Origin of the sequence: Mycobacterium deserti, from assembly GCF_025345615.1 — a bacterium.
Lineage (GTDB): Bacteria > Actinomycetota > Actinomycetes > Mycobacteriales > Mycobacteriaceae > Mycobacterium > Mycobacterium deserti.
Genome location: NZ_JAODWD010000003.1, coordinates 849758 through 906782 on the forward strand (window position 1 = coordinate 849758; position 57025 = coordinate 906782).

Genomic DNA, 57025 nt, shown 5'->3' on the forward strand with positions numbered 1-57025 from the left:
ATTTGATGGCCCTAGCCATCAACGCGGCCCGTGCGCACGCCACTGTCGGTGAGATCTCCGACGCGCTGGAAAGGGTCTACGGGCGGCACCAGGCCGAGATTCGCACGATCGCGGGCGTCTACCGAGATGAGGTGGGGAAGGTCAGCAACATCTCTACCGCAACAGAACTGGTCGAGAAATTCGCCGAGGCCGACGGCCGCAGGCCACGCATCCTCGTTGCCAAGATGGGGCAGGACGGGCACGACCGCGGTCAGAAGGTGATCGCAACGGCGTTCGCCGACATCGGTTTCGACGTCGACGTGGGCTCGCTGTTCTCCACTCCCGACGAGGTGGCGCGCCAAGCCGCCGACAACGACGTGCACGTGGTCGGGGTGTCCTCGCTGGCGGCAGGTCACCTGACGCTGGTGCCTGCGCTGCGCGACGCGCTGGCCGAGGTCGGCCGGCCTGACATCATGGTGGTCGTGGGTGGGGTGATTCCGCCCGGCGACTTCGACGAGTTGTACGCCGCGGGTGCGACGGCGATCTTCCCGCCCGGGACGGTGATCGCCGACGCCGCGATCGGCCTGCTGCACAAACTGGCCGACCGACTCGGCTACGACCTGGGCGCCACCACCTGACCTGGATGTCGGATCCGATCGCAGGCCTCGCCGCCGCCGTTCGCAACGGCGACCGCGCGGCCCTGCCCAAGGCGATCACCCTCGTTGAGTCGACGCGGGCGGATCATCGTGAGCAGGCCCAGCGACTGTTGCTGGAATTGATGCCGCAAGCGGGCAGCGCGCTCCACGTCGGAATCACCGGTGTGCCCGGCGTCGGCAAGTCCACGACCATCGAGGCCCTCGGCATGTACCTGCTCGAGCAGGGCCACCGCGTTGCGGTCCTCGCCGTCGACCCGTCCTCGACGCGGACCGGCGGGTCGATCATGGGCGACAAGACCAGGATGGCGAAGCTGGCCGTGCACCCCGACGCCTATATCCGCCCGTCGCCCACCTCCGGCACGCTCGGTGGCGTCGCCAAGGCCACCCGCGAGACCATCGTGCTGCTGGAGGCCGCCGGCTTCGATGTGATCCTCGTCGAGACCGTCGGTGTCGGGCAGTCCGAGGTGGCCGTCGCCAACATGGTCGACACGTTCGTGTTCCTCACCCTGGCCCGCACCGGCGATCAGTTGCAGGGCATCAAGAAGGGCGTGCTCGAACTCGCCGACGTCGTCGTGGTGAACAAGGCCGACGGAGAGCACGCCGTCGAGGCGACGTCCGCGGCGCGCGAGCTCGCCGGCGCTATCCGGCTCATCTATCCGCGCGAGACACTCTGGCGCCCACCGGTTCTCACGATGAGCGCGCTGCACGGTACCGGGCTGGCCGAGCTGTGGGAGACGGTGGTCAAGCACAGGCAGGTGCTCACCGACGCCGGGGAGTTCGAGGCGAGGCGACGCACCCAGCAGGTCGATTGGACGTGGTCGATGGTTCGCGACACGGTGCTGGACCGCGTGCTGTCGCATCCGGAGGTGAAGAAGCTCCGCGCGGAGGTCGAGCGCCAGGTGCGCGACGGGGAACTCACCCCGGCACTTGCTGCGGAGCGCATCATCGAAGCCGCTGACGTGCAGTGATCTAACAAATCGGTAACGCCTCGGTTATTTGCCGCGGGTGCAGGTAAATTAAATGCATTGTGACGCGTGTCAACTCCGAGCGCAGTGCAGCGCTCCCACACGGTGTTCAGGGCGCGGCGGATTCAAATTTCGCCTGCACCCTGAACGGTTTCTCGCAGCTTTTCCCTGGCCGCCGTTTCGGCGGCGGCGCGCTGGCGGTGTATCTGCACGGCGAGCCGGTGCTCGACGTCTGGACGGGCTACACGGACCGGCGCGGCACCCAGTACTGGACCGAGAACACCGGAGCCATGGTCTTCTCCGTCACCAAAGGGCTGGCTTCGACGGTCATCCATCGTCTGGCTGACCGTGGCCTGATCGACTACGACACACCGGTGGCCGAGTACTGGCCGGAGTTCGGCGCCAACGGCAAGGCCGCCATCACGGTCCGCGACGTGATGCGGCATCGCGCTGGCCTGTCGCAGCTCGGTGGGGTCAGCAAGGCCGAACTGCTGGACCACGTCGCCATGGAGAAGCGCGTCGCGGCGGCTCCGGTGAACCGGATGCTGTACGGCAAGCCGGCCTACCACGCGCTGACCTACGGCTGGCTGATGTCGGGTCTGGCGCGAGGAGTCACCGGCAAGGGCATGCGCGTGCTGATCCGCGAGGAACTCGCCGAGCCCCTCAACACCGACGGGCTCCACCTGGGCAGACCACCGGTCGAGGCGCCCACCCGTGCCGCGCAGATCCTGGCGCCGCAGGGCACGATTGCCAACCCGATCTTCAACTTCGTCGCTCCCCGCATTGCCGCGCTCACCTACTCGGGCGGCTTCGGGTCGATGTACTTCCCCGGTATGAAGTCCGTTGTGCAGGGCGACACGCCGTTCCTGGATTCCGAGATCCCCGCCGCTAACGGCGTCGCGACCGCCCGTGCGATCGCGAAGATGTACGGCGCGATCGCCAACGGGGGACGGGTTGACGGCACGCAGTTCCTGTCGCAGGAGCGGACCGCACTGCTTACCGGTAAGGCGAGCTACGTGCCCGACCGCAACATCTTCGTGCCGCTGAGCTTCCATCTCGGGTATCACGCGCTGCCGTTCCCGCCGGGTTTCATGCCGGGATTCGGTCACGCCGGGCTCGCGGGCTCGGTCGGCTGGGCGGACCCGGCCTCGGGCATGTCGTTCGCGTTCGTGCACAACCGCCTGTTGACCCCGATGCTGTTGGATCAGGCCGCGTTCGCGGGCCTTGGGGCACTCATCCGCAAGGATGCAGCCCGCGCGCGCAAGCGGGGCTATCAGACCGTCGCGGACCTCGGCGCGTCGTACCAGATGCCGCGCACCGTCGCCGGCTGAACCGCGCCGATCAGTGGTTCGCCCGGCTGAACCACCGGGTCTTGCGCCGCCAAGACTCCGCCGACGTCAAGGCGAACCCGGCGCCGCACATGCAGGCGAAGACCCAGACCCACGCGGTGCTGACGCCGCTCGTCTGAAGCGCAGGGACGAACGCGGTCACCAGGCGGGCGACGCACGCGGCGATTCCCGCGGCCGACGACACCAGGTAGATGTTCGCGATGTTGCGTGACCGCGGGTCCCTACGCAGCACCATCAGGGCGCGGCAACCGTAGCCCAGCAGATAGATGAGGATTCCGCACAGGATCAGCCAGTACGCGTTCAGCCAGGCATCCGTCGGCACCTGGAAGAAGTCGGGCTTGTAGATCTCTGCGCCGTTGCCGAACGAGAAGGCGACCAGCAGCAGCGGGATGCACAGGGTGGCGGGCAGCTCGACGTACTTCTTGAACGACTTCTGCAGCAAATGGTCGTCCTGCAGGCGACCGAGCGCGTTGTAGACCACGGCCGACGCGGCGACGATGTAGCAGTCGTGCCCGATGAAATCCTCGAGATTCCATTTACCGGTGAGTGCGTGCAGCGCGACGCCGAGCGTCTCGGAAGCCCAGGGCGACATCAACACCACGGCTACGCCCTGCAAAGCGATATTGAGAGTGGCGGCGACTTCCCAGCGAGACGACCACGTGACCCGGCGTATCCACAGGCTCCAGGCGATACAGCAAAGCGTGATCGCGATGAGGGTCGCCAGAGCCATTAACGTTGCCTTCGAGCCGCCGTGTACTCAGCAAAGTGTACGGCTTAGAGGGGCGGAGCGTCACTCCGCGGTCGGAGCTCGGACAGCTTCGGCGCGCGGGTGCGCGTCCTCGTCGCGTCGCGCAAAGCGGTCTGCGCGCCGCCCACCGATTCGAGGGCGTCGACGTAGTTCAACACTTCCTGCCGAGTCATCAAGCCGAACCTGATCTGCAAGTCCGGGTAGCTCAGGCCGAACCGGTCGGCCACTCGGCGCAGTTCTTCGGCGTCGGGGTAGTCGATCTCCTTGATACGCCGGTAATACGTGCTGCTCGAGGTCCCCAGTGCGTCGTAGATGTCCTTGGCTTCGACGTCACCGTCGAGTAGGTAGTCAAGCAACGCTTTGAGCTGTCTGCCGTTCTCGTCGGTCCGTGGCACCTACATACCATAAACCACAACTCCCGCTTTTGGGCAGTGGCATCCGCAAACTGGACGAGGTTGCCTTAATTGACACTGACGTCACAGTTTTGGGAGCTATCTCCCATTTATGGGACACCTGAGCTATCGTTGCTCACATGGTTGCCCCTTACCTGGTCTCGCCGGTATCCGAGGTTCTGAACCCGTTCGGCGATTTCGCGACAGCAACGGTCTCCGTGGTCGACTACGCGCTCACGGACGCTGGCCCCTGCGCTGCCACGGCGTGTGTCTCGACGCCGGCAGCCAGCGAGTTGACGGCCGAGCTCGACGGCGCCACGCAGTGGCTGGGCGTCGCTGCCGACGAAATCCTTCTGGCCGCGTTGGCGCGCACCATCGCGCGCACGCTCGGTGACGGGATCGTCCCGGTCGACATCGCAAGTGCGGGTCGCCCGATGCTCGATGCCGTCCCCGTTGCCTGTGCGGTGGCACAGCAGGCCGGCGCCACCGAGGTGCTCGGCAGTGTGCACCGCGTTCTCGCGGTCGCGACCGAACGTGCCGCCCACGGTCCGTCGGAGGTCTACTTCAACTACATCGGCGCGGTGGCCGACGGTCCCGAGCCTGTTCAGGAGACGCCGCCCGCCATGGGTCACGCCTTGGAGGTTCGTGTGTACCGCACCGGCGGACTCATCCATGTCGACTGGTGGTACGACACGAACCGTTTCGAGCGCTACACGATCGAGGAACTTTCCGAGCAGTTCCCGCTGTCGCTCTACGAGATGACGTCGGACGCGTTGCCCCCGGCTTAACTCGTTTGGACGGGCCACTAGAATCGACTGTCAACGGCACCGATCCGGCTATCACCGGGGAGCCTTCGGAAGAACGGCTGGCTGACAGCCAAGTAGAACCGAACGGGTAGGCCCGTCACCGCCTGAGATGAGCGGCGCACGTCGAGGTGCGCAAGCGGGGTGGTACCGCGGCGCTCGCGCACCGGCGCGACGTTCGTCCCCGTGCCGACATGTTGGCTTTCGTCCGGAGCCTCAACTTGGCACAGGAGCCGCGCAGTGACCGCCTACCCCAAACCGACCGCCGGCGCGCCGAACTTCCCGGCGCTGGAAGTCGATGTCCTGTCCTACTGGGAGAGCGACGACACCTTCCGCGCCAGCATCGAGGGCCGCGACGGCGCACCCGAGTACGTGTTCTACGACGGTCCGCCGTTCGCGAACGGCCTGCCGCACTACGGGCACCTGCTCACCGGCTATGTGAAAGACATCGTGCCGCGCTATCGCACCATGCGCGGCTACAAGGTCGAGCGCCGTTTCGGGTGGGACACTCACGGCCTGCCCGCCGAACTCGAGGTTCAGCGGCAACTCGGCATCAGCGACAAGGCCCAGATCGAAGAGATGGGCATCGAGAAGTTCAACGACGCATGCCGCGCCTCGGTGCTTAAGTACTCAGGCGAGTGGCAGGCCTACGTCACCCGCCAGGCACGCTGGGTGGACTTCGAAAACGACTACAAGACACTGGATCTCGGCTACATGGAGTCGGTGATCTGGGCGTTCAAGCAGCTGTGGGACAAGGGCCTGGCCTATGAGGGCAACCGCGTGTTGCCGTATTGCTGGAATGACGAGACGCCGCTGTCCAGCCACGAACTGCGCATGGACGACGACGTGTACCAGAGTCGGCAGGATCCCGCGATCACCGTGGGCTTCCGGGTCCGCGACGGGGCACTCGAAGGCGCCCATCTGCTGATCTGGACGACGACGCCGTGGACGTTGCCATCGAACCAGGCCGTCGCGGTCAACCCAGACGTCACCTACGTCTGCGTCGTCGCCCCTGACGGCAGGCGCTACGTCTTGGCCGAGGCGCGGCTCGGCGCGTATGCGCGTGAACTCGGCGAGGAACCCGAGATCGTCGCCACCTACGCCGGTCGGGACCTGCTCGACACCCGCTACGTTCCGCCGTTTCCGTACTTCATGGACGCGCCCGGTTCGTTTCGAGTGCTGCCCGCGGACTTCGTCAGCACCGAGGACGGCACCGGCATCGTGCACATGTCACCCGCATACGGCGAGGACGACATGGCGACCGCGCAAGCGGCGGGGATCACCGCCGTCACGCCGGTCGACGCGAAGGGGCGGTTCGACTCGACCGTCCCCGACTACGCGGGCCAGCACGTGTTCGACGCCAACCCGCAAATCATCCGTGACCTGAGGAACCAGGATCGCTCGGCGGCGGCCAACGGCGCCGTGCTGCTGCGCCACGAGACCTACGATCACTCCTATCCACACTGCTGGCGGTGCCGCAATCCATTGATCTACCGGGCGGTGTCGTCATGGTTCATCAAGGTGACCGACATCCGCGACCGCATGGTCGAGCTCAACCAGCAGATCACCTGGTATCCCGAACACGTCAAGGACGGCCAGTTCGGTAAGTGGCTGCAGGGGGCGCGGGACTGGTCGATCTCGCGAAACCGCTACTGGGGCACCCCCATTCCGGTATGGATGTCCGACGATCCGGAGTATCCACGCATCGACGTCTACGGCAGCCTCGATGAGTTGGAACGTGACTTCGGCGTACGGCCGACGAATCTGCACCGGCCCTACATCGACGCGCTGACACGGCCGAACCCCGATGATCCCACCGGAAAGTCGACAATGCGGCGCATCGAAGACGTGCTCGACGTGTGGTTCGACTCGGGGTCGATGTCGTATGCGCAGGTGCACTATCCGTTCGAGAACCAGGAGTGGTTCGACTCTCACTTTCCGGGTGACTTCATCGTGGAGTACATCGGCCAGACGCGCGGCTGGTTTTACACCCTGCACGTCCTGGCCACCGCGCTGTTCGACAAGCCGGCGTTCAAAACCTGTGTCGCGCACGGCATCGTGCTGGGCAACGACGGCCAAAAGATGAGCAAGTCGCTGCGGAACTATCCAGACGTCACAGAGGTCTTCGACCGCGATGGCTCCGATGCGATGCGCTGGTTCCTGATGGCCTCGCCGATCCTGCGCGGCGGCAATCTGATCGTCACCGAGCAGGGCATCCGCGAGGGCGTGCGTCAGGTGCTGCTCCCGCTGTGGAACACCTACACGTTCCTGGCGCTCTATGCGCCGAAGAAGGGCACCTGGCGCACCGACTCTGCGCATGTGCTGGACCGCTACATCCTGGCCAAGCTCGCCGAGTTGCGCGACGGGCTCACCGACGCTTTGGACGTCTGTGACATCTACGGCGCCTGCGATCAACTGCGCCAGTTCGCCGAAGCGCTCACGAACTGGTATGTGCGACGGTCGCGCTCGCGATTTTGGGACGAAGACCCCGACGCGATCGACACGCTCCACACCGTTCTCGAGGTGACCGGGCGGCTGGCCGCCCCGCTGCTGCCGCTGATCGCCGAGGTGATCTGGCGAGGCGTCACCGGCGAGCGTTCGGTGCACCTGTCCGAGTGGCCCGCCGCGGACGAGCTGCCGCACGACGCGGAACTCGTCGCGGCGATGGATCAAGTGCGCGAAGTGTGTTCGGCCGCGTCGTCACTGCGTAAGGCAAAGAAGCTGCGGGTCCGGCTGCCGTTGCCGAAACTGACGGTGGCGGTAGAGAATCCGAACCGGCTGCAACCGTTCGTGGATCTGATCGCCGACGAGCTCAACGTCAAGCACGTCGAGCTCACCGACGACATCGCGGCCTACGGCCGCTTCGAGCTGACCGTCAACGCCCGCGTCGCGGGACCGCGGCTCGGCAAAGATGTGCAAGCGGCGATCAAAGCCGTCAAGTCAGGCCAGGCCGTCGCCAACGCCGACGGCACGTTGACTGCGGGGCCTGCGGTGCTGCAGCCGGCGGAGTTCAGCTCGCGGTTGGTGGCGGCCGATCCTGAGTACACCGCTGCGCTGCCCGACGGAGCAGGGCTGGTGGTGCTCGACGGAACGGTTACTGCTGAACTCGAGGCCGAGGGCTGGGCGAAGGACCGTATCCGGGAGCTTCAGGACCTGCGCAAGTCGACCGGACTGGAAGTGTCGGACCGCATTTCGGTGGTGGTGTCGGTGCCCGCGGAACGCGAGGAGTGGGCGCGCACCCATCGTGAGTTGATCGCGCGCGAGATCTTAGCCACCACCTTCGAGTTCGGCGAGCCTCTCGAGCCCGCGGAGATCGGCGACGGGGTGAGGGTCACCATCGCGAAGGTATAAGGTCGCCTCATGAGCGGCCCGGAGTACGTGCTCGGGAGCGACGAGAACGAGATTGCTCGGCTGCAACGGCAAGCGGCGGCGATCGCCGAACCGACCGCGCTCCTGTTGCGACGGGGTGGGGTAGGCCCGGGGATGCGTGTGCTCGACCTGGGAAGCGGGCCGGGCGATGTGTCGTTTCTCGTGGCCGACATCGTTGGTCCGCACGGATCGGTGGTCGGCCTGGAACGCGATCCGGCACAGTTGGCCGTCGCCGAAAGGCGGTTGGCCGAACGCGATTCGCGCAATGTCAGTTTCCGCGGCGGTGATGCGCGGACATTTCAGGACGATCTGCCATTCGAGGCGGTGGTGTGCCGGCTACTCCTGATGCATCTGCCCGATGCGGCGGACGTGGTCGCCCATCACACCCGGCACCTGCGATCCGGTGGAGTGTTCGTCGCCGTCGATTACGACATGAGCGGCGTCAGGGCGGAGCCGCCCGTCGGGCTGCTGGCCGACGTCACCCGCTGGATAGTCGAGGGCTTCCAGTACGCCAAGGCGGACCCGTTCGTCGGGATTCATCTGCCCCTCCTGCTTCGCGATGCCGGATTGACCGACGTCGGTTCGGTTGGGCTGCAACAATACTGGCCATATGACGACCCGGAGGCACCCGAGCTGGTGACGGGTGTCGTGCGATCGCTGGCGCCGGCGATCATCGCGTCGGGTGCGGCCACCGCCGCTGAACTCGACATCGACACCCTCGCAAGCCGAATCGACGCTGCGGTCAGTGCCGCGGGTGCGGTATGGACGGGCCCGACCGTGGTCGGCGGCTGGGGTCGCCGGGGCTGACGCCTGCCGTCAGTAGTTCACGACGTGGTCAGCGCGACCCCTCGGCTACGCGGGCGGCCCGTCCTCCTACGGACACCGTGTCGCCGGGCTGCAGTTGGCGTCCTCGGCGGCGTTCGACATCGCCGTTGACCGTCACCTCGCCCTCGGCGATGACCGCTTTGGCATCCGCTCCGCTGTCGATGAGGCCGGCGAGCTTCAGAAACTGCCCCAAGCGGATCGAACCGTCTCGGATCGGGACGTCACGCGTCGGTTGCGTCATGGTCGCCACGCCGGCGACGTCGCTACGATCCGGGCTACATCGGCCCGTCCGCCGTAGTACGACTGCGCGAGGCCCGTGGCGACCATGAGCACCATCAGCTCGGTGCGCAGCCCCATCAGCCGACGCAGCCGTACGAAGGCGTGAGAACCCGCCGTGCGGGCCTGTTGGTCATGGGCGTCAGGCTAGCGCCCTAGCATCGGCAGGTGTGGACGCTCGGTGGGTCCTGCACCTCGACATGGACGCGTTCTTCGCGTCGGTCGAGCAGCTGACGCGTCCGACGCTGCGCGGACGGCCCGTCCTGGTCGGCGGTCTGGGAGGTCGCGGCGTGGTCGCGGGGGCCAGCTACGAGTCCCGAGTGTTCGGCGCGCGGTCCGCGATGCCGATGCATCAGGCCCGCAGGCTGGTGGGTGCCGCCGCAGTCGTGCTGCCCCCCCGCGGCGTGGTCTACGGTGTCGCGAGTCGGCGCGTGTTCGAGACGGTACGTACGTTCGTGCCTGTGCTGGAGCAACTTTCGTACGACGAGGCGTTCGGCGAACCGGTCGAGCTGGCCGGTGCGTCCGCCGCTGATGTCGCGGCGTTCTGCAGGGCCTTGAAGGCCAAAGTGCTCGAGGAGACGGGACTGATCGCGTCGGTCGGTGCGGGGTCCGGGAAGCAGGTCGCCAAGATCGCCTCCGACCTCGCAAAGCCCGACGGGATCAAGGTCGTGACCCGCGCCGAGGAACGCGAAGTGCTCGATCGGCTACCGGTGCGGCGCCTGTGGGGCATCGGGCCCGTCGCCGAGGAGAAACTGCACCGGCTCGGCATCGAGACCATCGGTGCATTGGCCGCGTTGTCCGACGCCGAAGCCGCCAACATCCTCGGCGGGACCATCGGCCCGGCGCTCCATCGGCTGGCGCAGGGTATCGACGAACGTCCGGTCGCCGAGAACGCCCCGGCCAAACAGATCAGCGCCGAGTCCACCTTCCCCGAGGACCTGACCACCCTGGATCAGCTCCGCGAAGCGTCGGGCCCCATCGGCGAGCACGCGCACAAGCGGTTGCAGAAGGACGGCCGCGGTGCCCGCACGGTCACGGTGAAGCTGAAGAAGTCCGACATGAGCATCCTCACCAGGTCAGCGACGTTGCCGTACGCCACCGACGATGCGGCCACGCTGATCGCCACCGCGCGCCGGCTGCTGCTGGACCCCATGGAGATCGGGCCAATTCGGCTTGTCGGCGTGGGCTTTTCAGGCTTATCCGACGTGCAGCAGGAATCACTGTTCCCGGACCTCGAGCTGACGACCGAGGAGGACACCGTCTCCGACGCCGGGCTGCCCCCGACCGTCACCGACCTGGCGGCCACCCCGCCGGCCTGGCGCGTCGGCGACGACGTGTCGCACACCGAGCACGGACACGGCTGGATCCAGGGCGCGGGCCACGGTGTCATGACGGTTCGCTTCGAAACCCGCGGGACCGGCCCAGGAGTCGCGCGGACGTTTCCCGACGACACTCCCGACGTCAGCCGCGCCAACCCGGTCGACAGCCTCGATTGGCCGGACTACGTCTCCGAGCTGAGCCGTCACCAGAGCTCGGCGGAGGAGTCCGAGACCCGGAGACCGTGATTGGCACAGGTCGTGCAGCGCACGACGGCCTGGGCTTCGACGGCACACGTCGCACCCCAGTTCTCGAGGGGGTAGCCCTTGGGAAGGACGTTGACGTCACGGGTGAACGACGCGGTGTCCGAGTGCCGGTACTCGGTTCCTCTCTATCAGCCCCACTGCGCGACCACGTCGGGGATGGCCGAACCCGCCGCCAACGCGGCCATCAGGAGCACTCTGGCTTGCGGTGGCCGCAGCCTCGGCATGAAGAGCGCCCCAGCATTGGCCATATCGCGCCCCGGCCCGTAACCGGGGCTGACCCGCCCGCCGGGCACCCGCGTCGACACCGCGACCGTCACACCGTGGCGGCAGTGTCGGCGCACGCCCTCGACCACCGCCGGACCCGCATTGCCCGAGCCGAGCGCCTCCAGCACGAGTGCGCGAGCCCCAGCGGCCACGCAGGCGTCCATCGCAATGGCGTCGCTGCCGGGGTACACCGCGATGACGTCCACTCGTGGGGCCGCCGAGGCCGCCGACGCGCCCAGAAACGGACGTCGCTTGCCCAATCGGAGGTCGAACCGCCCGTCGGCCACCCCGCCCACCGCCGCGCCGGTGAAGCCGCGTAGATCCGCTGTGGCGATTTTCTGCAGGCCCAGCGGCTGCCACACCGTATGCGCGAAGCTCACCAGCACACCGAGTTCGCGCGCCTGCGGACTGGCCGCCACGGTCAGCGCATCGCGCAGATTGGTCGGCCCGTCGGCGTCCGGCGCGTCGGCGCTGCGCTGCGCGCCGGTGATGACCACGGGAGCGGCGCCGTTGTAGGTCAGCTCGAGCCAGAGTGCCGTCTCTTCCAGCGTGTCGGTGCCGTGGGTGAGCACCACGCCGTCGGCGTCGGCCGCCGTGATCGCTGCCCGCATGCGGTCCCAGTCGGCCGGTGTGAGCATCGAGCTGTCCATCGACATCACGTCGACGACCTCGGCGTTCAGGCCGGACGTCAGGTCCGCACCAGTGCGCGTGGGCCGCTTCACGCCGTCGGCACCGGTGCTGGTGGCGATCGTGCCGCCGGTGGTGATCACGACAAGCCGCCCCATGGGGGAATTCTCGCTCATCGGAAGCTTTGGGATGATGGGGGAGTGACTGAGCAATCGTCGGGATCGGCGGACCCCGTGACCGAGCCCGAAGCGCCACCACCTGCGGTGAGGCGGCGGTTGCGGCTGCTGCTGAGCGTTGCGGCGGTGGTGCTGGCGCTCGACATCGTCACCAAGGTGCTCGCCGTCCGGTGGCTGACCCCCGGCCAGCCCGTGTCGATCATCGGTGACACCGTCACCTGGACGCTGGTCCGCAATTCCGGTGCTGCCTTCTCGATGGCCACCGGTTACACGTGGGTGCTCACGCTGGTCGCCACCGGTGTGGTGATCGGCATCATCTGGATGGGTAGGCGGCTGGTCAACCCGTGGTGGGCGCTCGGACTCGGAATGATCCTCGGCGGTGCGCTGGGAAACCTGGTGGACCGTTTCTTCCGCTCGCCCGGTCCGCTGCGCGGGCACGTGGTGGACTTTCTGTCCGTCGGTTGGTGGCCGGTGTTCAACGTCGCCGACCCGTCGGTGGTCGGCGGCGCGATTCTGCTTGTGGCGCTGTCGTTGTTCGGATTCGACTTCGACACCCAAGGGCGGCGCAAGCCGGACAAACCCGAGTGACAACTCGCTCGATGCCGGTGCCTGAGGGCCTGGCGGGAATGCGTGTCGACGCCGGGCTGGCGCGCCTGCTCGGGCTGTCCCGAACGGCGGCGGCCGCACTCGCTGAAGACGGCGGGGTCGATCTGGACGGGGCGCGTGCGGGCAAGTCGGACAAGTTGACCGCGGGCGCGTGGTTGGAGGTCCGGCTGCCGGAAGCGCCTGCGCCGGTGGAGAACACGCCCGTCGATATCGAGGGTATGTCGATTCTCTACTCGGACGCCGATATCGTCGCGGTCGACAAACCGCCGGGTGTCGCGGCCCATGCGACGGTCGGCTGGCAGGGACCGACGGTGCTCGGCGGCTTGGCCGCTGCCGGCTTTCGGATCAGCACGTCGGGAATCCATGAACGGCAGGGCATCGTGCACCGGCTCGACGTCGGCACCTCCGGGGTCATGGTGGTCGCGCTCTCCGAACGGGCCTACACGGTGCTTAAGCGCGCGTTCAAACAGCGCACCATCGACAAGCAGTACCACGCTCTGGTGCAGGGTCACCCCGACCCGTCGAGCGGAACCATCGACGCGCCGATCGGGCGCCACCGCGGTAACGACTGGAAGTTCGCGGTGACCGAGCAGGGCAGGCACAGCGTCACCCACTACGACACTCTCGAGGCGCATCAGGCCGCGAGCCTTCTCGACGTCGAGTTGGAAACCGGTCGCACCCATCAGATTCGCGTGCACTTCGCCGCTCTGCATCACCCCTGTTGTGGTGATCTGACCTACGGCGCAGACCCGACGCTGGCCAAAAAGCTCGGCCTGGAACGTCAGTGGCTGCACGCGCGATCGCTGGCGTTCGCGCACCCGGCCGACGGCAGGCGGGTGGAGATCACCAGCCCATATCCCTCCGATCTTCAACACGCCCTTGACGTGTTGCGGCACCAAGACCTGTGAACGACGCGCGCAGGTCCGGGCTGCTGTTCGGCGTCGGCGCGTACGGGATGTGGGGGCTGTTCCCCGCATTCTTCCCGCTGCTGAAACCCGCCAGCGCGCTTGAGATCTTGGCGCACCGCATCGTGTGGTGCTTCCTGCTGATGGTGGTGGTGATCGCCGCCGTGCGACGACTCGGCGATCTGCGCGCGATCACCGGGCGAACGTGGCTGCTGTTGACGTTGGCGTCGGCCCTCATCTCGGTGAACTGGGTCATTTACATCTATGCGGTCAACAACGGCCACGTGGTGGACGCCGCTCTCGGCTACTTCATCAATCCGTTGGTGACGGTCGCCCTGGGGCTGGTGCTGTTTCGCGAGCGCCTCAACGCCGCGCAGTGGGTGGCTCTGGTGATCGCGGTCGGTGCGGTGGTGGTGTTGACCGTGGAAGTCGGGGCCCTGCCGGTGATCGGCCTCGGCCTGGCGTTGTCGTTCGGACTGTACGGCGCGGTCAAGAAGGTGGTGCCCGTCGATCCGCGGGTCAGCGTCGGTGTCGAAGCCGCGATCGCGACTCCGTTGGCGCTCGCGTACCTCGTGGTGCTCCAGGTCGCCGGCGACGCCACGTTCGCCCACCACGGTGGTGGCCACGTCGCGCTGATGGTCCTGTCCGGCGCGTTGACGGCGTTGCCGCTGCTGTGCTTCGCCGCGGCCGCGCAACGGCTGCCGATGGTCACGATGGGCCTGCTGTTCTATCTGACGCCCGCCATGCAGCTGACGTGGGGCGTGGTCGTCGGGCATGAGCCGATGCCCCCGGCACGATGGCTGGGGTTCGGCCTGATCTGGCTGGCGCTGGCGGTCTTCACCGTCGACGCGTTTTTTCGGGGCCGTGTCGATCGAGCCTCGCTCGAATCGTCATACCGGTGAGAAGCGCTCGTGCGATGAGCGTTTGACACCACGTCAGAAAGGGCGCAGAACATGCGGTACTGCTTGTTGATGCACTACCAGGAAGGCTCCGAGGTCGGCCTGACCGAAGAGGACATGGCTCCCGCGATGGAGGCCTTCAAGGCCTACGCCGACGATCTGTCAGCTGCCGGAGTGCTCGTCGACACCGAGGTGCTCGAATCCGTGGTCGCCACCACCACGGTGACCGCCCGCAACGGCGCTCCGGAGGTGCAGGACGGTCCGTTCGCCGACACCAAGGAGAAGCTGGGCGGCATCTTCGTGATCGACGTCGACGACCTCGACGAGGCGTTGAAATGGGCGCACCGGAATCCGGCCAACGGCTGGGGCTCGGTCGAAATACGCCCGGTTGCAACGACATACGCGGTCGACCGCGGATGGTACAAGCCGTAATCGTCCGGCAGCGAGTGGCCGACCTGACTCGCACGTCCTACGGTCGGCTCCTCGCCGTGCTGGCGGCGCCGACACGCGACATCACCGCCGCCGAGGACGCCTTGGCCGACGCGATCGAACGCGCGCTGGCCAGGTGGCCCGACGAGGGGATACCCGCCAATCCCGAGGGCTGGATTCTCACGGTCGCCCGCAACCGGCTGCGTGACCTGTGGAAGTCGTCGGCCCACCGGCTCACCGGCCCACTCGACGAAACCCAGCACGCCCCGGTGGCTTTGGACGACGACACGTCACCCATTCCGGATCGGCGACTGGAGCTCATGTTGGTCTGCGCGCATCCCGCAATCGCCGAGAACGTCCGCACACCGCTGATGCTGCAGACGGTGCTGGGTGTCGAAGCGGCCGCGATCGCCGACGCGTTCATGGTGCAGCGGGCGACCATGGCGCAGCGGCTGGTGCGGGCCAAGAGGCGCATTCGTACTGCCGGGATCCCGTTCGTCCTGCCCGAACGCGCGAACCTCGCGGAGCGCCTGCCCGCTGTGCTGGAAGCCGTTTACGGCGCGTACGCGATCGACTGGCAGGCATCCGAGGCGCCGATCGATTCGCTGTCGGCCGAGGCCATGCACCTGTCGCTCGTGGTGGCCGAACTCCTGCCCGATGAACCGGAGGCCCTCGGCCTCGCCGCGCTGATGTGCCTGTCCGAGTCGCGGCGGCCCGCGAGGCGATCGGCCGACGGAGCGTTCGTCCCACTCGGCGAACAGGACCCCGCACGCTGGGACCGCGCGCTGATCGAACGTGGTGAGACGATGCTGCGCCGCGCACATCAGTTCGGTGCGCCCGGTCGATTCCAGTACGAGGCGGCGATCCAGTCCGCGCATTGTGCAAGAGCGGTGACCGGTCGCGTCGACGGCCACGCCCTGCAGAAATTGCACCGGGCGTTGCTGCGGACGGCGCCGTCGCTGGGTGCGGCGGTCGCCTCGGCCGCGGTCCACGGCGAAGTCGACGGGCCCGAGGCGGGACTACGGGCGCTCGGCGCGATCACCGACCCTGCCGTCGAACGGTTCCAGCCGGCGTGGTCGACGCGCGCGCATCTCCTTGCTGCCGCCGGGCGGACCGAAGAAGCCGTCGCCGCCTACCGGCGGGCCATCGACCTCGCCCCGCACCCGAGTGTCGCCGAGTACCTTTTGCGGCGTATGCGCTCAGCCCATGGTTGACCTCATAGCAGCAATGCCATAGCGTTTGCTCGTGGGGAGCGATTTGCAGCCTGGTCGGGGACGGGGCCGTCCGGTCGGGTCGGATTCGGCTGAGACGCGGGCGACTATCCTGCGCGCGGCACGCGAAGTGATCATCGAACGCGGGTACGAAGCGGCGACCTTCCAGGCAATCGCACAGCGCGCGGGCTTCTCCCGCCCGACGATGCACTACTACTTCAACACCAAAGAGCAGGTTTACGAATGCCTCCTGCAGGAGGCCTACTCAATGGTCTCCGACTGCATCGCGATAGCGCAGCGGGAAAATACCATGCTCAAACAGTTGTCGGCGTTCGTGACTGCCGCTCAGCGGTCGGATCTCAAAGACGGGTCGACCATGAGATTCATCATCACCTCGCGCATGGAACTGCACCGCAACCCCGGCCTTCGCGGCGGCAACACCCCGGCGACAAGGGCGGTCGCGGAGTTCTACGCCTGGATGGTCGACGACGCGATCCGGCGCGGGGAGATCTCCGCCGACATCGAGCGCGACGCAGTGGTCAACATGTTGTTCGCCATGTTCTGGGGGATGGGATTCTTCGCCGGATTCGTGCACGGGCGCGACGATGTGATGGCAGTAGCCAAGCAACTCCACAAGCTTTTCACGCACGGATTGCTGGAGTCGACGCAGTACGACCGTTACCCGCTCGGTGCAGTGGCGGGGGGCGCAAGCGGGCCGGACGGGATGTAGGAAAAGGTCCGATTTCTCCCGGCCCGTCCGACCTCTCCCGCGACGGCGGGCGGACAGGCAAAAGACACGCAGTGCGACACGCCGAGAAGTGTCGGAGCGCGCCCATAGACTGGCCACCCTATGAGCGGTTCGTCTTCGCGGTCCTTCGTGCACCTGCATAACCACACCGAATACTCGATGCTCGACGGCGCCGCGAAGGTCAAGCCGATGCTCGCCGAGGCGCAGCGGCTCGAGATGCCCGCCATCGGCATGACCGACCACGGAAACATGTTCGGCGCCAGCGAGTTCTACAACGCAGCCACCGAGGTCGGCATCAAGCCCATCATCGGTGTCGAGGCCTACATTGCGCCGGCATCGCGGTTCGAGACGAAGCGGATTCTGTGGGGCGATCCGGGGCAGAAGAGCGACGATGTCTCGGGTAGCGGCTCCTACACCCACCTGACCATGGTCGCCGAGAATGCGACCGGGCTGCGCAACCTGTTCAAGCTGTCGTCGCTGGCGTCGTTCGAGGGTCAGCTCGGCAAATGGGCGCGCATGGACGCCGAACTCATCGCCGAGCATGCGGCGGGCATCATCGCCACCACGGGATGTCCGTCGGGTGAGGTGCAGACCCGGCTGCGGCTCGGCCACGAGCGCGAGGCGCTCGAATCGGCGGCCAAATGGCGCGAGATCTTCGGACCGGACAACTTCTTCCTCGAGTTGATGGACCACGGCCTCGACATCGAACGCCGAGTGCGCGAAGGCCTGTTGGAGATCGGGCGAAAGCTCGACATCCCGCCGCTGGCCACGAATGACTGCCACTACGTGACCCGTGAAGCCGCGCACAACCATGAAGCGCTGCTGTGTGTGCAGACCGGCAAGACCCTGTCGGATCCCAACCGGTTCAAGTTCGACGGCGACGGCTACTACCTCAAGTCCGCCGCTGAGATGCGCACCCTGTGGGACGACCAGATACCCGGTGCGTGCGACTCCACGCTGTTGATCGCAGAACGTGTGCAGTCCTATGCCGAGGTCTGGACGCCGAAGGACCGGATGCCGGTCTTCCCGGTGCCCGAGGGACACGATCCGGCGTCGTGGCTGCGGCATGAGGTCGAGGCGGGCCTGCAGCGGCGGTTTCCGGGCACGGCGGTGCCCAGCGAGTACACGGAGCGGGCCGACTACGAAATCAAGGTCATCTGCGACAAGGGCTATCCGTCCTACTTCCTCATCGTCGCCGACCTCATCAACTACGCCCGTTCGGTCGACATCAGAGTGGGTCCCGGGCGCGGTTCGGCGGCGGGCTCCCTGGTGGCCTATGCGCTGGGCATCACGAACATCGATCCCATTCCCTACGGCCTGCTGTTCGAGCGCTTCCTGAATCCCGAACGGATGTCGATGCCCGACATCGACATCGACTTCGACGACCGTCGTCGGGGCGAGATGCTGCGTTATGCGGCCAACAAGTGGGGTCACGACCGCGTCGCACAGGTCATCACCTTCGGCACCATCAAAACCAAGGCCGCATTGAAGGATTCGGCCCGTGTGCATTATGGGCAGCCGGGGTTCGCCATCGCGGACCGGATCACCAAAGCGCTGCCGCCGCCCATCATGGCCAAGGACATTCCGCTGTCGGGCATCACCGATCCGCAGCATGAGCGGTACAAGGAGGCCGCAGAGGTCCGCGGACTGATCGACACCGATCCCGACGTGCGCACCATCTACGAGACGGCACGCGGCCTCGAGGGCCTGGTCCGCAACTCCGGTGTGCACGCCTGCGCGGTGATCATGAGCAGCGAGCCGCTGATCGATGCGATCCCGCTGTGGAAGCGCCCGCAGGACGGCGCCGTCATCACCGGCTGGGACTACCCGTCGTGCGAGGACATCGGCCTGCTGAAGATGGACTTCCTCGGTCTGCGGAACCTGACGATCATCGGCGACGCGATCGAGAACATCAAAGCCAACCGCGGTATCGACCTGGACCTCGATGCGGTGCCGCTCGACGACAAGGCCACCTTCGAGTTGCTCGGTCGCGGCGACACGTTGGGGGTGTTCCAGCTCGACGGCGGACCGATGCGCGACCTGCTGCGCCGCATGCAGCCCACCGGCTTCGAGGACGTCGTCGCCGTCATCGCGCTGTACCGGCCCGGTCCGATGGGCATGAATGCCCACAACGACTACGCCGACCGCAAGAACAACCGCCAGGCCATCAAACCGATTCACCCGGAACTGGCCGAACCTCTCGAGGAGATCCTCGCCGAAACGTACGGCCTGATCGTCTACCAAGAGCAGATCATGCGCATCGCGCAGAAGGTGGCCAGCTACTCGCTGGCACGAGCAGACATTCTGCGAAAGGCGATGGGCAAGAAGAAGCGCGAGGTACTCGACAAGGAGTACGAAGGCTTCTCGGAAGGCATGAAGAACAACGGGTTCTCCGCGGCGGCGATCAAGGCGCTGTGGGACACGGTGCTCCCGTTCGCCGACTACGCGTTCAACAAGTCGCACGCCGCGGGCTACGGCCTGGTGTCGTACTGGACGGCCTACCTCAAAGCCAACTATCCCGCCGAGTACATGGCGGGCCTGCTCACCTCCGTCGGCGACGACAAGGACAAGGCGGCGGTGTACCTCGCCGACTGCCGCAGGCTCGGCATCACGGTGCTGCCGCCCGACGTCAACGAGTCGAGCCTGAACTTCGCCTCGGTCGGCGAGGACATCCGCTACGGCCTGGGTGCGGTGCGCAACGTCGGCGCCAACGTCGTGGCGTCAATGATCAACGCGCGCACCAATAAAGGCAAGTACGTCGACTTCTCGGACTACCTCAACAAGATCGACATCGGCGCCTGCAACAAGAAGGTCACCGAGTCGCTGATCAAAGCGGGCGCGTTCGACTCGCTCGGGCATCCGCGCAAGGGGTTGTTCCTCGTGCACACCGACGCAGTCGACTCGGTGCTGGGCACCAAGAAGGCCGAGGCGATGGGCCAGTTCGACCTGTTCGGCGGCGCCGATACCGCCACCGATGCGGTGTTCACCATCAAGGTGCCCGACGAGGAGTGGGACGACAAGCACAAGCTGGCATTGGAACGCGAGATGCTCGGGCTGTACGTATCGGGGCATCCGCTCAACGGCATCGCGCACCTGTTGTCTGCCCAGGTCGACACCCAGATCCCCGCAATTCTCGACGGCGACGTCCCGAATGACACCCAGGTGCGGGTCGGCGGCATCCTGGCGTCGGTGAACCGGCGAGTCAACAAGAACGGTCTGCCTTGGGCCTCCGCGCAATTGGAGGATCTCACCGGCGGCATCGAGGTGCTGTTCTTTCCGCAGACCTACTCTACCTTCGGCGGCGAGATCGCCGACGACGCCGTCGTGCTGGTCGGGGCGAAGGTGGCTATTCGCGACGACCGGATTTCGTTGATCGCCAATGAGCTTGTGGTGCCGGACTTCTCGAGCGCCCAAGTGAATCGTCCTGTTGCCGTGAGCCTTCCGACGCGGCAGTGCACCGTCGATAAGGTCAGCGCGCTCAAGCAGGTGCTGGCCCGGCACCCGGGCACGTCGCAGGTCCATCTGCGACTGATCAGCGGTGAGCGCATCACCACGCTGGAGTTGGATGCGTCGCTGCGCGTGACGCCGTCCTCGGCGCTGATGGGCGATCTGAAGGAACTGCTGGGCCCCGGCTGTCTGGGCTGATGACGTTCCGCCGACTTCACGAGCAGGGCTGCTTCGTCATACCGAACCCGTGGGACGCGGGAACGGCGGTCGCGTTGGCCGGAATGGGTTTTCGGGCGCTGGCCACCACCAGTGCGGGCGCATGCTTCGCCCGAGGGTTGCCGGACACACCGACGGCGCTCGGCGTTGACGACGTCCTCGACAACATCGCCGAGATCGTGGCGGCGACCGACCTACCGGTCAACGCGGACTTCCAGGCGGGTTACGCCGACGATCTCGACGGGTTGGCGGCCAACATCGCGCGCTGTGTGGATGCCGGCGTCGCGGGCCTGTCGATCGAAGACGCCACCGGCCGCCCGGGCGATCCCTTGTTCCCTGTGTCCGTCGCGGTGGAACGGATTCGCGCGGCCCGCGCGGCCATCGACGGGTCCGGTGCCGACGTGCTGCTGACCGCGCGCGCCGAGTGCTTCCTGTACGGACAACCGGATCCTCTGCGCGAGGCCATCTCTCGGCTGCAGGCGTTCGCCGAGGCAGGCGCCGACGTGTTGTACGCACCAGGCTTGCGGACGCGTGACGACATCGCGACGTTGGTCGATGCGGTCCGGCCGTATCCGGTCAACGTGCTGACGGCATCCGACACCGGATTGCGAGTGGACGACCTCGCCGAACTCGGCGTCCGGCGTGTGAGTCTGGGATCTGCACTGTCGCGGGTGGCATGGGGTGCGTTCCTCGCCGCCTCGCGCGAGGTGGCCGAGCAGGGGTCATTCGCGGGATTGGCCTCCGCGGCACCTTTCGGCGAGCTGAACGGATTGTTCGCGGGCTGACAGTCGCTTCTTATCGGTGCCGCAGTTATGCCGCATGGCTTTACGGCGAACCCGAGCCGGGCGCAGACCCGGCTGCGCCGGCGGCGAAGGTGCAGGCATCGCCGCCCGCACCGTGATCGCCGCGGCGGTGGCTGGCGCGGCGGTGAAGGTGCAGCCGATCAGGCCTAGCCGGCATGGCGGGCACAGCAACTCTTCATCACCGGGTCCGGGGTTCGTAAACCTGACGGCGCACCAAGCTAAAATCGCACGCCAAGCATAGTGTTGTGTGTTTCGAGATCGCCTGCTGGCGAACGAGTTGGGCCGAAACGCCAAAATCTCTACTACCAGGAAACGCTTCGAACCGGTCTGTTTCTTCGCCGCCTTCGCAGATATCCCATCTCTCCCAGCCCTTCAGGACGTCGGAGCCGTCGTCGCCGTAGAGCCGATCTTTGCCCTCTTCGCCCGAGCGATAGTCGTCGCGCCTAATAGCGTGTCGTTGCCCTCGCCGCCGTAGATGTGGCCAGGAGCGCGGCGAACGCGACGGCTGCCGCTGCGATCAGCCGGGTGCGGCGATGAGTGGCGGTCATCAAATGCCTCTCGTTCCCGGCCTGTTCTGGTTGCTGGCGACACCAGCGCCGCTAACAATCCCGCGTCGCGTCATTATGATTACCCCTCCGTGGTCGATGATCTTGATTGTTGACTACGGGTGTGCGCCATGCGCTGGGAAATTCTTAGTAACCACGGCGCCGCCCTGCCCCAGACGTTGCGTCCCCCGCGGACTGTCGCCGACGTAGGCGCGCATGCAGTAGTGAAGTGAAGAGTCTTTGCAGCGAGTCGCTGTCACCACGTACTGCAGCCCTTCCGGGTGGGCCGAAGGTTGGCAGGATCAGCGCCACCAGGACGGTGTCTCGTCTGCATGGACGATTCGGCATGCCCGACGATGGGCTACGTCAAGGTCGTACTGTTCATACCTCCTATGAGGACGCGCCGCCCGGTCCATATGGGCCAAAGAAATGGCATGAAACAGGGTTTCTCGCGCAAGCTTCCCTTTCACGCGCCGCGGTGTCAGACGGAGGTGGAGGTGCCGCGGCCGCGGGCGCGGCCGGAGGCGGAGGGGGAGGCACCGCGCCGGGAGGTGGTAGGGCTGGCGCAGGAGCGGCTGCGCATCCCGTTCCGTCCATGTCAACGCAACCTGGAGGCCCACCTTGAGGCATAGGCGACAGCTCTGCCTGTGCCACGCCAGCTCCCAAACTGGCGAGTCCAAGCCCGCCAGAGATCAACAAACCTGTTGTGCACCCGACGATTCCTCGTCTCATGGTGTGGGTGGTGATCATTTGTTTCCTTTCCTCATACCGATCTCATCGTTTTGTAGGGACACAGGAGTGCAGTGATTGAGCAACAGTTTCGCGAACCTCAGCAAATCGGCTCACCCCTTCTGACGTAACTATCTGTCGGTCGCGACAATCATCAGGCCGGTCCGGCTCCCTGTGCGTCGAACACTGGCGTTCTGAGCCAAATCGCTGCCACCACTTGCTTAATACGTTCTGATGGGGCAACCGGTTGACAGTCATCCCGACGGCTGGGGCGGGCCGAACTGAGTTCCGTTGCAGATTTGACGGCTACCGCTGACTACCCAAGAGCACATCGCGGATCGTTACGGCCCGGCACCAGCACCTCGCAATTCACAGGGGGGTCCCACTCGCCTGCGACTGGGTACCAGTCGCTCTTGACGGAATCTCGAGTGGTCAGTCCCTTGATCGTCATTGGCCGGCCGTCGGGATAGTAACGAGGCACTGTCATGAATTGATGGCAGACTGTCCAGTCCCAGTTCACCTCTGTGAATCCTCCGGGGACTCGCTGGCCCGGACACCACGTGCCGTAGGTGGGTTCCGATCGATACAGGGGTTCTGCTTGGGCGATTCCGGCGCTTAATCCGCACGCGGCAAGAGCCATCCCGCCCGACATCAGTGCCGCCGCTACCGGTCCTGCGATGCGTCGCAACATGTCAAAATCACTCCTCTTTCACCGACCCTGCGCAGGAGAGTAGATGCTGGTTTGGCGAGAGGAACTAGGGTTTAACCCTAGTATTTGTCGTTTGCTACTTGCCGACCTACGACACGCATCCGGGCAGCCGCCTGTTCCGCACGCTGTGCCGCGCGACCGCACCCGTCGCCGAACGCAACAAACCCGCACCCATCTAACTTTTCAGCGTCGCGCGGTCCACGGTTCCTCGTTGCGCTCGCGACGCCGCGCTTCAGCGGCCCGGTCCTTGGTCCAGAAATCCTCGAATCGTTCCCCGGGGTGCACGTTGGGCATCCGGTTCATCAAGCGGCTGAGCCATTGTGGTGGGTGGGCCGGTTCCCACTGCGGCAGAACAGTGCTCAACGCATACAGCGTCTTGAGCACGATGAACAACCCGAACAGCGCGTTGGGCGCACCGGTGATCGCTGCAAGAAACAGTCCGAAGACAATCGTGAGGTGGACGACCACCACACGACCCAGGCCCCGGTACGCCGACTGCTCGACGCGCAAGAATGAATAACTGCGCACGCGGATCAAGTCGACGGCGAGATCGACGATGAGCAATACCAGGACGATGGTGCAGCCGATCGCGACGCTGCGCCAGTTGACCGCGGCGATCGCTCCCTCGCCATTGTGGTTGAGCAGAAAGAGGATCGCCCCCAGAAACACCCCGTGTGCCCCGCAAAAGGCGAGGCTCACGGTCAGGTATCCGCTCAGGAATGACGATGCCTTCGAAGCCTTGTTGTCGGCTGCCTGATAGCGAAAGTGCCCGCGCCGTGGCGTTACTCGCCGGTGAGCGACGATCAGCACGGCGATGCACAGCGTCGCAGCCACGTTCTCGAACCAGTACACCGCCAGCGTCGTACCGGCCGACCAGTGCTCGAGAAACCACCCTGCCGCGGGAACACCGTTGATCCCGAGCAGGGTCAGCAGCCGCGTCACCGGCATATCGTCGCACGGCTTGCCCAAAATGCTGACCGCCCTTGTGAACACGAGCGTGGCGGTGGGGATGGTTTCTGCGTCACGATGGGGGAATGGAATCCCGTCACATCAGCGTATGGATCGAGGCCGCACCAGAGGCCGTCTACGAGTTCGCCGCCGATCCGCAGACCTGGCCGCGGTGGGCCGCCGGACTGGCCGCCGGAGGACTGCGCCAGACCGCGGACGGGTGGGTGGCCGACTCGCCGATGGGCCAGGTGACCGTCGAGTTCTCGCCGCCGAACCAGTTCGGTGTACTGGACCACGTGGTGCGCCTGCCGTCGGGGGAGGCGGTCTACAACCCGTTGCGGGTGGTGCCCGGCGGCGTCGGTGAACCTCGGTGCGAGGTCGTCTTCACCGTGCGCCGACGGCCGGAGATGTCAGATGCGGACTTCGACGCCGACGCGCACGCAGTGGCCGCCGACCTGTCGACGCTGCGCAGGTTGATCGAGAACTAGCGACAGGTGGAACAGTAGGCGCTCAACGCGACCCACGTCAGCGTCCCGATCGCGGCGCCGGCCAGCACCGCCTGCGCCGCCGTCGCGGTCGCCACGCCGACCACCAGCGCCACCACAGCGCCCAGGACCAACGCGATGACCTTGTACGCCGGCCACGGCACCCCCGCGATGCTGACGTCGCACGCCACCCGCGCCGCCGTCGTGCGGAAGTTCCCTGCCGTGGTCATGTAGTCAACGATAGCTCGTAACCGAGGATTCGGGCAACCGAAACACTGTCTGAGGGTAATCTTTTTCACAACGGGTTTAAGCTGGTCACATGCCACTTTCCGGACCGTACGAGCCGAGCCCGTCGGACTGGGTTCGCGAGCACGCCGACAAGATCCTCAAGACCGGCACCACCGACGGCATCGACATGAAGGGCAAACCCCTCATCCTGCTGACGACGATCGGCGCCAAGACCGGCAAAGTCCGCAAAACCCCTTTGATGCGCGTCGAACACGAGGGGCAGTACGCCGTCGTGGCTTCACTCGGCGGTGCCCCCAAAAACCCGGTTTGGTACTACAACGTCAAAGCGCATCCTCGCGTCGAGTTGCAGGACGGTCCCGTGACCAAGGAGTACGAAGCGCGTGAGGTCTTCGACGAAGAGAAGGCCATCTGGTGGGATCGCGCGGTGCAGGCCTGGCCCGACTACGCGGATTATCAGACGAAGACGGACCGCCAGATTCCGGTCTTCGTGCTGACCCCGATTACCTGAAAACCGCAGGTTGGTGGCACCATTGTGCGGTGTCCGCTGAACTGAGTCAGACCCCTCGACGGTCGCCGCTGTCCGCGGCTGACATCGATGAGGCCGCTCAGCGAATTTCCGGCGTGGTGGCGCGCAGCCCGCTGCAGTTCAGTGAACGGCTATCCGAGGCGACCGGCGCGACGGTTTACCTGAAGCGCGAGGACCTCCAGGCCGTGCGGTCCTACAAGCTTCGCGGCGCCCACAACCTGCTCATGCAATTGTCCGCCGACGAGCTGGCGGCCGGTGTCGTGTGCTCCTCGGCCGGTAACCACGCCCAGGGCTTCGCGATGGCGTGCCGATCCATGGGTATCCGCGGACGGGTCTACGTGCCTGCAAAGACCCCGAAGCAGAAGCGCGACCGGATTCGCTATCACGGTCGGGAGTTCATCGAGCTGATCGTCGGAGGCAGGACCTACGACGATGCGGCGGCCGCGGCACTCGCGGACGTCGCGCGTACCGGTGCCACCCTGGTTCCGCCGTATGACGACCTGCGCACGATGGCCGGTCAGGGCACGATCGCCGCCGAGGTCCTCGACCAGCTCGACCGTGAACCGGATCTGGTGATCGTTCCCGTCGGCGGCGGTGGCTGCATCGCGGGCATCACGACTTACCTGGCCGAGCGGACGACCAACACCTCGGTGCTGGGCGTCGAACCGGCGGGCGCGGCGGCCATGATGGCCGCGCTGGCCGCGGGCCAACCGGTGACGTTGAGCGAGGTCGACCAGTTCGTCGACGGTGCCGCGGTGAACCGGGCAGGCGCCCTGCCGTATGCCGCGCTGGCGGCCGCGGGCGACATGGTGTCCATCACCACGGTCGACGAGGGCGCCGTGTGCACTGCGATGCTCGACCTGTACCAGAACGACGGCATCATCGCCGAGCCGGCGGGCGCGTTGTCGGTGGCGGCGCTGATGGAAGCCGGTGTGGCGCCGGGTTCGACTGTGGTTTGCGTGATCTCGGGCGGCAACAACGACGTCTCGCGCTACAACGAGGTGCTCGAGCGGTCGCTGGTGCACCTGGGCCTCAAGCATTACTTCCTGGTCGACTTCCCGCAGGAGCCAGGTGCGCTGCGGCGGTTCCTCGACACCGTGCTCGGCCCCGGCGATGACATCACGTTGTTCGAGTACGTCAAGCGCAACAACCGAGAAACCGGTGAGGCGCTGGTAGGGATCGAGCTGAGCTCGGCGGCGGACCTGGAGGGCCTGCTCGAACGAATGCACGCGTCCGACATTCATGTCGAGGAACTCGAACCCGGCTCACCGGCGTATCGCTACCTGCTCTAGGCGCCATGAACGAGTGTCCGCACTGCGGGGTCGATGACTGCGAGGCCACCTTCCACGAGTGCCTCGTCCGCGACTTCACCGATCCCGGCTTCGGAATCGTGCACCATCTGACCGTCGGTGCTTACATGCTCCAGCACAACGCATACACCGACGAGATGGCTTCTCACATGGCAGATTTCGTGTTGGAGCACCTTGACCGGCCGCCCGGTGAGACCGAGAAACACCGGCTTCGTGCGTGGACCGACGGTGCGCAGCGCGTCACGCGGCGTGGCGTGGCGCCCCCGCTCGCCCTGACTGGCGGTTGGCCGCTGACGATCGCTGACGTCGACGCGCAACACGCCGAGGCTTACTGCACGACGGTGCGTGCCTGGGCTCAGTCGGTGGCGCGGATTATTGCGAACGAGTGACCGTCCAGTCGCGTCGAATTCGCTCCGACGCTTGGCTCACCCCAGGACAGCACGACCTCGCCGGTTACCGGCACCTCGACCGATTCGGGGCCGAGGTTGCATGCGACGGCGAACACGCCGCGACGCATGACGATCCACTGCTGCGGCTCGTCGTAGTCGACCTGCAGGTGTTCCAGCCAGGGATCGGCCAGATCGGCCTCGTTGTGCCGCAACGCGATCAGTTCGCGGTAGATGTGGCGTAGCCGGCCGTGGTCGCCGTCGTCGACCTCGTCCCAGTTCAGCTTCGACCGTTCGAAGGTCGCCGGATCCTGCGGGTCGGGGATTTCGTCGGCGTCCCACCCGTGTTCGGCGAACTCACGCTTTCGACCCTCCGCCGTAGCCCTTGCCAGCTCGGGTTCGGGGTGGCTGCTGAAGAACTGGAACGGCGACGACGACGCCCATTCCTCACCCATGAATAGCATGGCGGTATAGGGCGAGCCGAGAGCGAGGGCGGCTTTGACAGCGAGCTGGCCCGACGTCAGGTTCTGCGATGGACGGTCACCGATCGCCCGGTTTCCCACCTGGTCGTGGGTCAGGGTGTAGGCAAGGAGCCGGGTCGCCGGAATGGTGGAGGTGTCCAGCGGCCTGCCGTGGCGACGATGGCGGAACGACGAGTACGTTCCTGCGTGGAAGTAACCGTTCTTCAGCGTGCTCGCCAGGGACTCCAGCGAGCCGAAGTCGCCGTAGTACCCCTGCCGCTCGCCGGACACCGCCGCGTGGATCGCGTGGTGGATGTCGTCGTCCCACTGCGCCGTCATCCCGAGCCCGCCTCGATCACGGGGCGTGATCAGCCGCGGGTCGTTGAGGTCGCTCTCGGCGACCAACGACAGCGGCCTTCCCAATTCTCGGGCCAGCGAATCGGTTTCGGCGGACAACTCCTCGAGAATGTGGATGGCTGTCGTATCGACCAAGGCGTGCACCGCGTCGAGCCGAAGGCCGTCGGCGTGGAAGTCGCGCATCCAGCGCAGGGCACAGTCGATGATGTAGCGACGGACCTCGTCGGCGTCGGCGTCGGCGATGTTGATCGACTCGCCCCACGGGTTGCTGCCCGTCGACAGATACGGCCCGTACTTCGGCAGGTAATTGCCCGACGGACCGAGGTGGTTGAACACCGCGTCGATCAGCACCCCGAGTCCGCGACTGTGGCAGGCGTCGACGAACCGGACCAACGCGTCAGGGCCGCCGTACGGTTCGTGTACCGCGTACCACAGCACGCCGTCGTAGCCCCAGCCGTGCGTCCCTCCGAACGCGTTGACCGGCATGAGCTCGACGAGGTCTACGCCGAGATCGACCAGATAGTCCAGCTTTTCGATCGCTGAGTCGAGAGTGCCGTCCGGCGTGAACGTCCCGATGTGCAGCTCGTAGATCACCCCACCCTCGATGGATCGGCCCGCCCATCCGGCGTCGGACCACACGTCCGGATCGGGTCGCCACAGCTGCGAACGTTCGTGCACACCGTCGGGCTGACGCGCAGAGCGCGGGTCGGGCAGGACCTTGGGGTCATCGTCGAGCACGAACCCGTACCGCGCGTCGGGCCGCGCGTCCACCTCGGCGCGCCACCAGTCGTCATCGCTGCGCACCATGTCGTGCAGCGTGCCTTCGACATCAAGCCGCACGCGTTCCGGACGCGGCGCCCAAACGCTGAATTCAGCCATCGGTGCGCTCCAGCAGCGCGACGGGAAGGTCGGCGAACAACTCGACGGCCATGACCTCGCCGCGCAGCTGCTTGCCGCTGACACGGTCGGTCCATACACCGGGGGGCAGCGGCAACGCGGTATCACCCCAGCCGGTCTCGCTGAGCAGCACGGTGTGCCTGCTGACCGCGGTCAGCACGTCACTGCCACGCAGGAAGGCCACCGCGTGCTCGGCGGCGGGGCCGGTCGCCAGCACCGGCGTGTAGCCGCCTCCGGTGAAACTCTCAGGCCGGTCGCGCCGCAGCTGCAGTGCCGCGGATACGACCCGCATCTTGGGGTGCCGCAACGACTTCAATGCTTCGCGCCTGGCGGCATAGTCCACGGGCCGCCGGTTGTCGGGATCGACGAGGCTGTCCTCCCACATTTCCGTGCCCTGGTACACGTCCGGTATTCCGGGCGCCGTCAGTGCGATCAGCTTCTGGCCCAGCGCATCGCTGCGGGCGTGCAGGTCCAGCCTGGCGACCAGCGACGTCATCTCGGCAGCCACGGGTCCGTCGAGGACGGTGTCGAGCCACGCGTGCACGGCCGACTCGAACTCGTCATCCGGATCGTTCCACGTCGTGCGGACCGCGGCTTCTCTGATGGCCTTCTCGGTGTAGGCGTGCAGCCGTTCCCGCAACTCGGCGGTGATCTCGCCGTCAACCGGCCACACGCCGAACATGTTCTGCCACAGGAAAAGTCCGGTGCCGGAATCCGGAGGCGGTGCGGCCAGCGCCCATTTGCCGACCAGCTCGGCCCACAGAGACGGCACCTGCGACAGCACCCCGATCCGCGCGCGGACATCCTCGCCGCGCTTGGTGTCGTGGGTGGACAATGTGACCATCGCATGCGGCCACATCTCGGCGCGGACCGCAGCGCGCTGGTGGAACTCTGCGACGCTGACACCGAAATGCTGTGGCTCACCGCCTACTTCGTTGAGGGAGACGAGCCGCGCGTCGCGGTAGAAGAGGCAGTCCTCCATGGATTTCGCCGTCGCGGCGCCGCACAGCTGTTGCAGACGAACCGCGGTTTCGGTGCTCACGGCCAATGCCGTGGCGATGATCGCCAGCGGGTTGGCCAACTCCGGCCGCTCGGCTCCAGCTTCGGCCAGCGCCATGGGCAGCACCGCCGACAGTGACGGGTAGTCGGACCGGTAGACCTCGACATGGCTGATCAGTGTGGCGAGAGCCTCTGGTAGCTCCGGATGATCGGCGCCGGTGGCGGCCGTGATCGTCCGGTGCAGGCGGCCCAGCTCGCTGCGCAGCGTTTCGGTGACGGCCTCGGCCTTCAGTAGGCGCGCCAGGTCGGGCATCGCCCGATACGATGCCCCGGTCGAGCCGAACAGGTTGGTCAGAGGTCCCTCGCCCGCGGGATCGACGAAGACGCCGCCGATTTCGCGCAGCGCGTCGTATCCGGTGGTGCCCGCGACCGGCAGCGTCGGATCCAGCGGTTCGCCGACGGCGAGGATCTTCTCGATCACGATCCAGGCCTGTGGACCGACGAGTTCGCGTAGCCACCGTAGGTACCCGGCGGGATCGGACAATCCGTCCGGATGGTCGATGCGCAGACCGTCGACGAGTCCCTCCGTGAACCACCGCTTCACCTCGGCATGGGTGGCGTCGAACACCGCGCGGTCCTCTTGGCGCAGTCCCGCTAGCGAGGTGATCGAGAAGAAGCGCCGATAGCCACAGATCCCGTTGCGCCAACCGATGGGCCGGTAATGGGTCTGGTCCTCGGGATAGTTCGGGGGAGCGTCATCCCCGTCGTCGCCCAGGACAGGCAACACGACCCGGCCGTCGGGGTCGAGATCCCAGTCGATGTCGAAATAGGTTGCGTAGGGCGAGGTCCGGCCGTTCTGCAGAACGTCCCACCACCACGGGTTCTGCTTCGGATCGTCGACACCGACGTGGTTGGGCACGATGTCGACGACCAGTCCCATGCCCCTGGCCTTCGCCGCCGCGGCCAGGCTCGCGAGTCCCTCGGGTCCGCCAAGTGCGGCCGAAACCGAGGTGGGGTCGGTGACGTCGTAGCCGTGCGTCGAGCCCTCGGCGGCCGTCAGGATCGGTGACAGGTAGAGGTGCGAAACACCAAGAGTGTCAAGGTAATCAACGAGATCTTCGGCATCGGCCAGGGTGAAGTTGTCACCGCGCATCTGCAGCCGGTACGTCGACAGCACTGGAGAAGACATGCGCTACGCGGTCTTACGCAGAACGAGCAACGACCGCGCCTGCAGCGATATCTTCTCGCCGGCCTGGACCACGAGATCGGTGGCGCCGGTGGGATCTGCGGTGTTCAACGCCGCGGTCCACTGCTTGGCATAGCCGCCCATCGGAGCGACGAAGTCCTGCACCTGGTCATAGGCGTTGAAGCACAGCAAAAAGGAGTCGTCGACCACGCGTTCGCCTCGTTCATTGGGTGCGGAGATGGCCTCGCCGTTGAGGAATACCGCGACGCACTTGCCAAGGCCGGTACCCCAATCCTCGAGCGTCATCTCCTGGCCCGCGGGCGTCAGCCAGGCGATGTCGCGGACCTGGTCGCCGGTGCGGATCGGCTTGCCCTCGAAGAACCGTCGCCTGCGAAAGACCGGATGATCCGTGCGCAGTTGCACGGCCTTGCGGGTGAATTCCAAGAGGTCGGCGTTCTTCTCGCACAACGACCAGTCCATCCAGGAGATCTCGGAGTCCTGACAGTAGACGTTGTTGTTCCCCCGCTGCGTGCGCCCGATCTCGTCGCCGTGCGAGATCATCGGCGTGCCCTGGGACACCATCAGAGTGCCCATGATGTTGCGCATCTGCTTACCGCGCAGCGCGAGAATGTCGGGATCGTCGGTGGGGCCTTCGACTCCACAGTTCCACGACCTGTTGTGGCTCTCGCCGTCGCGGTTCTCCTCACCGTTGGCTTCGTTGTGCTTCTCGTTGTAGGAGACCAGATCCGCGAGCGGGAAGCCGTCGTGGCAGGTGACGAAGTTGATGCTCGCGCTGGGCCGGCGACCGGTGGCCTCGTAGAGGTCCGAGGAACCGGTCAGCCGGGAGGCGAATTCGCCGAGGGTTGCGGGCTCGCCCCGCCAGTAATCACGCACAGTGTCGCGATACTTCCCGTTCCATTCGGTCCACAAACCTGGAAAGTTGCCGACCTGATAGCCGCCTTCGCCGATGTCCCACGGCTCGGCGATCAGCTTGACCTGACTGACGACGGGGTCCTGCTGCACCAGATCGAAGAACGCACTCAATCGGTCGACGTCGTAGAACTCACGGGCCAGCGTGGCCGCCAGGTCGAACCGGAACCCGTCGACGTGCATCTCCAGGACCCAGTACCGCAGCGAGTCCATGATCAGCTGGAGCGTGTGGGGGTGACGTGCGTTGAGGCTGTTCCCGGTCCCGGTGAAATCCTTGTAGAACCGCAGATCGCCGTCGAGTAGCCGGTAGTACGCCGCGTTGTCGATTCCGCGGAAGTTCAGGGTCGGACCGAGATGGTTGCCTTCGGCGGTGTGGTTGTAGACCACGTCGAGGATGACCTCGATTTCCGCCTCGTGGAACGACCGCACCATGGTCTTGAACTCCGCGACCGCGCCGCCCGCATGCTTGTTCGCCGCATATTGATAGTGCGGTGCGAAGAAGCCGAACGTGTTGTAGCCCCAGTAATTTGTCAGGCCGAGGTCGACGAGCCGGTGGTCATGCAGAAACTGGTGCACCGGCATGAGTTCGATCGCCGTCACGTTCAGCGACTTGAGGTGGTCGATGATCGCGGGGTGACCGAGCCCGGCATAGGTGCCGCGCAGTTCCGCGGGGATGCCCGGGTGGGTCTGCGTCATGCCCTTGACGTGCGCCTCGTAGATGACGGTCTCGTGGTACGGCGTGCGCGGCGCGCGGTCGGACGCCCATTGGAAAAACGGGTTGATCACGACGCTGGTCATGGTGTGGCCCAGCGAGTCGACGCGTGGCGGAGTGCCTCCGGACGCTGGGTCGTCGGCGGCCAGGTCGTAGGAGAACAGCGCCTGGCTGAAGTCGAACTCGCCGTGGAAGGACTTTCCGTACGGGTCGAGCAGCAGCTTGCTCGGATCGCAGCGATGCCCGGCCGCCGGATCCCACGGCCCGTGGACCCGGTAGCCGTAACGTTGGCCGGGTGTGACACCAGGCAGGTAGGAGTGCCAGACGTAGCCGTCGACCTCGTCGAGGTTGACGCGCTCCTCGCGGCCGTCCTTACCGATCAGGCACAGCTCCACCCGCTCGGCGGCCTCAGAGAACAGCGAGAAGTTGGTACCCACGCCGTCATAAGTCGCGCCAAGGGGATAGCTCGTTCCCGGCCAAACGGTGCGTACCGAGGCCGGCTCTGCCGACGACATCAGTCAACCCACCAGCCGGTGGCGGCGCCAATCTGGCGCCCGAGTTCTTCGGTCATCGTGCGCATGTAGGTCTTCGAGATGTGGTGGGCGTCGTGGTACAGGAGGACATTTCCCTCGACCGCTCGACAGATGTCCTTGCGGCACACCGCATCGCTCATATCGAGCGGCTTGAGCATCGGGAACTGTGTGACGAAGTCCAATGTTGGATTGCGAGCCGACAGTACGTCGGAACGCCTGACCCCGCAGGAGATCGCGTCGCCGCCGTCGGCCAGGCAGTCAGCGGCGAAGAAGGGTTTGCCACTGCGTGCCAGCCAGGGTGTGTCACGCATCGCCAGGATCGGAATGCCGTTGTCGGACAACGTCTGCCAGATGCCGAGGTAGGAGCCGGGCATCACATCGCCCGGCTTGATGTTCCACGGTCGCGTCGCGGTGGTGAACAGGAAATCCGGGCGGTCGGCGATGATCTTGGCCATCACCCGCTGGTTCCACTCATGACACTTGGGGTACGGGCGGTTGTCGCCCATCACCAGGGGCACTTGCTCGGTGGTCAGCGGGCAGCCCATCTTGAGGTAGGTGACGACCTTGAAACTGTGCATCCGGCCGAGCAGATCCAATGCGGTGATCCAATGCTCGGCGTGCGAGCCGCCGGCCAGTGCAATGGTGCGGGTCGCGGCCTTGTCGCCGTATGTGCAGTTGATGACGCCCACGTTGTCGAAGTCGCTGATGCAGCCGTCTTCGGTGGTCTGCGGAATATCGTTCTGTGCTTCGAGCACCGTCGGGCGCATAGGCAGTTTCGGCACCTTGGCCTGGTCGAGAATCGCATGGGCGCCCGGATAGCCGGTCATCGAAAGACCCGGCAGCTCTTTGCCTGTCGAACGTTCCACGGCGACGTGCTCACGCCAGGTGAACGATGTCGCGGTCAACGCCACTCCGAGCAGCGCGACCACCGAGCCGAGCACCACCGTCGACCTGCCCAGCCGCGTGCGCAGTGGAACGGCGGACTTCGTCGCGGTCGACGACCGGTACCGAAGCGGGTTCTCGATGAGCTTCGTGGTCAGCCACGCCAGCACGCCGGACAGCATCAGCACGCAGACGCCTTCGACGAAATTCGCATGGGCGTGTCCGCTGTAGGACAGCCAGAAGATCAGCAGCGGCCAGTGCCACAGATAAAGCGAATACGCCATGGCGCCCAGTGACACGAACGGCGCCGTCGCCAGCAGACGGTTCGGCGCGGGAATCCGCCCGTCGCAGTGCGGGTCGGCCACCCGGTTGGCGGCCGAGAGAATGAACAGGACTGTCGCGCCGACAGGAACCAGGGCCCACGGACCGGGGAACTCCTTGACACCGTCGATCAGGGCGCCGCAGGCCAAAATCGCGGCCAGTGAGATCACCGCGGCCGTGGTGCGCAGCCACATCGGCCAACGAACATAGGGCACCAGAGCGCCGACCAGCGCGCCCAGCAACAGTTCCCACGCCCGCGCAAAGCTGTTGTAGTACGCAGTGGCCTGGTCGGCGTTGTGCGCGACGACCGCGTAGACGAACGATGCGATGGTCAGCGCGCTGAGCAGAACCACGAACGCGACGCGCATGTGCTTCTTGAACACTCGGCGAAACAGCAAGGCGGACAGGAATATCAGAGCCAGAAACGCGATATAGAACTGCCCCTGCACCGACATCGACCAGATGTGCTGAAGCGGGCTGACCGCTTCACCGGCCCGCAGATAGTCCGACGCGGTGTTGGCCAGTTCCCAGTTCTGGAAGTAGCCGAGGCTGGCCAGGCTCTGGTCGGCGAACGCCTCCCAGCGGGTCTCCGGCTGGACGAGGATGGTCAGCACTGCCGACGCCGCGAGCACCACGACCAGCACAGGCAGAAGCCTGCGCACCAAGCGGGTGACCTCGGGAACAGGCCACAGGGAGGCGCCCGGCGTCATCGCCGTGCGCAGCAGGCGGCCGCCGAAGAAGAAGCCCGAAAGGGCGAGGAACACGTCGACACCGCCGGAGACCCGACCGAACCAGACGTGGAACACCGCGACCAGAGCAATCGCGATCCCGCGCAGACCGTCGAGATCGTGCCGATAGAACGCGGACGCACGCGCACCCTCTTTGGCCGACGGAGCGCGCGATGTGATGCCCGGCTTCGTGACGGGTGCCGGCCGGGCAGGGGCGAGGGTCATCATGGTCGACGGATAATCTACCGAAGGTGCCTGGTTTGACGCCCGCCGAGATCAGCGCGATCGATGCCGCGCACGTCTGGCACCCCTACAGCACGATCGGGGCGGAAGCGATTCCTCCGCTCGTCGCGGTGGGCGCGCGGGGCGCGCGGCTGACGCTCCACCACGAGGGTCACGACATCGAGGTCCTCGACGCGATGGCGTCGTGGTGGACGGCCATCCACGGGCACGGCCATCCGGTCCTGGACGCCGCGATCACCGGCCAGCTCGCCACGATGAACCACGTCATGTTCGGCGGGTTGACGCACGAACCCGCCACGCGGCTGGCTCAGCTGCTGGTGCAGCTCACTCCCGATGGGCTCGACACCGTGTTCTTCAGCGACTCGGGCTCGGTGTCGATCGAGGTCGCGACGAAGATGGCGCTGCAGTACTGGCGCAGCCTCGGCCGGGGGCGCAAGCACCGGCTGATGACCTGGCGCGGCGGCTACCACGGCGACACGTTCACGCCGATGAGCGTGTGCGACCCCGACGGCGGCATGCACGGGCTGTGGCAAGACGTGCTGGCCCAGCAGATATTCGCCCCGCAGGTCCCCGTGGACTACGACCGGACCTACAGCGAGGCGTTCGAAGCGCAACTGGCCGAGCACGCCGACGAACTCGCCGCGGTGATCGTCGAACCGGTGGTGCAGGGCGCGGGTGGAATGCGTTTCCACGATCCGCGCTACCTCACCGATCTGCGTGACATCTGCACCCGGCACGGCGTGCTGCTGATCTTCGACGAGATCGCCACGGGATTCGGCCGCACCGGCGAACTGTTCGCCGCCGACCACGCCGGCGTCCGCCCCGACATCATGTGCGTCGGCAAGGCTCTGACCGGCGGCTACATCACTCTGGCCGCAACGCTGTGCACGAGCGAGATCGCCCACACGATCAGCACACGTGAGCCCGGCGCCCTGATGCACGGCCCGACATTCATGGCCAACGCGCTGGCGTGCGCGGTGGGGGTCGCCGCGGTCGAACTGCTGATCGGCGCGGACTGGCGTGCGACGGTGCGCGGTATCGAGTCCGGACTGCGGGCGGGCCTCGCGCCTGCCGCTGCGCTGACCGGGGTCGCAGACGTCCGGGTTCTCGGCGCCATCGGGGTCCTCGAGATGGACCGGCCGGTTGACCTTCGGGTGGCCACCCCGGTGGCGCTGGAACACGGCGTGTGGCTGCGACCCTTCCGAAACCTCGTCTACGTGATGCCGCCGTACATCTGCACACCGGACGAGATCGGCCGGATCACCTCGGCGATGGTCGCGGTGGCGCGTGCATTAACCTGAACGGTGTTCAATTGTCGGCTCGGCCGCTAGGGAGGCACCGGTGACGCGCGCAGGTCTGTCGCCGCTGGCGTGGCTCGCAGAGGTCGAGCAGCAGCGGCGGGCCGCCGGACTGCGCCGGTCGCTGCGAGCGCGGCCCCCGGTCGGCGCCGAACTCGACCTCGCATCCAACGACTACCTCGGCCTGTCTACGCATCCGAAGGTGATCGACGGTGGTGTCGAGGCGTTGCGCACCTGGGGCGCAGGCTCGACCGGATCGCGCCTGGTGACCGGCAACACCGAACTGCACGAGGGTTTCGAGCGGGCGTTGGCCGACTTCGTCGGCGCCGAGTCGGCGCTGGTGTTCTCCTCGGGCTACACCGCGAATCTGGGCGCGGTGGTCTCGTTGTCGGGCGCTGGGTCCCTGCTCGTGTCGGACGCGCTGACGCACGCCTCCCTGGTCGACGCCTGCCGGTTGTCGCGGGCCCGCGTGGTGGTGACGCCGCACCGCGACATCGCCGCGGTCGACGCGGCGCTGGCGGCCCGCGACGAGGACCGCGCCATCGTGGTGACCGATTCGGTGTTCTCGGCTGACGGCGTGCTGGCGCCGCTGCGCGACCTGCACGAGGTGTGCCGGAGCCACGGCGCGCTGTTGATCGTCGACGAGGCGCACGGTCTCGGCGTCCGGGGACGCGGCGGACGCGGACTGCTGCACGAGGTGGGCCTTGCGGGGGCCTCCGACGTCGTGATGACCACGACGCTGTCCAAAGCGTTGGGCAGCCAGGGCGGCGTGGTGCTCGGCTCGGCTGCGGTGCGCGATCACCTCATCGACTCCGCGCGGCCGTTCATCTTCGATACCGGTCTAGCTCCTGCCGCCGTCGGCGCGGCGTGGGCGGCGCTGGACGTGCTGATCGCCGAGCCGTGGCGCGCGCAGTCGGTGCTGCGCCACGCCGGAGCGCTGGCCTCGATGTGCGGGGTGGCCGAGCGGCCCGACTCGGCGGTGGTGTCGGTGATCCTGGGTGAGCCGGAGGTGGCGCTGGCCGCCGCCGTGGCCTGTCTGGAGCGGGGCCTGCGGGTCGGCTGCTTCCGGCCGCCGACGGTCCCCGCCGGGACGTCTCGGCTGCGGTTGACGGCCAGGGCATCGCTGACCGACGACGAACTGCGCCTGGCTGAGGAAGTGTTCGCGGACGTGTTGTCGGCAGGCGCGTGACCGTCCTCGTCGTCACAGGAACCGACACCGGCGTCGGAAAGACGGTGGCCACCGCCGCGTTGGCCTGTCATGCGCGGCTGGCGGGCATCGACGTCGCGGCGTGCAAACCGGTGCAAACGGGCAGCCCCCGGGATGACGACCTCGCCGACATCGGCCGGTTGTCGAAGGTGACCGGTCTTCACGGCGGTTGGCGCTACCCCGAGCCGTTGGCACCGGTGGCCGCCGCCCACCGCGCGGGCATGGCCTTGCCGTCGCGCGCTGAGCTGGTGGCATCGGTGCGGGCGGCGGAGGCGGCGCTCACGCTCGTCGAGGGGGCCGGTGGCCTTCTGGTCGAGCTCGGCGCCGACGGGTCGACGCTGCGCGACGTCGCGGCCGAGCTGGGCGCGAGCGTGCTCGTCGTTGTCGCCCCTGGTCTTGGCACGCTGAATCACACCGCACTAACGTTGGAAGCGCTTGCCTCGCAGAATATTCCGTGCGCCGGTTTGGTGATCGGCGCATGGCCGAGCGCGCCAGGACCGGCCGAGGAGGGCAACCGCGAGACGCTGGGGAGACTGGCTCCGCTGCGTGCGGTCCTGCCATGGGGCGCAGGCGCGTTCACCCCGGCCGAGTTCGAGTCGATGAGCGCGTCAGCGTTCGATCCGAAGTGGGTCAAGGGCCTGGTCTAGGGATGGTGCACAGCATCGAGCTGCTCTTCGACCCGCACATCGAGGCGGCCGTGCGCCAGAGTTGGGACGACCTCACCGAAGCCGGGATCCGGAGCAAGGCCGCGCACACCTCGCCGAGTAACCGTCCGCACGTGACGCTGATCGTGGCCGAGGAAATGGACGACGCAGTCAACGTGGCGCTGCGACCGGTGTTGAAGCGGCTTCCCCTTGTCTGCACGGTCGGGGCCCCGATGCTCTTCGGCGGACGCGCCTTCATCCTGGTGCGGCTGCTCGTGCCCTCGGCCGACCTCATGGCGCTGCACGCCGACGTCCACGAATCGTGCCTGCCGCATATGCCGAAAGGGACTCTGCCGCACGCGAATCCGGGTCAGTGGACGCCTCATGTGACGTTGGCGCGACGCGTCTCGCCCGACCAGTTGCCAACCGCTCTCACCGTGAAGTCGGTGGCGCGTGACATCCAAGGCAGCGCAGTCGGGCTGCGGCACTGGGACGGAGACGCGAAGATCGAATATCCGATCAGCTGATCGTCGCGGCCACGCTTTTCGGCACGCACATCCGCCACGCGTCCATGATGAACTCGCGAAGTTCGTCCAACTCGATGGCGTCAAGCCGCACCACGACCCAGTTGTATCGCATCTCGGATTGCCGCGGCAGCATGAACTTCTCCGGCTCGGCGGCCACCAGCGCGGCGCGTTCCTCCTTCGGGAAGGCGAAGCCCATCACGGTCTCGTCGCGTGAGAACGCGAGGTAGACGAGCCGTCCCGCCCGAAACCTGATCTCGTCGCGGACAACGGCCTCGTAGGACCGGGGCAACGACAGGGCGATGGGCCGCACGTCGTCGACGGTGATCACGGCGGCGACGTTACGCCCGAGGTCCGACAGTGAACGCTGCCAAATGTGGCCGTCTAGTCGAACTCCCTCTGCAGAACGCGGATCTTGGCGCGGATGCCGTCGACGAGCAGCCCCAGCCCGAATGCGAACCTCGCCGAGGGGTCGTCGGCGAGCACCGACTGCGCTTCGGGCAGTTGGGCGCCTGCAGCGTCCCATTGCAGACGCGACTGCTCGTCTGCGGTGAATCCGAGCACGTAGTAGAGGACGGTGCGTGCCGCCAGCTCAGCGTGTGCGGCGTCCACTCCCGCTTCGGCGGCCGCATTGGTCAGCCGGGCCAGGATCTGTGTCATGGCCTGCGACTGCCCTGCCGCGAAGCTCGCCGATACCAGCTCCGCGCCGTCGGTGTGCGACAGCAGAGCGTCGCGCAGCTGCACACAGATGCCACCGATGCGCTCGCGCCAGTCGCCTGCGACGTCGCCGGCAGATATCAGGATGCGGTCGGCGACGGCGCCCAGCAGCTGTTGCTTGTTGGCGAAGTGCCAGTACAGCGCGCCGGGGGAGACGGCCAGCTCGCGGGCCAGCCGGCGCATGGTCAGGTCGGCCATGCCGTAGGTGTCCAACAGTGCCGTCGCCGCGTCGACGACGTCGCGTTTGTGGAGCTGCACGCCCGTACCCTAACCTGAACACCGTTCAAGTGTCGGCCCGGCCGACGTGTTCAGTACGTGAGGAGTAACGGGTGAGCGACATTCTGGCGGTGGCACGCGAGCAGGTGCTCGAGCGCGGCGAGGGTCTGAAGCAGGACCAGACGCTGCAGGTGCTGCAGCTGCCGGACGACCGCCTCGACGACCTCCTCGAACTGGCGCACGAGGTGCGCATGAAGTGGTGCGGCCCGGATGTCGAGGTCGAGGGCATCATCAGCCTGAAGACCGGCGGCTGCCCGGAGGATTGCCATTTCTGTTCTCAGTCAGGGCTTTTCGCATCTCCCGTGCGCAGCGCGTGGCTGGACGTCCCGAGCCTGGTCGAAGCCGCCAAGCAGACCGCGAAGACCGGCGCAACGGAGTTCTGCATCGTCGCCGCCGTCCGCGGACCCGACGAGCGGCTGCTCGCCCAGGTGGCCGCGGGCATCGAGGCGATCCGCAATGAGGTGGACATCCAGATCGCCTGCTCGCTGGGCATGCTGACCGCCGAGCAGGTCGACCAGCTCTCGGCGATGGGCGTGCACCGCTACAACCACAACCTCGAGACCGCGCGATCGTTCTTCACCAACGTCGTCACCACACACTCCTGGGAGGAGCGCTGGGACACCTTGCAGATGGTCCGCGAGGCCGGCATGGAGGTGTGCTGCGGCGGCATCCTCGGCATGGGGGAGACGCTCGAGCAGCGTGCCGAATTCGCGGCGAACCTCGCCGAACTCGACCCGCATGAAGTGCCGCTGAACTTCCTCAACCCCCGCCCGGGGACCCCATTCGGTGACCTCGAGGTGCTGCCCGCCGCGGAGGCGCTCAAGGCTGTCGCCGCGTTCCGGTTGGCGCTGCCGCGGACGATGCTGCGGTTCGCGGGCGGTCGCGAGATCACCCTCGGCGACCTGGGCGCCAAGAAGGGCATCCTCGGTGGCATCAATGCGGTGATCGTCGGCAACTACCTGACCACGCTGGGCCGGCCGGCCGAGACGGATCTGGAACTGCTCGACGAGCTGCAGATGCCCATCAAGGCCCTCAACGCCAGCCTGTAGAACCGTAGGTATGGCGTTCAACGTCTACACCGGAGAGCCCGACGGCACCGCGATGCCAACGGCGGCGCGGCTGGGACTGGAGCCGCCGCGGTTCTGCGGTGACTGCGGCCGCCGGATGATCGTGCAGGTGCGCCCCGACGGCTGGTCGGCCAAGTGCTCGCGCCACGGTGTCACGGACTCGAAGGATCTTGAGAAGCGATGAATGACATTGTCGCGCCGCGGGTTTCACGTCGTCGCGCCGCGCTCGTCGTGGCAGCTGGACTGGCGAGTGCCGGCGTGCTGGTCGGGGCGCTGTGGGCGTGGGTTGCTCCGCCGGCGCACGGCGTGGTCGCGTTGACCGAGAGCGGCGACCGCATCCGCGCGTACCTTGGCAACGACGCCGACCACCTCTTCGTCGCGGCGTTCATGGTCGTGGGCATGACATGCGTGCTGGCTGTGGTCGGTGCGGTGCTGGTGTGGCAGTGGCGCGCGCATCGCGGGCCCGTGCTGGTAACTGCCCTGACCATCGGAGCCGCGGCCGCCGCGGGCGCGGCGGCGGGTGTGGGCGCGTTGATCGCGCACTGGCGTTACGGGTCGATCGACGTCGCCGCGGCCCCGGTGTCGCCCGAGCACCGCGTGCATTACGTGGTCGAGGCGCCGCCGGTCTTCTTCGGGCACTCGCCGCTTCTGATCGCGATGACGTTCCTGTTTCCCGCGGCGACCGCCGCACTGGTCTACACCCTGATCGCGGTGTCGACCGCCCGCGACGACCTCGGGGCGTGGCCGCCACAGGAGCCGCCGGTGCCCGCCCCGCCGGTGCAGGCCTCACCGGCAGTGCCCGGCCTTCCTCACGCCGATGCGGCGGGCTGAAACAGCTCGATCGGGTTTCCGTCGGGGTCCTCGACCTGTATCTGCTTGCCTCCGGGACCCACCTCGAGCGTGTTGCGGAACATCGCCCCGCGCTCCTGCAGCGTGGCGATTCGCAGCTCCAGGTCAGACACTTCGAGCACGAGGCGGTTCGAGCCACCTGGGACCTGCGCCCGGCCGTCGGGCAGCGGGCGTGAACCCGAGCTGCCGGGTCCGCTGAGCAACAGTCTCAGTGGGTCGTTGGCGACGATTGCGACGGGCCCCCGCTGCTGCACCAGACGAAAGCCCAGCAGGTCGGTATAGAACGTGACGGCCCGGTCGACGTCTGTGACCTGATACCGGACGGTCCCCGCCCGGAAATCACGACTGTCCGAGCGTCCTGACGGCTGACTCATCCAACGAGCGTGCGCCACCACGGGGCGGCTGTATTGAAGAAATTTGACCTATTCGGTGACCGCGACGTGGTCGTCCTTCGTCGCGAGAGCGCGGCGAAGGACATGCTCGACGGGCGTCAGCCCCGACAAGGTCCGAAACTCCCGGATCATGTGGGATTGATCGGAGTAGCCCGACGCGACGGCGAGTTCGGCCCATGCAGGAACGTTGCCGGACTCGATGCGGGACAGGGCGCGCCGGAACCTGCGGATTCGCGAGAACACCTTCGGCGTCGTTCCCACGGTTGCGGTGAAGACGTCGATGAGCTGGCGATGGCAGAGGTCGGAGCGGGTCACCACATCGCGGATCGGGGGAGGCGAATCGTCTACCGACAGCGCGCGCACGGCGTCGACCACGGTGGCGCGCAGCTCATGGGCGGAGCGAAGCCGCGATACCAGTGCCGATTGCATGAGCGCAAGGCGTTCCTCGGCCGTGTCCGCTTCGCAGACCTGCGACCGCAACGTCTGTGCCCGTCTGCCCCACACGTGCTCGAGATCGACGTGTGAGTCCGCCAGTTCACTGAGCGCCATGGGCAGGAACGCCTGCGCGCCGCCGGGTTTGAAGTGAACGCCGAGCATGGTGGTGTGCGCGCTCGGGTCGATGTCGAACGGGCGGGTGTACGGGCCGCAGATCACCGCACCCGAGAACCGCCTGTCCTGTCCCGGTCGCCCGCTGTCACTGATTTTTATCTCGTCGTCACGCAGATTGATGACGAGTTCTGCCGCGCCACCGGGCAGTACGCGTTCCCTGGAGTGGGTCGGCCCTTCGTCCATGCACCAGACGAACTCCACCGCGTCGCGCAGCGGCGGTGACGGTCGGTGGCGCCGGTAGCGCATGCCGCTCACAGCGGTGTGCGCTCGACCTTTCGTCCGGTGACCACCTTCGCCGCGATCTTCACCAGGCGTGCCATGCCGACGTAGGTCATCGGGTTCAGCAGTGTGGGCCAGGTGGTGCGCACCAGATGCTCGTCGAGCGGCCTGCCCTCGAACCGGTCCCTGAGCCAGCGCAACGCCATCGGTGAGGACATCGGATGCAGCAGCATGTGCTCGCTGAACCTGTCGCGGTGGTACGTCACCGAGGCGCCGCCGGACCGGTAGACCTCGCTCAACTCGTCGATGTCGTCCACCGAGACGATCCGATCGTGTACCGCCTGCACGATCAGCAACGGAGGCGTCGGGACGGTCGTGCCGAGCTTGATGCTGTCGAAGACGTGCTGCACCTCGGGAGTTTGCAGGATCTGCTCGAGAGGGGCGTCGATCATCTTGCCCATGTCCATGCCGATCAACCGCAGGACGGCGTGCGCGGTGGTCATCTTCTGCACACGCAGCAGCATCGCCTTGCCGGTGTCGGTGGCGTGTTCCTGGATGACGCGGTCCAGGTCGGGGTAGACGTGCGACAACGCGGCCACCACCATCGCGGGCAGCCCGGAGTAGAAGCTGCCGTTGAGGCGACGGAATGCGTGGCCCAGGTCGGCGACCGGCGAACCCAGCACTGCGCCGACGACGTTGAGGTCCGGCGCGTAGTCGGCGTGCACCTCCGCGGCCCATGCGCTGGCGAGGCCACCGCCCGAGTAGCCCCAGAGTCCGACGGGCGCGTCGGGCGACAGGTTGAGCCGCTGGTACGTCAGCGCCGCGCGGACACCGTCGAGGATGTGATAGCCGGGTTCATAGGGGGCGCCCCAGGTGCCGTCGGGACCCTCGTGGTCGGGCACCGAGACCGCCCAGCCTTCGGCCAGCGCCGCGGCGACGAGCAGGAACTCCAGCTGGGCGAGGGCACCGATCGCCTTGGCGCCCCGGCGCAGCGCGTACGAAGGAAAACAGCGCCCGGCGACCGCGTCGATGGCGCACTGGTAGGACACGATCGGGGTGGGCCGGTCCGGGGAGCGTTCGGCGGGCGCGACGACGGTGGTCACCGTGGTGTGCGGGCGTCCGTGCATGTCCGTGGTCCGGTACAGCAGCTGGGTGGCCGTGAGCTTCTGCGGAACGAGGCCGACGAATGCCAGCTCGACGTCGCGGCTACGGAGCACCGTTCCAGGCTCGGCGTGTTGAAAACCCGCAGGTGGGACGTAGAAAGGGTCATCGGCGGGCAGTCGTGGGCGGTTACCCCGCCGCAGTTCCTCGTGCGGTGCGCATCCGATCCACTCGGCACCAGATGCGGGAGCCACGCTGCCCATGTCCATCCGGCCATTGTCGCTTAAGAGAGCGTTAAGATTCCAGTCGACTCACCCGGGCGGGCGCAATGCGGCGAATTCGTCGGTCACCCGGTAGCGGGATTCGATGAACTTGTAGAGCGCGGCGGGCCGGCCGCCGGTGCGGCCCGAACGGGCGGTGGTGCCCGTGCGCACGATGACATTGCGGCGCTCGAGTACGCGCTGCAGATTGGTCGCGTCCACCTGGTAGCCCAGTGCGGCGCTATAGATGTCGCGCAGCGTCGATAATGCGAATTCGGTTGGCGCCAAGGCGAACCCGATATTCGTGTACGACATCTTGGCGACAAGACGGGTGCGGGCGTGCTCGACCATGGTGCCATGGTCGAACGCCATCGGGGGCAGCTCGCTGACTGGGTGCCAGCGGGTGTCCGGCGGCAGTTCCGGGGTCGCGGGGGAGGGCACCAGACCGAGGAACGTCGAGGCGATGGTCCGCACCGCGGGCACTCGCAGCGGATCGGAGAACACGGCCAACTGCTCGAGGTGCGCGACTTCACGCAGGTCGACCTTCTCGGCGAGTTGGCGGCGCACCGAGCTGGTCAGGTCCTCGTCCGCGCCGAGCTGACCGCCCGGCAGCGACCACCGGTCGCGCTGCGGATCGCGGGCTCGTTGCCATAACAGCACGTGAAGTGCGGGTTTACGGGAGTCGACACCGCGCACCTGGAACACGGCCGCCAGCACTTCGTGCGCGGTGTTAGTATGAGGCATGTTTTCGATTGTAAGTCGAAAACCCCGACGGGACGAAGGAGTCGGCCATGACGGTTCTTGACCGTATGCCTGCGGACGACTTGAGCAGCCGGATCATCGATGGTCCGGGCGGCTACAGCGGTGTCGACGGCGACCAGGAATGGGCCGCCGAGATACGCCGGCTGGCAGACCTGCGTGGCGCGACGCTGCTGGCGCACAACTACCAGCTGCCTGCGATCCAGGACGTCGCCGACCACGTCGGTGACTCGCTGGCGCTGTCGCGGCTCGCCGCCGAGGCGTCCGAGGACACGATCGTGTTCTGCGGGGTGCACTTCATGGCCGAGACCGCGAAGATCCTGTCGCCGGACAAGACGGTGCTCATCCCGGACCAGCGGGCCGGGTGCTCGCTCGCCGACTCGATCACCGCCGACGAGCTTCGCGCCTGGAAGGCCGAGCATCCTGGAGCGGTCGTCGTCTCCTATGTCAACACCACCGCCGCGGTGAAGGCCGAGACCGACATCTGCTGCACATCGTCGAACGCGGTCGAGGTGGTCGCCTCGATCCCGGCCGACCGCGAGGTGTTGTTCTGCCCCGACCAGTTCCTCGGCGCGCACGTCCGGCGCGTCACCGGGCGCACGAATCTGCACGTGTGGGCTGGCGAGTGCCACGTCCACGCCGGCATCAACGGCGAAGAGCTGGCCGACCAGGCGCGCGCACATCCGGACGCCGAGCTGTACGTGCACCCCGAATGCGGTTGCGCCACTTCTGCGTTGTACCTCGCCGGCGAGGGTGCGTTCCCGGCGGACCGGGTAAAGATCCTGTCCACCGGCGGCATGCTGGATGAGGCCCGCGACACCCGGGCGCGTCAGGTGCTGGTCGCCACCGAGGTCGGCATGTTGCACCAGTTGCGTCGTGCTGCACCGGAAGTCGACTTCCGCGCTGTCAACGACCGCGCTTCGTGCCGGTACATGAAGATGATCACCCCCGCCGCCCTGCTGCGCTGCCTGGTGGAGGGCAAGGACGAGGTCGACGTCGACCCCGATACCGCCCGATTGGCGCGTGCCAGCGTGCAGCGGATGATCGAGATCGGCCAGCCCGGCGGCGGCGAATGACGCGCGCGGCCTGCGGCGGGGCCGGCTTCTGGCAGCAACGGGCCGACGTCGTGGTCATCGGCACCGGCGTTGCCGGACTGGTCGCCGCACTGGCGGCGCACCGGCGCGGGCGGAAAGTGGTGGTGCTGAGCAAAGCCGGTGAGACGGCTACGTTCTACGCCCAGGGCGGCATCGCGGTGGTTTTACCGGACGCCCTATGCGAAGACGGAGACTCGGTGGAGGCACATGTGGCCGACACCCTCGCCGCGGGTGCCGGGTTGTGCGACGAGGAGGCCGTGCGCTCGATCGTGGCCGACGGCTACCGCGCCGTCGCCGAACTGGTCGACGACGGTGCGCGCTTCGACGAATCCGGCCCTGGCCGTTGGTCGTTGACCCGCGAGGGCGGACACTCGCGGCGGCGCATCATCCATGCAGGCGGCGATGCCACCGGAGCCGAGGTGCAGCGAGCGCTCGACCACGCGGCGGCCCGGCTGGACATCCGGCGCAACCATGTCGCCCTGGAGTTGTTGCATGACGGCGGCGCCGTCACCGGTGTGCTGGTGCTCAACGACGACGGTGTGGGGATCGTGCACGCGCCGTCGGTGATCCTGGCCACCGGTGGACTCGGCCACCTCTACGCCGCGACGACCAATCCCGAAGGATCGACGGGTGACGGTGTTGCGCTGGCGATGTGGGCCGGCGTGCCGATCGTCGACCTCGAATTCATCCAGTTCCACCCGACCATGCTCTACGACGGGCCGGGTGGTGGGCGGCGACCGCTCATCACCGAAGCCGTCCGAGGCGAGGGAGCGATCCTCGTCGATTCTCGGGGCATGTCGGTGACCGAAGGGGTGCACCCGATGGGCGACCTGGCGCCGCGCGACGTGGTTGCCGCGGCGATCGACGCCAGAATGGCGGCGACCGGCGATCCCTGCGTGTATCTGGACGCCCGGGGTATCGCCGGCTTCGCACAGCGCTTTCCGACCGTCACCGCGGCATGCCTGGCCGCGGGCGTCGACCCGTCGCGCCAGCCCATCCCGGTGCTGCCGGGCGCGCACTACAGCTGCGGGGGAGTACTGACCGACGTGCACGGGCGCACACCGCTCGCTGGCCTGTTCGCGGCAGGAGAGGTGGCGCGCACGGGTATGCACGGCGCGAATCGGCTTGCCTCCAACAGCCTGCTGGAAGGTCTGGTCGTCGGTAGCCGGGCCGGAAAAGCCGCCGCCGCACACGCTTTCGGCGCCGATCCGGTGACCGCCCGACCGTCCGAGGCTGCGGTGCGCCGTGCGCTTCCGCGTCCGCAGTTGCAGCTCGCGATGTCGCGTGATGCGTCGGTCGTTCGCGACGGCGGCGGGCTGAGGCGACTGCACACCGAACTCGACGCCGCCACGCCGCGCAGGTTGACCTCGCGCGCAGATTTCGAAGACGCGGCGCTGACGGCCGCGGCGGGCGCTGTCGCGGCGGCGGCCCTGGCGCGCACCGAGTCGCGCGGCTGCCACCACCGCTCCGACTATCCCGACACCGATCCCGCGCTGGGCCGCGATCTCGTGCCCGCGGCGGCGTGCTGCTGATGAAGCCGACCGCCGAGGAGCTGACCGACGCGCGACGGGTCATCGCGCGGGCGCTCGAGGAGGACCTGCAGTACGGACCCGATGTCACGACGCTGGCGACAGTGTCTGCCGGCGCGACGACCACAGCGTCGCTGGTGTTGCGGGAACCCGGCGTGATCGCCGGTGTGGACGTGGCGCTGATGGTGCTCGACGAGGTGCTGGGCCGAGACGCCTACCTGGTGAAGGAGCGTGTCGACGACGGCGCGCGCCTGGACGCAGGCGGGGTGGTGCTCGTCCTCGATGCGCCGACCGCCGGGCTGCTGACAGCCGAACGCACCGTGCTGAACCTGCTGTGCCACCTCTCGGGCATCGCCACGGCCACCGCCGCCTGGGTCGACGCGGTCGACGGTACGGCGGCGAAGGTCCGCGACACCCGCAAGACGCTGCCGGGACTGCGCGCTCTGCAAAAATACGCGGTGCGCGTCGGCGGCGGGGTCAACCATCGAATGGGCCTCGGCGATGCGGCACTGATCAAGGACAACCATGTTGCCGCAGCGGGTTCGGTGCTGGCGGCGCTGCGTGCCGTGCGTGCAGCGGCGCCGAATCTGCCGTGCGAGGTGGAGGTCGACTCGCTGGAACAACTCGACGATGTCCTTACCGAACGCGTCGAACTCGTTCTGCTGGACAACTTCCCGGTGTGGCAGACGCAGATCGCCGTGCAGCGTCGCGACTCTCGTTCGCCTGCAACGAAACTCGAGTCATCGGGCGGCCTGGCCTTGGAGAACGCGGCGGAGTACGCTGGCACGGGCGTGGATTATCTGGCCGTCGGCGCACTCACCCACTCGGTGCGAGTACTCGATATCGGCCTCGATCTCTGACCGTCCGAGGGGCACGCGACCGATCAGCGCGGGACTCACCTGCCGAGATTAGCTGTCGACGCCGTATTGCCCGCTACTATCAGGTCCGTGAACGACGATGAACCGCGCCGCGTCAACATCCTGACCATCGTCGCCCTGGTCATTGCCATTGCGGCACTGGGCCTGGCGGGATGGACCTTCTACAAGACGGAGATGGCCAAGACCGAATATGACGCGACGCAGATCGCCGACGCCAAGGCGAAGGTCTGTGGCGCGATGGACGTCGTCCGACGGGGCGTGTCGCTCAACACCAACATGGCGCCCGCCGGCGGACCGCAAGACATCACCGGCGCTCAGGCCGTCGCCGCGAACGCCCGGTTGTCGCTCTACGACGGCGGGCAGTACCTGCTCGCGCGTCTCGACCCGGCTACTCCGGCGCAGCTGTCGGACCGCGTGCGCGCCTTCGCCAACGGGCTGATGGACATCGGGGCTCACGCCACGGCGGGTGAGACGAATGACGAGCCCGCCCAGGCCGCGCGGCTCAAGGAAGCCGACGAGGCCAACAACACCATCGGCGAGCTCTGCAAGTAGCCGCTCAGCCGGCACTGTCCGCGCTGTCGACGCGGAGCAGGGTTCGCGCCGCGGTTTTGGCGGCGTCCAGCGCGGCTCGATCGCCTGCGATCCGGGAGAGGATCAACGCCCCTTCGATGAGGGCGATGACGGCAAAGGCCGCCTGATCGGCGTCGGCAGTCGGCCAGCCGTCCGACTCCAGCCGGTCGGCGACCGCCTGGCGCCAGCCGTTGAACGCCCGCGCCGACGCCTCGCGCACCTGCGTGCTCGCGTTCACCGATTCCGTGGCGATCGGTTCGATGGGGCACCCGTCGCGCGGATCGGAGGTCAGCCCCGCGGCCATCAGGTCGATCCAGCCGTCGATGATGTCGGCGACCGACAGCCCGCTCTCGAGCATCGTGCGTAGCCGTCGCTCGATGTCGGCACCGACGGTGTCGACCACCGCGGCCGCCAATTCCTGTTTGCCGCTGGGGAAGTGGTGATACAACGAGCCCGCTTTGACGGCGGCCGTCTCGAGGATCTGGTTGACGCCCGTCGCGGAATAGCCTTGGCGGCGAAACAGCACGGCCGCGGAGTCGACCAAGGCCGCGCGGCTTCGATCTGGACGGGGCATGCCCTTGACTTTACTAGAAAGGTCACTCAAGAATACTTGAACGGCCACTAAAGAAGGGCAACGAGATGCGGCAGCTGATGTTCGAAGCAACGGGCACGTACGCGTGGCGGGAGGCAACCGGGCCGCAGATCACGGCGCCGGACCAGGCGATCGTCCGCCCGCTGACCGTCGCGTGCTGCGATCTCGATGTCGCGGTCGCCCAGGGACGGCTGCCGATGCCTCCCGGACATGCCGTGGGGCATGAGGGGGTCGCAGAGGTCGCGGCCGTCGGCGACGCCGTCACAAGAGTCAAGGTCGGCGACCGGGTCGTCGTGCCGTTCCAGATCAACTGCGGCGCCTGCGGGGCCTGTCGGCGGGGCGCCACCGGGTCGTGCGGATCGCTGCCGCTGATGGCCATGTACGGGATGGCGCCGCTGGCCGGTCTCGACGGGGGCGGTTTCATGGCCGATCTGGTGCTGGTGCCGCATGCCGACGCGATGCTCGTCGGTGTTCCTGCGGGACTCGATCCGGTCGCGATCGCGTCGATGTCGGACAACATCCCCGATGGCTGGCGCGGTGTCGGGCCCTACCGCGACGAACTCGCCGCGCTCGACCCCGCGGACCGGCGGGTTCTCGTGGTGGGCCGACTGTCGGTCGGGCTGTATGCAGTGGCCTCGGCAGCGGCGATGGGCGTAGAGGTCGACTACGTCGACACCGATCAGAGCCGCCTCGCCATCGCCGAGAAGCTGGGCGCCGCCGTGCACGACCGCAAGAAGCCGGACAGGGCCGCCGACCCGTATCCGGTCACCGTGCACACCTCGGCCGAGCCGGCCGTACTCGCCGCGACGCTGCGCGCAACCTGGCCCGACGGAGTGTGCACCGATACCGGGATCTACGCGCAGGGTTCGGTGGAGATGCCGTTGCTGGCCATGTACACCCGCGGCGTGCGCTTTGTGACCGGCAGGGTCAATGCCCGTGCGGTGATTCCCGACGTGTTGAGCCTGCTCACGGGTCGCGATCTGACACCAGCGGTGCAGCGAGTCGTGCCGTGGGACGAGGCGCCCGCGGTGTGGCCGACGATGACAGGCAAGACGGTCTTCACCCGAGCCGCCTGACGCACACGTGGGGATCAGCCGATGTCGGCGACGAAGATCGCCATCTTGTTGATCTGTGCACGCGCCATGAACGGCAGCCCCGGCTCGCCGCCACTGCCCGCGGGCAGGATGCGCGGATTGGTCAGGTGCAGGTCGCGTCGGATGAGGTGCAGATCGGCCTCTCCTGCGGCCATGACGTTTTTCACCCAGTCCGTTTTCCCGTGGCCGAGCGCGATCGCGACGGTGTCGCCCTTGCGGTAGGCGGTGACGATGGTCTCGTAGGGCTTACCGGACTTGCGGCCCCGGTGTTTGATGGTCGCCATTCCCGGCATCAGCCGCGACAACGGCCTGATCATCTTGTTCAGGTACTTGACTTGCAGGTTTTCGAACCAGGGCGGGAACACCATGGGCACGCCGGGTGCGTTGTTGGGGTGCTCGCTGGCTCGCATGACGCCTCCATTACCGATTTGTGCTGCTCTGGGACAATGGTCAGCGTGAATGTATCGCCAGGGCCGATCGCCCGCATCGACTTGCGCGACCGCTCGCTGGGCGCCGCGCAGTTGCGGGCCGCCCTGCCGAGGGGTGGCGTGGATGTCGACGCCGTCGTGCCCAGGGTCCGGCCCATCGTTGAAGCCGTCGCCCAGCGGGGCGCCGAAGCCGCGCTGGAGTACGGCGCATCGTTCGACGGTGTGCGCCCGGACTGGGTGCGGGTGCCCGCCGCTCGACTGAAAGCGGCGCTGGACGCCCTGTCTTCCGATGTCCGCGCAGCACTCGAGGTCGCGATCGACCGTGCCCGCGCCGTGCACGCTGACCAGCGTCGCACCGACTCCACGACCACGCTGGCGCCGGGCGCGACCGTGACCGAGCGCTGGGTTCCGGTCGAGCGGGTGGGCCTATACGTCCCGGGCGGCAACGCGGTGTACCCGTCCAGCGTGGTCATGAACGTCGTGCCCGCGCAGACGGCGGGCGTGGACTCGTTGGTCGTGGCCAGCCCGCCGCAGGCGGCCTTCGACGGCTTACCGCACCCGACGATCCTCGCCGCTTCGCATCTGCTCGGTGTCGAGGAGGTGTGGGCCGTCGGCGGGGCGCAGGCCGTCGCCCTCCTGGCATACGGCGGCACGGACACCGACGGCACCGAGCTCGCGCCTGTCGACATGATCACCGGCCCCGGTAACATCTATGTCACTGCGGCCAAACGGATCTGCCGCTCGCAGGTGGGCATCGACGCCGAGGCGGGCCCGACGGAGATCGCGATCTTGGCCGACCACACCGCCGACCCGGCGCACGTCGCGGCCGATTTGATCAGCCAGGCCGAGCACGACGAGATGGCCGCCAGCGTGCTCGTCACCCCCAGCGTCGAACTCGCCGACGCGACCGACCGCGAACTCGACAACCAGTTGCAGACCACGGTGCACCGGGACCGGGTGGCCGCGGCACTCGGCGGCAAGCAGTCTGCGATCGTCCTCGTCGACGACCTCGATGCGGGTGTCCGGACGGTGAATGCCTACGCTGCCGAGCACTTGGAGATCCAGACAGCCGAGGCCCGCGAAGTTGCAGGCCGAATCCGTTCGGCCGGAGCAATCTTCGTCGGGGCATACGCGCCGGTGAGCCTCGGCGACTACTGCGCGGGCTCCAACCACGTGCTGCCGACGGCGGGCTGTGCGCGCCACTCCAGCGGCTTGTCCGTGCAGACGTTTCTGCGGGGCATTCACGTTGTCGACTACGACGAGGTGGCCTTGAAGGACGTGGCGGGCTACGTCATCACCCTTGCCGAGGCAGAGAACCTGCCCGCCCACGGCGAGGCGGTCCGGCGGAGGTTCGAACGGTGACCCCCGGTGCCAAAGTGACGCTGAACGACCTGCCGCTGCGCGACGACCTGCGTGGCAAGTCGCCATACGGCGCACCCCAACTCGACGTCCCGGTGCGGCTGAACACCAACGAGAACCCGCACCCGCCGTCGCAGGCCCTTGTCGACGATGTGACGGCATCAGTCGCAGCGGTGGCAGGCGAACTGCACCGCTATCCCGACCGGGACGCCGTCGCGTTGCGCACCGACCTCGCCGCATACCTGACTGCGCAGACGGGTACCGCGGTGACAGTCGAGAATGTCTGGGCCGCCAACGGTTCGAATGAGATCCTGCAGCAGCTGCTGCAGGCGTTCGGCGGTCCCGGGCGAAGCGCCATCGGATTCGTCCCGTCGTACTCGATGCACCCGATCATCTCCGACGGCACGCAGACCGAATGGCTGGTGGCCAACCGAGCAGGCGATTTCAGCATCGACGCCGACGTCGCCGTGAGCGCGATCAAGGAGCTCACACCCGACATCGTGTTCGTGGCGAGCCCCAACAACCCCTCGGGACAAAGCGTTCCGCTCGACGAGCTGCGCACGATGCTCGACGCGATGGTGAGCGGGGTGCTGATCGTCGACGAGGCCTACGGCGAGTTCTCCTCGCAGCCCAGCGCCGTCACACTGGTCGACGAATATCCAACCAAGCTGGTCGTCACCCGCACCATGAGCAAGGCATTCGCCTTCGCAGGCGGCCGGCTCGGCTACCTGATCGCCGCGCCGGCAGTCATCGACGCGATGCTGCTGGTACGACTGCCGTACCACCTGTCGTCGGTGACCCAGGCCGCTGCGCGCGCCGCACTGCGCCACGCCGACGACACACTGGGCAGCGTCGCGACACTGATCGCCGAACGTAACCGCGTGGCAGAAGCGCTGTCCAACATGGGGTTTCGCGTGATCGACAGTGATGCCAACTTCGTGCTGTTCGGCGAATTCTCCGATGCCGCCGCCACCTGGCAGCGGTATCTCGACGCCGGCATCCTGATTCGTGACGTTGGAATCCCCGGATACCTGCGCGCCACCACCGGCCTGGCGGCCGAGAATGACGCGCTTCTGGCCGCGAGCGTCCGCCTGGCCACCACTGAACTCTCAGCCATAGGAGCATCGTGACACAGTCCAATCCCACGCCGCGCCGCTCGCGAATCGAGCGCACCACCAAGGAATCCGACATCGTTGTCGAACTCGACCTCGATGGCACCGGCGTCGTCGACATCGACACCGGCGTGCCGTTCTTCGACCATATGCTCACCTCGTTGGGCAGCCATGCCAGCTTCGACCTGACGGTGCGCGCCAAGGGCGACATCGAGATCGAAGGCCACCACACCATCGAGGACACCGCGATCGTGCTGGGGCAGGCGCTGGGCGAGGCCCTCGGCGACAAGAAGGGCATTCGCCGCTTCGGAGACTCATGGATTCCGATGGACGAGACGCTCGCCCACGCGGCCGTCGACGTGTCGGGCAGGCCGTATTTCGTGCACACCGGCGAGCCGGAGTTCATGGTGGAGTTCACCATCGCCGGTTCCAGCGCGCCATACCACACCGTCGTCAACCGGCACGTGTTCGAGTCGCTGGCGTTCAACGCCCGGATCGCACTGCACGTCCGCACGCTCTACGGTCGCGACCCGCATCACATCACCGAGGCGCAGTACAAGGCGGTGGCCCGCGCATTGCGACAGGCCGTCGAACACGACCCGCGAGTCACCGGTGTGCCGTCCACCAAAGGCACCCTGTGACAAAGAAAGTCGTTGTGCTCGACTACGGGTCGGGAAATCTGCGCTCGGCGCAGCGAGCACTGGAGCGGACCGGAGCCGACGTCGAGGTCACAGCCGACGCCGATGCGGCCATGAACGCCGACGGCCTCGTGGTGCCCGGTGTAGGCGCGTTCGAGGCGTGCATGGTGGGGCTGCGCAAGATCGACGGAGCGAAGCTCATCGCCGACCGGGTGGCGGCGGGCCGTCCGGTACTGGGGGTGTGCGTCGGCATGCAGATCCTGTTCGCCCGCGGTGTCGAGTTCGGTGTCGAGTCCTCCGGGTGCGGCCAATGGCCCGGCGCGGTGGTCCGACTGGACGCCCCGGTGATCCCCCACATGGGGTGGAACGTGGTCAACGCGCCCGCGGGCACCCAGCTGTTCAAGGGCATGGATGCCGACACCCGCTTCTACTTCGTGCACTCCTATGCGGCGCAACAGTGGCAGGGCAGTCCCGGCGCGCAACTGACGTGGGCCACCCACCACGTGCCGTTCCTGGCCGCGGTCGAGGACGGCGTCCTGTCGGCCACCCAGTTCCACCCCGAGAAGAGCGGCGACGCAGGTGCCGCCCTTTTGGGCAACTGGGTCGAGGGGATCTAAGTTGACGGCCGTGAAGCTGATTCTCCTTCCCGCCGTTGATGTGGTCGACGGTCGCGCCGTACGCCTGGTCCAGGGTCAGGCCGGCAGCGAAACCGAATACGGCTCGGCGCTCGACGCCGCGATGACCTGGCAGCGCGACGGTGCGGAGTGGATCCACCTGGTCGATCTGGACGCGGCGTTCGGCCGCGGAAGTAACCGCAAGCTGCTCGCCGAGGTGGTCGGCACGCTCGATGTGGCCGTCGAACTGTCGGGTGGCATCCGCGACGACGAGTCACTCGAGGCCGCACTGGCCACCGGATGCGCCCGGGTGAACCTCGGAACCGCCGCGCTGGAGAACCCGCAGTGGTGCGCCAAGGTCGTGGCCGAGCACGGCGAACGCGTGGCGGTGGGCCTGGACGTGAAGATCGACCCCTCCTCGCCTGACGGCGGGTTCCGACTCCGTGGCCGCGGGTGGGAGACCGACGGCGGCGATTTGTGGCAGGTGCTGGAACGTCTCGACCGCGAAGGGTGTTCACGCTTCGTCGTCACCGACGTCACCAAGGACGGCACGCTGAACGGGCCGAACCTCGAGCTGCTGTCGAAGGTCACCGAACGCACCAACGCTCCGGTGATCGCCTCCGGCGGCGTCTCCAGCCTCGACGACCTGCGGGCAATCGCGACGCTTTCCGACCGAGGAGTCGAGGGCGCAATCGTGGGAAAGGCGTTGTACGCCGGGCGTTTCACGCTGCCCGAAGCGCTGGCAGCGGTGGCGGGATAGTGGCGCTCGACGCGGCCGACCTTGGCGCGCTGGTCGCCGAGGCCGCCGAGATCCTGGACGCCGCCGCCAAGCCGTTCATCGCGGGGCACCGGGCCGACTCCGCCGTCCAGAAGAAGGGCAACGACTTCGCCACCGAAGTGGATCTGGCCATCGAACGCCAGGTCGTGGAGGCTCTGACAGACAAGACCGGAATCGGCGTGCACGGCGAGGAATTCGGCGGCGCGGACATCGACTCTCCGCTGGTGTGGGTGCTCGACCCGATCGACGGCACGTTCAACTATGCGGCGGGCTCACCGATGGCCGCGATCCTGCTCGGTCTGGTGCGCGACGGCGAACCTGTCGCGGGGTTGACGTGGGTGCCGTTCACGGGCGAGCGCCTGACCGCCGTCGTCGGTGAGCCGCTGCGCTACAACGGCGAAGAGCGACCCGCGCTGAAACCCGCCAAGCTGGACGACTCGATCATCGGGGTCAGCACCTTCAACGTCGACTCGCGCGGCGATGTCCCCGGCCGGTACCGACTGGCGGTGATCGAGAACCTGAGCCGCAGATGCTCCCGCATGAGGATGCATGGGGCCACCGGTATCGACCTCGCCTACACCGCCGCCGGAATCCTAGGTGGTGCAATAAGTTTCAGCGGTCACGTGTGGGACCACGCCGCAGGCGTTGCGCTGGTGCGGTCCGCGGGCGGCGTAGTCACCGACCTGTCCGGCAACGACTGGACGGTGAAATCGCCGTCGGCGTTGGTGGGCGCGCCCGGAACGCACGGTGAATTGTTGGACCTGCTGCGCTCCGTGGGTGTGACAGAGGACTTCTGATGGACCTCGCGGTGCGCATCATCCCGTGCCTGGACGTTGACGACGGCCGGGTGGTCAAGGGCGTCAACTTCGAGAACCTGCGCGACGCGGGCGATCCCGTCGAACTGGCCGCCGCATACGACGCCGAGGGCGCTGATGAGCTGACGTTCCTTGACGTCACTGCCTCCTCGGCGGGGCGGGCCACCATGCTCGAGGTCGTCAAACGCAC

General features: G+C 67.0%; 56 protein-coding genes (2 of these 56 cut by a window edge). 38 read left to right on the forward strand and 18 right to left on the reverse strand.

Features of this window, described 5'->3' with window-relative positions; translation table 11 throughout:
• The 3 genes in view from scpA to lipL are tightly spaced (at most 59 nt apart) and all read left to right on the forward strand, a layout consistent with a single transcriptional unit that may run on beyond the window.
• Nucleotides 1-617, forward strand: the 3' end of a protein-coding gene (gene scpA / locus N4S67_RS15525; protein ID WP_260993845.1) for a methylmalonyl-CoA mutase. 1672 nt of this gene lie to the left of the window's left edge; 617 of the gene's 2289 nt are visible here — the last part of the coding sequence; the start codon falls outside the window, past its left edge; it ends in the stop codon at nt 615-617.
• 5 nt (nt 618-622) lie between these two features.
• On the forward strand, nt 623-1603 hold the full coding sequence (meaB, locus tag N4S67_RS15530; protein WP_260993846.1) for a methylmalonyl Co-A mutase-associated GTPase MeaB: 981 nt from the start codon (nt 623-625) through the stop codon (nt 1601-1603).
• A gap of 59 nt (nt 1604-1662) precedes the next feature.
• Nucleotides 1663-2931: an esterase/beta-lactamase LipL gene (gene lipL / locus N4S67_RS15535; RefSeq protein WP_260993847.1), complete on the forward strand. Its 1269-nt coding sequence runs from the start codon at nt 1663-1665 to the stop codon at nt 2929-2931.
• 10 nt (nt 2932-2941) lie between these two features.
• Here the strand turns inward: lipL and N4S67_RS15540 are convergent, their stop codons facing one another.
• On the reverse strand, nt 2942-3679 hold the full coding sequence (locus N4S67_RS15540) for a hypothetical protein (protein ID WP_260993848.1): 738 nt from the start codon (nt 3677-3679) through the stop codon (nt 2942-2944).
• Between the two features lie 44 nt (nt 3680-3723).
• On the reverse strand, nt 3724-4092 hold the full coding sequence (locus tag N4S67_RS15545; protein ID WP_260993849.1) for an XRE family transcriptional regulator: 369 nt from the start codon (nt 4090-4092) through the stop codon (nt 3724-3726).
• 137 nt (nt 4093-4229) lie between these two features.
• On the opposite strand from N4S67_RS15545, the gene N4S67_RS15550 reads away from it, so the two are divergent.
• The 3 genes from N4S67_RS15550 (at nt 4230) to N4S67_RS15560 (ending at nt 9068) form a co-directional block, all read left to right on the forward strand.
• Complete coding sequence (locus N4S67_RS15550) at nt 4230-4877, forward strand: hypothetical protein (RefSeq protein ID WP_260993850.1); 648 nt, start codon at nt 4230-4232, stop codon at nt 4875-4877.
• 255 nt (nt 4878-5132) lie between these two features.
• The gene (gene ileS / locus N4S67_RS15555; protein WP_260993851.1) at nt 5133-8243 is read left to right on the forward strand and encodes an isoleucine--tRNA ligase; all 3111 of its coding nucleotides are present in this window, start codon (nt 5133-5135) and stop codon (nt 8241-8243) included.
• Between the two features lie 9 nt (nt 8244-8252).
• The gene (locus N4S67_RS15560; RefSeq protein ID WP_260993852.1) at nt 8253-9068 is read left to right on the forward strand and encodes a methyltransferase domain-containing protein; all 816 of its coding nucleotides are present in this window, start codon (nt 8253-8255) and stop codon (nt 9066-9068) included.
• A gap of 28 nt (nt 9069-9096) precedes the next feature.
• Here the strand turns inward: N4S67_RS15560 and N4S67_RS15565 are convergent, their stop codons facing one another.
• A complete protein-coding gene (locus N4S67_RS15565) occupies nt 9097-9327 on the reverse strand; it encodes an RNA-binding S4 domain-containing protein (RefSeq protein WP_260993853.1) in 231 nt (76 codons plus the stop codon).
• 205 nt (nt 9328-9532) lie between these two features.
• On the opposite strand from N4S67_RS15565, the gene N4S67_RS15570 reads away from it, so the two are divergent.
• Nucleotides 9533-10927 carry a DNA polymerase IV gene (locus N4S67_RS15570; protein WP_260993854.1) on the forward strand — a complete coding sequence of 465 codons (1395 nt, stop codon included), beginning with the start codon at nt 9533-9535 and terminating at the stop codon, nt 10925-10927.
• A gap of 146 nt (nt 10928-11073) precedes the next feature.
• Here N4S67_RS15570 and N4S67_RS15575 read toward each other — a convergent pair whose 3' ends face one another.
• Entirely contained in the window at nt 11074-11994 is a 921-nt protein-coding gene (locus tag N4S67_RS15575; protein WP_260993855.1) for an asparaginase, read from the reverse strand.
• A gap of 42 nt (nt 11995-12036) precedes the next feature.
• Between N4S67_RS15575 and lspA the strand changes: the two genes are divergently transcribed.
• From lspA to N4S67_RS15615, 8 genes are all read left to right on the forward strand, one after another.
• Nucleotides 12037-12600, forward strand: coding sequence for a signal peptidase II (gene lspA, locus N4S67_RS15580; protein WP_260993856.1), 564 nt, complete (start codon nt 12037-12039; stop codon nt 12598-12600).
• Nucleotides 12597-13526, forward strand: coding sequence for an RluA family pseudouridine synthase (locus N4S67_RS15585; RefSeq protein ID WP_260993857.1), 930 nt, complete (start codon nt 12597-12599; stop codon nt 13524-13526). Before lspA ends, N4S67_RS15585 begins: the two co-directional genes overlap by 4 nt.
• Nucleotides 13523-14425, forward strand: a complete 903-nt coding sequence (gene rarD, locus N4S67_RS15590; protein ID WP_260993858.1) for an EamA family transporter RarD — start codon at nt 13523-13525, stop codon at nt 14423-14425. Before N4S67_RS15585 ends, rarD begins: the two co-directional genes overlap by 4 nt.
• Nucleotides 14426-14476: 51 nt before the next feature.
• Nucleotides 14477-14854 carry a YciI family protein gene (locus N4S67_RS15595; RefSeq protein ID WP_260993859.1) on the forward strand — a complete coding sequence of 126 codons (378 nt, stop codon included), beginning with the start codon at nt 14477-14479 and terminating at the stop codon, nt 14852-14854.
• On the forward strand, nt 14839-16065 hold the full coding sequence (locus N4S67_RS15600; RefSeq protein ID WP_260993860.1) for an RNA polymerase sigma factor: 1227 nt from the start codon (nt 14839-14841) through the stop codon (nt 16063-16065). Before N4S67_RS15595 ends, N4S67_RS15600 begins: the two co-directional genes overlap by 16 nt.
• 31 nt (nt 16066-16096) lie before the next feature.
• On the forward strand, nt 16097-16792 hold the full coding sequence (locus N4S67_RS15605) for a TetR/AcrR family transcriptional regulator (RefSeq protein WP_260993861.1): 696 nt from the start codon (nt 16097-16099) through the stop codon (nt 16790-16792).
• 120 nt (nt 16793-16912) lie between these two features.
• Complete coding sequence (gene dnaE / locus N4S67_RS15610; RefSeq protein ID WP_260993862.1) at nt 16913-20455, forward strand: DNA polymerase III subunit alpha; 3543 nt, start codon at nt 16913-16915, stop codon at nt 20453-20455.
• The gene (locus N4S67_RS15615; RefSeq protein WP_260993863.1) at nt 20455-21258 is read left to right on the forward strand and encodes an isocitrate lyase/PEP mutase family protein; all 804 of its coding nucleotides are present in this window, start codon (nt 20455-20457) and stop codon (nt 21256-21258) included. Before dnaE ends, N4S67_RS15615 begins: the two co-directional genes overlap by 1 nt.
• A gap of 2184 nt (nt 21259-23442) precedes the next feature.
• Here the strand turns inward: N4S67_RS15615 and N4S67_RS15620 are convergent.
• Nucleotides 23443-24207 carry a DUF6498-containing protein gene (locus N4S67_RS15620; protein ID WP_260993864.1) on the reverse strand — a complete coding sequence of 255 codons (765 nt, stop codon included), beginning with the start codon at nt 24205-24207 and terminating at the stop codon, nt 23443-23445.
• An 86-nt stretch (nt 24208-24293) separates the two neighbouring features.
• Between N4S67_RS15620 and N4S67_RS15625 the strand changes: the two genes are divergently transcribed.
• The gene (locus N4S67_RS15625; protein ID WP_260993865.1) at nt 24294-24695 is read left to right on the forward strand and encodes an SRPBCC family protein; all 402 of its coding nucleotides are present in this window, start codon (nt 24294-24296) and stop codon (nt 24693-24695) included.
• On the opposite strand, the gene N4S67_RS15630 is transcribed toward N4S67_RS15625, so the two are convergent.
• A complete protein-coding gene (locus N4S67_RS15630) occupies nt 24692-24922 on the reverse strand; it encodes a hypothetical protein (RefSeq protein ID WP_260993866.1) in 231 nt (76 codons plus the stop codon). The genes N4S67_RS15625 and N4S67_RS15630 overlap by 4 nt on opposite strands.
• Nucleotides 24923-25011: 89 nt before the next feature.
• Here N4S67_RS15630 and N4S67_RS15635 point away from each other — a divergent pair, with 89 nt between their 5' ends.
• From N4S67_RS15635 to N4S67_RS15645, 3 genes are read left to right on the forward strand one after another with little or no spacing between them, the layout of a single operon-like run.
• Entirely contained in the window at nt 25012-25449 is a 438-nt protein-coding gene (locus tag N4S67_RS15635) for a nitroreductase family deazaflavin-dependent oxidoreductase (protein ID WP_260993867.1), read from the forward strand.
• Nucleotides 25450-25478: 29 nt separating this feature from the next.
• Nucleotides 25479-26759, forward strand: coding sequence for a threonine ammonia-lyase IlvA (gene ilvA, locus N4S67_RS15640; RefSeq protein ID WP_260993868.1), 1281 nt, complete (start codon nt 25479-25481; stop codon nt 26757-26759).
• 5 nt (nt 26760-26764) lie between these two features.
• The gene (locus N4S67_RS15645; RefSeq protein ID WP_260993869.1) at nt 26765-27166 is read left to right on the forward strand and encodes a DUF5946 family protein; all 402 of its coding nucleotides are present in this window, start codon (nt 26765-26767) and stop codon (nt 27164-27166) included.
• Here N4S67_RS15645 and treZ read toward each other — a convergent pair.
• The 4 genes from treZ to N4S67_RS15665 are packed head-to-tail and all read right to left on the reverse strand — an operon-like array spanning nt 27133 to nt 35397.
• The gene (treZ, locus tag N4S67_RS15650) at nt 27133-28860 is read right to left on the reverse strand and encodes a malto-oligosyltrehalose trehalohydrolase (protein ID WP_260993870.1); all 1728 of its coding nucleotides are present in this window, start codon (nt 28858-28860) and stop codon (nt 27133-27135) included. The two genes, N4S67_RS15645 and treZ, sit on opposite strands and share 34 nt — an antisense overlap.
• Entirely contained in the window at nt 28853-31066 is a 2214-nt protein-coding gene (gene treY, locus N4S67_RS15655; protein WP_260993871.1) for a malto-oligosyltrehalose synthase, read from the reverse strand. Before treY ends, treZ begins: the two co-directional genes overlap by 8 nt.
• Before the next feature lie 3 nt (nt 31067-31069).
• Nucleotides 31070-33220: a glycogen debranching protein GlgX gene (gene glgX, locus N4S67_RS15660; protein WP_260993872.1), complete on the reverse strand. Its 2151-nt coding sequence runs from the start codon at nt 33218-33220 to the stop codon at nt 31070-31072.
• On the reverse strand, nt 33220-35397 hold the full coding sequence (locus N4S67_RS15665) for an acyltransferase family protein (RefSeq protein WP_260993873.1): 2178 nt from the start codon (nt 35395-35397) through the stop codon (nt 33220-33222). The genes glgX and N4S67_RS15665 overlap by 1 nt, the downstream gene beginning before the upstream one ends.
• A 23-nt stretch (nt 35398-35420) precedes the next feature.
• On the opposite strand from N4S67_RS15665, the gene N4S67_RS15670 reads away from it, so the two are divergent.
• The 4 genes from N4S67_RS15670 to N4S67_RS15685 are packed head-to-tail and all read left to right on the forward strand — an operon-like array spanning nt 35421 to nt 39088.
• Complete coding sequence (locus N4S67_RS15670; RefSeq protein WP_260993874.1) at nt 35421-36713, forward strand: adenosylmethionine--8-amino-7-oxononanoate transaminase; 1293 nt, start codon at nt 35421-35423, stop codon at nt 36711-36713.
• A 40-nt stretch (nt 36714-36753) separates the two neighbouring features.
• Nucleotides 36754-37899, forward strand: a complete 1146-nt coding sequence (locus N4S67_RS15675; RefSeq protein WP_260993875.1) for an 8-amino-7-oxononanoate synthase — start codon at nt 36754-36756, stop codon at nt 37897-37899.
• A complete protein-coding gene (bioD, locus tag N4S67_RS15680; RefSeq protein WP_260993876.1) occupies nt 37896-38564 on the forward strand; it encodes a dethiobiotin synthase in 669 nt (222 codons plus the stop codon). Before N4S67_RS15675 ends, bioD begins: the two co-directional genes overlap by 4 nt.
• A 2-nt stretch (nt 38565-38566) precedes the next feature.
• The gene (locus N4S67_RS15685) at nt 38567-39088 is read left to right on the forward strand and encodes a 2'-5' RNA ligase family protein (protein ID WP_260993877.1); all 522 of its coding nucleotides are present in this window, start codon (nt 38567-38569) and stop codon (nt 39086-39088) included.
• Here the strand turns inward: N4S67_RS15685 and N4S67_RS15690 are convergent.
• Together N4S67_RS15690 and N4S67_RS15695 are read right to left on the reverse strand one after the other, a co-directional pair.
• Nucleotides 39081-39416 carry an MmcQ/YjbR family DNA-binding protein gene (locus N4S67_RS15690; protein ID WP_260993878.1) on the reverse strand — a complete coding sequence of 112 codons (336 nt, stop codon included), beginning with the start codon at nt 39414-39416 and terminating at the stop codon, nt 39081-39083. The genes N4S67_RS15685 and N4S67_RS15690 overlap by 8 nt on opposite strands.
• A gap of 53 nt (nt 39417-39469) precedes the next feature.
• On the reverse strand, nt 39470-40060 hold the full coding sequence (locus N4S67_RS15695; protein ID WP_260993879.1) for a TetR family transcriptional regulator: 591 nt from the start codon (nt 40058-40060) through the stop codon (nt 39470-39472).
• A 71-nt stretch (nt 40061-40131) separates the two neighbouring features.
• On the opposite strand from N4S67_RS15695, the gene bioB reads away from it, so the two are divergent.
• Genes bioB through N4S67_RS15710 form a run of 3 tightly spaced genes read left to right on the forward strand, consistent with a single transcriptional unit; the run spans nt 40132 to nt 41976 of the window.
• Nucleotides 40132-41127, forward strand: a complete 996-nt coding sequence (gene bioB, locus N4S67_RS15700; protein WP_260993880.1) for a biotin synthase BioB — start codon at nt 40132-40134, stop codon at nt 41125-41127.
• 10 nt (nt 41128-41137) lie between these two features.
• Nucleotides 41138-41329, forward strand: a complete 192-nt coding sequence (gene bsaP, locus N4S67_RS15705) for a biotin synthase auxiliary protein BsaP (RefSeq protein ID WP_260993881.1) — start codon at nt 41138-41140, stop codon at nt 41327-41329.
• Nucleotides 41326-41976, forward strand: a complete 651-nt coding sequence (locus N4S67_RS15710) for a DUF2567 domain-containing protein (RefSeq protein ID WP_260993882.1) — start codon at nt 41326-41328, stop codon at nt 41974-41976. The genes bsaP and N4S67_RS15710 overlap by 4 nt, the downstream gene beginning before the upstream one ends.
• Here the strand turns inward: N4S67_RS15710 and N4S67_RS15715 are convergent.
• The 4 genes from N4S67_RS15715 to N4S67_RS15730 are packed head-to-tail and all read right to left on the reverse strand — an operon-like array spanning nt 41955 to nt 45319.
• The gene (locus N4S67_RS15715) at nt 41955-42368 is read right to left on the reverse strand and encodes a VOC family protein (protein ID WP_260993883.1); all 414 of its coding nucleotides are present in this window, start codon (nt 42366-42368) and stop codon (nt 41955-41957) included. The genes N4S67_RS15710 and N4S67_RS15715 overlap by 22 nt on opposite strands.
• Before the next feature lie 48 nt (nt 42369-42416).
• Complete coding sequence (locus N4S67_RS15720; protein ID WP_260994060.1) at nt 42417-43241, reverse strand: helix-turn-helix domain-containing protein; 825 nt, start codon at nt 43239-43241, stop codon at nt 42417-42419.
• A gap of 5 nt (nt 43242-43246) precedes the next feature.
• Nucleotides 43247-44584: a lipase family protein gene (locus tag N4S67_RS15725; protein ID WP_260993884.1), complete on the reverse strand. Its 1338-nt coding sequence runs from the start codon at nt 44582-44584 to the stop codon at nt 43247-43249.
• A 42-nt stretch (nt 44585-44626) separates the two neighbouring features.
• Nucleotides 44627-45319 (reverse strand): NUDIX hydrolase, encoded by a 693-nt coding sequence (locus N4S67_RS15730; protein ID WP_260993885.1) that lies wholly within the window; start codon nt 45317-45319, stop codon nt 44627-44629.
• Between the two features lie 47 nt (nt 45320-45366).
• On the opposite strand from N4S67_RS15730, the gene nadA reads away from it, so the two are divergent.
• The 4 genes from nadA to N4S67_RS15750 all read left to right on the forward strand — a co-directional run bounded on the left by nadA (nt 45367) and on the right by N4S67_RS15750 (nt 49387).
• The gene (gene nadA / locus N4S67_RS15735) at nt 45367-46410 is read left to right on the forward strand and encodes a quinolinate synthase NadA (protein WP_260993886.1); all 1044 of its coding nucleotides are present in this window, start codon (nt 45367-45369) and stop codon (nt 46408-46410) included.
• Nucleotides 46407-47960: an L-aspartate oxidase gene (locus N4S67_RS15740; protein ID WP_260993887.1), complete on the forward strand. Its 1554-nt coding sequence runs from the start codon at nt 46407-46409 to the stop codon at nt 47958-47960. Before nadA ends, N4S67_RS15740 begins: the two co-directional genes overlap by 4 nt.
• Nucleotides 47960-48817, forward strand: a complete 858-nt coding sequence (gene nadC / locus N4S67_RS15745) for a carboxylating nicotinate-nucleotide diphosphorylase (RefSeq protein ID WP_260993888.1) — start codon at nt 47960-47962, stop codon at nt 48815-48817. Before N4S67_RS15740 ends, nadC begins: the two co-directional genes overlap by 1 nt.
• Nucleotides 48818-48904: 87 nt before the next feature.
• Nucleotides 48905-49387 (forward strand): hypothetical protein, encoded by a 483-nt coding sequence (locus N4S67_RS15750; RefSeq protein WP_260993889.1) that lies wholly within the window; start codon nt 48905-48907, stop codon nt 49385-49387.
• A 4-nt stretch (nt 49388-49391) separates the two neighbouring features.
• Here N4S67_RS15750 and N4S67_RS15755 read toward each other — a convergent pair whose 3' ends face one another.
• On the reverse strand, nt 49392-49979 hold the full coding sequence (locus tag N4S67_RS15755) for a TetR/AcrR family transcriptional regulator (RefSeq protein ID WP_260993890.1): 588 nt from the start codon (nt 49977-49979) through the stop codon (nt 49392-49394).
• Nucleotides 49980-50044: 65 nt separating this feature from the next.
• Between N4S67_RS15755 and N4S67_RS15760 the strand changes: the two genes are divergently transcribed.
• Nucleotides 50045-51073, forward strand: coding sequence for a zinc-dependent alcohol dehydrogenase (locus N4S67_RS15760; protein WP_260993891.1), 1029 nt, complete (start codon nt 50045-50047; stop codon nt 51071-51073).
• Between the two features lie 14 nt (nt 51074-51087).
• Here the strand turns inward: N4S67_RS15760 and N4S67_RS15765 are convergent, their stop codons facing one another.
• Nucleotides 51088-51501, reverse strand: a complete 414-nt coding sequence (locus N4S67_RS15765) for a nitroreductase family deazaflavin-dependent oxidoreductase (protein WP_260993892.1) — start codon at nt 51499-51501, stop codon at nt 51088-51090.
• 36 nt (nt 51502-51537) lie between these two features.
• Here N4S67_RS15765 and hisD point away from each other — a divergent pair, with 36 nt between their 5' ends.
• The 7 genes in view from hisD to hisF are tightly spaced (at most 10 nt apart) and all read left to right on the forward strand, a layout consistent with a single transcriptional unit that may run on beyond the window.
• Nucleotides 51538-52881, forward strand: a complete 1344-nt coding sequence (hisD, locus tag N4S67_RS15770; RefSeq protein ID WP_260993893.1) for a histidinol dehydrogenase — start codon at nt 51538-51540, stop codon at nt 52879-52881.
• Complete coding sequence (locus N4S67_RS15775; protein WP_260993894.1) at nt 52878-54008, forward strand: histidinol-phosphate transaminase; 1131 nt, start codon at nt 52878-52880, stop codon at nt 54006-54008. The genes hisD and N4S67_RS15775 overlap by 4 nt, the downstream gene beginning before the upstream one ends.
• Nucleotides 54005-54631: an imidazoleglycerol-phosphate dehydratase HisB gene (gene hisB / locus N4S67_RS15780; RefSeq protein ID WP_260993895.1), complete on the forward strand. Its 627-nt coding sequence runs from the start codon at nt 54005-54007 to the stop codon at nt 54629-54631. Before N4S67_RS15775 ends, hisB begins: the two co-directional genes overlap by 4 nt.
• Entirely contained in the window at nt 54628-55245 is a 618-nt protein-coding gene (hisH, locus tag N4S67_RS15785; RefSeq protein ID WP_260993896.1) for an imidazole glycerol phosphate synthase subunit HisH, read from the forward strand. Before hisB ends, hisH begins: the two co-directional genes overlap by 4 nt.
• Before the next feature lie 10 nt (nt 55246-55255).
• Complete coding sequence (gene priA, locus N4S67_RS15790; protein ID WP_260993897.1) at nt 55256-56002, forward strand: bifunctional 1-(5-phosphoribosyl)-5-((5-phosphoribosylamino)methylideneamino)imidazole-4-carboxamide isomerase/phosphoribosylanthranilate isomerase PriA; 747 nt, start codon at nt 55256-55258, stop codon at nt 56000-56002.
• Nucleotides 56002-56817, forward strand: a complete 816-nt coding sequence (locus tag N4S67_RS15795; protein WP_260993898.1) for an inositol monophosphatase family protein — start codon at nt 56002-56004, stop codon at nt 56815-56817. Before priA ends, N4S67_RS15795 begins: the two co-directional genes overlap by 1 nt.
• A protein-coding gene (gene hisF / locus N4S67_RS15800; RefSeq protein ID WP_260993899.1) for an imidazole glycerol phosphate synthase subunit HisF crosses the window boundary here: on the forward strand, nt 56817-57025 show its 5' end (the start). Its footprint extends 565 nt past the window's final position; the window shows 209 of its 774 coding nt (coding positions 1-209); the start codon lies at nt 56817-56819; the stop codon falls past the right edge of the window. Before N4S67_RS15795 ends, hisF begins: the two co-directional genes overlap by 1 nt.

Bases quoted from the DNA above. Each gene is read 5' to 3' on its own strand.
- N4S67_RS15550 (WP_260993850.1), top strand. From the start codon at position 4,230: ATGGTTGCCCCTTACCTGGTCTCGCCGGTATCCGAGGTTCTGAACCCG.
- N4S67_RS15685 (WP_260993877.1), top strand. From the start codon at position 38,567: ATGGTGCACAGCATCGAGCTGCTCTTCGACCCGCACATCGAGGCGGCC.
- treY (WP_260993871.1), bottom strand. From the start codon at position 31,066: ATGTCTTCTCCAGTGCTGTCGACGTACCGGCTGCAGATGCGCGGTGAC.
- N4S67_RS15730 (WP_260993885.1), bottom strand. From the start codon at position 45,319: ATGCCTCATACTAACACCGCGCACGAAGTGCTGGCGGCCGTGTTCCAG.
- bsaP (WP_260993881.1), top strand. From the start codon at position 41,138: ATGGCGTTCAACGTCTACACCGGAGAGCCCGACGGCACCGCGATGCCA.
- treZ (WP_260993870.1), bottom strand. From the start codon at position 28,860: ATGGCTGAATTCAGCGTTTGGGCGCCGCGTCCGGAACGCGTGCGGCTT.
- N4S67_RS15595 (WP_260993859.1), top strand. From the start codon at position 14,477: ATGCGGTACTGCTTGTTGATGCACTACCAGGAAGGCTCCGAGGTCGGC.
- meaB (WP_260993846.1), top strand. From the start codon at position 623: ATGTCGGATCCGATCGCAGGCCTCGCCGCCGCCGTTCGCAACGGCGAC.
- dnaE (WP_260993862.1), top strand. From the start codon at position 16,913: ATGAGCGGTTCGTCTTCGCGGTCCTTCGTGCACCTGCATAACCACACC.
- N4S67_RS15540 (WP_260993848.1), bottom strand. From the start codon at position 3,679: ATGGCTCTGGCGACCCTCATCGCGATCACGCTTTGCTGTATCGCCTGG.
- N4S67_RS15725 (WP_260993884.1), bottom strand. From the start codon at position 44,584: ATGGACATGGGCAGCGTGGCTCCCGCATCTGGTGCCGAGTGGATCGGA.
- N4S67_RS15720 (WP_260994060.1), bottom strand. From the start codon at position 43,241: ATGCGCTACCGGCGCCACCGACCGTCACCGCCGCTGCGCGACGCGGTG.
- N4S67_RS15710 (WP_260993882.1), top strand. From the start codon at position 41,326: ATGAATGACATTGTCGCGCCGCGGGTTTCACGTCGTCGCGCCGCGCTC.
- N4S67_RS15635 (WP_260993867.1), top strand. From the start codon at position 25,012: ATGCCACTTTCCGGACCGTACGAGCCGAGCCCGTCGGACTGGGTTCGC.
- N4S67_RS15645 (WP_260993869.1), top strand. From the start codon at position 26,765: ATGAACGAGTGTCCGCACTGCGGGGTCGATGACTGCGAGGCCACCTTC.
- N4S67_RS15760 (WP_260993891.1), top strand. From the start codon at position 50,045: ATGCGGCAGCTGATGTTCGAAGCAACGGGCACGTACGCGTGGCGGGAG.
- N4S67_RS15715 (WP_260993883.1), bottom strand. From the start codon at position 42,368: ATGAGTCAGCCGTCAGGACGCTCGGACAGTCGTGATTTCCGGGCGGGG.
- N4S67_RS15560 (WP_260993852.1), top strand. From the start codon at position 8,253: ATGAGCGGCCCGGAGTACGTGCTCGGGAGCGACGAGAACGAGATTGCT.
- N4S67_RS15765 (WP_260993892.1), bottom strand. From the start codon at position 51,501: ATGCGAGCCAGCGAGCACCCCAACAACGCACCCGGCGTGCCCATGGTG.
- N4S67_RS15575 (WP_260993855.1), bottom strand. From the start codon at position 11,994: ATGGGGCGGCTTGTCGTGATCACCACCGGCGGCACGATCGCCACCAGC.
- N4S67_RS15620 (WP_260993864.1), bottom strand. From the start codon at position 24,207: ATGCCGGTGACGCGGCTGCTGACCCTGCTCGGGATCAACGGTGTTCCC.
- glgX (WP_260993872.1), bottom strand. From the start codon at position 33,220: ATGTCGTCGGCAGAGCCGGCCTCGGTACGCACCGTTTGGCCGGGAACG.
- N4S67_RS15565 (WP_260993853.1), bottom strand. From the start codon at position 9,327: ATGACGCAACCGACGCGTGACGTCCCGATCCGAGACGGTTCGATCCGC.
- N4S67_RS15625 (WP_260993865.1), top strand. From the start codon at position 24,294: ATGGAATCCCGTCACATCAGCGTATGGATCGAGGCCGCACCAGAGGCC.
- nadC (WP_260993888.1), top strand. From the start codon at position 47,960: ATGAAGCCGACCGCCGAGGAGCTGACCGACGCGCGACGGGTCATCGCG.
- N4S67_RS15740 (WP_260993887.1), top strand. From the start codon at position 46,407: ATGACGCGCGCGGCCTGCGGCGGGGCCGGCTTCTGGCAGCAACGGGCC.
- nadA (WP_260993886.1), top strand. From the start codon at position 45,367: ATGACGGTTCTTGACCGTATGCCTGCGGACGACTTGAGCAGCCGGATC.
- N4S67_RS15600 (WP_260993860.1), top strand. From the start codon at position 14,839: ATGGTACAAGCCGTAATCGTCCGGCAGCGAGTGGCCGACCTGACTCGC.
- N4S67_RS15755 (WP_260993890.1), bottom strand. From the start codon at position 49,979: ATGCCCCGTCCAGATCGAAGCCGCGCGGCCTTGGTCGACTCCGCGGCC.
- hisD (WP_260993893.1), top strand. From the start codon at position 51,538: ATGGTCAGCGTGAATGTATCGCCAGGGCCGATCGCCCGCATCGACTTG.
- N4S67_RS15615 (WP_260993863.1), top strand. From the start codon at position 20,455: ATGACGTTCCGCCGACTTCACGAGCAGGGCTGCTTCGTCATACCGAAC.
- N4S67_RS15630 (WP_260993866.1), bottom strand. From the start codon at position 24,922: ATGACCACGGCAGGGAACTTCCGCACGACGGCGGCGCGGGTGGCGTGC.
- N4S67_RS15665 (WP_260993873.1), bottom strand. From the start codon at position 35,397: ATGATGACCCTCGCCCCTGCCCGGCCGGCACCCGTCACGAAGCCGGGC.